Annotated in this window: 38 protein-coding genes and 1 pseudogene (1 of these 39 cut by a window edge); 13 read left to right on the forward strand and 26 right to left on the reverse strand. The window is 72.4% G+C overall.

The features are described 5' to 3' along the window. Window positions 1-2282, reverse strand: the 5' portion of a protein-coding gene (locus IO20_RS36465; protein WP_030549160.1) for a serine/threonine-protein kinase. The gene continues 121 nt to the left of window position 1, outside the view; 2282 of the gene's 2403 nt are visible here — the first part of the coding sequence; it begins with the start codon at window positions 2280-2282; the stop codon falls past the left edge of the window. Window positions 2283-2473: 191 nt separating this feature from the next. Next, window positions 2474-4180: a glycerol-3-phosphate dehydrogenase/oxidase gene (locus tag IO20_RS0113135; protein WP_030549169.1), complete on the reverse strand. Its 1707-nt coding sequence runs from the start codon at window positions 4178-4180 to the stop codon at window positions 2474-2476. A 351-nt stretch (window positions 4181-4531) separates the two neighbouring features. On the opposite strand from IO20_RS0113135, the gene IO20_RS0113140 reads away from it, so the two are divergent. Together IO20_RS0113140 and IO20_RS0113145 are read left to right on the forward strand one after the other, a co-directional pair. Next, a complete protein-coding gene (locus tag IO20_RS0113140; protein ID WP_030549170.1) occupies window positions 4532-5773 on the forward strand; it encodes a nucleotide sugar dehydrogenase in 1242 nt (413 codons plus the stop codon). Between the two features lie 217 nt (window positions 5774-5990). After that, window positions 5991-6485 (forward strand): hypothetical protein, encoded by a 495-nt coding sequence (locus IO20_RS0113145; RefSeq protein WP_030549171.1) that lies wholly within the window; start codon window positions 5991-5993, stop codon window positions 6483-6485. A gap of 66 nt (window positions 6486-6551) precedes the next feature. Here IO20_RS0113145 and IO20_RS0113150 read toward each other — a convergent pair whose 3' ends face one another. The 4 genes from IO20_RS0113150 to IO20_RS0113165 form a co-directional block, all read right to left on the reverse strand. Beyond that, window positions 6552-7676 (reverse strand): GuaB3 family IMP dehydrogenase-related protein, encoded by a 1125-nt coding sequence (locus IO20_RS0113150; protein ID WP_030549176.1) that lies wholly within the window; start codon window positions 7674-7676, stop codon window positions 6552-6554. A 106-nt stretch (window positions 7677-7782) separates the two neighbouring features. Beyond that, the gene (gene guaB, locus IO20_RS0113155; protein ID WP_030211427.1) at window positions 7783-9285 is read right to left on the reverse strand and encodes an IMP dehydrogenase; all 1503 of its coding nucleotides are present in this window, start codon (window positions 9283-9285) and stop codon (window positions 7783-7785) included. 140 nt (window positions 9286-9425) lie between these two features. Beyond that, complete coding sequence (locus IO20_RS0113160; protein ID WP_030211429.1) at window positions 9426-10028, reverse strand: sigma-70 family RNA polymerase sigma factor; 603 nt, start codon at window positions 10026-10028, stop codon at window positions 9426-9428. A 243-nt stretch (window positions 10029-10271) separates the two neighbouring features. Then, window positions 10272-10883, reverse strand: a complete 612-nt coding sequence (locus IO20_RS0113165) for a response regulator transcription factor (protein WP_003948568.1) — start codon at window positions 10881-10883, stop codon at window positions 10272-10274. A gap of 433 nt (window positions 10884-11316) precedes the next feature. On the opposite strand from IO20_RS0113165, the pseudogene IO20_RS41340 reads away from it, so the two are divergent. Beyond that, window positions 11317-11643 (forward strand): annotated as a pseudogene (locus IO20_RS41340) (WhiB family transcriptional regulator); the annotation flags it as partial. A gap of 279 nt (window positions 11644-11922) precedes the next feature. Here the strand turns inward: IO20_RS41340 and IO20_RS0113175 are convergent. Further along, window positions 11923-12816 carry a LysR family transcriptional regulator gene (locus IO20_RS0113175; protein ID WP_030549179.1) on the reverse strand — a complete coding sequence of 298 codons (894 nt, stop codon included), beginning with the start codon at window positions 12814-12816 and terminating at the stop codon, window positions 11923-11925. An 81-nt stretch (window positions 12817-12897) separates the two neighbouring features. Between IO20_RS0113175 and IO20_RS0113180 the strand changes: the two genes are divergently transcribed. Beyond that, window positions 12898-13605 (forward strand): MOSC domain-containing protein, encoded by a 708-nt coding sequence (locus IO20_RS0113180; protein ID WP_030549180.1) that lies wholly within the window; start codon window positions 12898-12900, stop codon window positions 13603-13605. Further along, entirely contained in the window at window positions 13602-14375 is a 774-nt protein-coding gene (locus IO20_RS0113185) for an SDR family NAD(P)-dependent oxidoreductase (protein ID WP_030211438.1), read from the forward strand. Before IO20_RS0113180 ends, IO20_RS0113185 begins: the two co-directional genes overlap by 4 nt. Before the next feature lie 11 nt (window positions 14376-14386). Here the strand turns inward: IO20_RS0113185 and IO20_RS0113190 are convergent, their stop codons facing one another. Beyond that, entirely contained in the window at window positions 14387-16201 is a 1815-nt protein-coding gene (locus tag IO20_RS0113190) for a DUF2264 domain-containing protein (protein WP_030549181.1), read from the reverse strand. A 164-nt stretch (window positions 16202-16365) separates the two neighbouring features. On the opposite strand from IO20_RS0113190, the gene IO20_RS0113195 reads away from it, so the two are divergent. The 5 genes from IO20_RS0113195 (at window position 16366) to IO20_RS0113215 (ending at window position 21721) form a co-directional block, all read left to right on the forward strand. Continuing rightward, complete coding sequence (locus IO20_RS0113195) at window positions 16366-17490, forward strand: LacI family DNA-binding transcriptional regulator (protein WP_030549183.1); 1125 nt, start codon at window positions 16366-16368, stop codon at window positions 17488-17490. Between the two features lie 101 nt (window positions 17491-17591). After that, the gene (locus IO20_RS0113200; protein WP_030549185.1) at window positions 17592-18908 is read left to right on the forward strand and encodes an ABC transporter substrate-binding protein; all 1317 of its coding nucleotides are present in this window, start codon (window positions 17592-17594) and stop codon (window positions 18906-18908) included. 4 nt (window positions 18909-18912) lie between these two features. Next, a complete protein-coding gene (locus IO20_RS0113205) occupies window positions 18913-19830 on the forward strand; it encodes a carbohydrate ABC transporter permease (RefSeq protein WP_037635317.1) in 918 nt (305 codons plus the stop codon). After that, entirely contained in the window at window positions 19827-20681 is an 855-nt protein-coding gene (locus tag IO20_RS0113210) for a carbohydrate ABC transporter permease (protein WP_030211448.1), read from the forward strand. Before IO20_RS0113205 ends, IO20_RS0113210 begins: the two co-directional genes overlap by 4 nt. Window positions 20682-20698: 17 nt before the next feature. Further along, on the forward strand, window positions 20699-21721 hold the full coding sequence (locus tag IO20_RS0113215) for a hydroxyacid dehydrogenase (RefSeq protein ID WP_030549189.1): 1023 nt from the start codon (window positions 20699-20701) through the stop codon (window positions 21719-21721). On the opposite strand, the gene IO20_RS37585 is transcribed toward IO20_RS0113215, so the two are convergent. Continuing rightward, the gene (locus tag IO20_RS37585) at window positions 21698-25180 is read right to left on the reverse strand and encodes a hypothetical protein (protein WP_051874390.1); all 3483 of its coding nucleotides are present in this window, start codon (window positions 25178-25180) and stop codon (window positions 21698-21700) included. The genes IO20_RS0113215 and IO20_RS37585 overlap by 24 nt on opposite strands. A 46-nt stretch (window positions 25181-25226) precedes the next feature. Between IO20_RS37585 and IO20_RS0113225 the strand changes: the two genes are divergently transcribed. After that, window positions 25227-25925, forward strand: coding sequence for an ester cyclase (locus IO20_RS0113225; RefSeq protein ID WP_030549192.1), 699 nt, complete (start codon window positions 25227-25229; stop codon window positions 25923-25925). Between the two features lie 117 nt (window positions 25926-26042). On the opposite strand, the gene groL is transcribed toward IO20_RS0113225, so the two are convergent. From groL to IO20_RS0113245, 4 genes are all read right to left on the reverse strand, one after another. Beyond that, the gene (gene groL, locus IO20_RS0113230) at window positions 26043-27668 is read right to left on the reverse strand and encodes a chaperonin GroEL (protein WP_030549194.1); all 1626 of its coding nucleotides are present in this window, start codon (window positions 27666-27668) and stop codon (window positions 26043-26045) included. 131 nt (window positions 27669-27799) lie between these two features. Then, window positions 27800-28108 (reverse strand): co-chaperone GroES, encoded by a 309-nt coding sequence (gene groES / locus IO20_RS0113235; RefSeq protein ID WP_015035628.1) that lies wholly within the window; start codon window positions 28106-28108, stop codon window positions 27800-27802. 144 nt (window positions 28109-28252) lie between these two features. Then, window positions 28253-28552, reverse strand: coding sequence for a hypothetical protein (locus IO20_RS0113240; protein ID WP_030549197.1), 300 nt, complete (start codon window positions 28550-28552; stop codon window positions 28253-28255). Then, window positions 28549-29469: a polysaccharide deacetylase family protein gene (locus IO20_RS0113245; protein ID WP_030549199.1), complete on the reverse strand. Its 921-nt coding sequence runs from the start codon at window positions 29467-29469 to the stop codon at window positions 28549-28551. The genes IO20_RS0113240 and IO20_RS0113245 overlap by 4 nt, the downstream gene beginning before the upstream one ends. Before the next feature lie 129 nt (window positions 29470-29598). Between IO20_RS0113245 and IO20_RS0113250 the strand changes: the two genes are divergently transcribed. Then, complete coding sequence (locus tag IO20_RS0113250; protein ID WP_106978557.1) at window positions 29599-30801, forward strand: THUMP-like domain-containing protein; 1203 nt, start codon at window positions 29599-29601, stop codon at window positions 30799-30801. A gap of 13 nt (window positions 30802-30814) precedes the next feature. Here the strand turns inward: IO20_RS0113250 and IO20_RS0113255 are convergent, their stop codons facing one another. The 8 genes from IO20_RS0113255 to tsaB all read right to left on the reverse strand — a co-directional run bounded on the left by IO20_RS0113255 (window position 30815) and on the right by tsaB (window position 36789). Further along, entirely contained in the window at window positions 30815-31438 is a 624-nt protein-coding gene (locus IO20_RS0113255; RefSeq protein WP_030549202.1) for a hypothetical protein, read from the reverse strand. 133 nt (window positions 31439-31571) lie between these two features. Next, window positions 31572-32777, reverse strand: a complete 1206-nt coding sequence (locus IO20_RS0113260) for an RNA polymerase sigma factor (protein WP_397787726.1) — start codon at window positions 32775-32777, stop codon at window positions 31572-31574. A gap of 76 nt (window positions 32778-32853) precedes the next feature. Further along, window positions 32854-33219 (reverse strand): YciI family protein, encoded by a 366-nt coding sequence (locus tag IO20_RS0113265; RefSeq protein WP_030211465.1) that lies wholly within the window; start codon window positions 33217-33219, stop codon window positions 32854-32856. Between the two features lie 99 nt (window positions 33220-33318). Then, complete coding sequence (locus tag IO20_RS0113270) at window positions 33319-34218, reverse strand: polysaccharide deacetylase family protein (RefSeq protein WP_030549213.1); 900 nt, start codon at window positions 34216-34218, stop codon at window positions 33319-33321. Window positions 34219-34264: 46 nt separating this feature from the next. Further along, window positions 34265-34504: a hypothetical protein gene (locus IO20_RS0113275; protein ID WP_030549215.1), complete on the reverse strand. Its 240-nt coding sequence runs from the start codon at window positions 34502-34504 to the stop codon at window positions 34265-34267. 11 nt (window positions 34505-34515) lie between these two features. Continuing rightward, a complete protein-coding gene (gene tsaD, locus IO20_RS0113280) occupies window positions 34516-35616 on the reverse strand; it encodes a tRNA (adenosine(37)-N6)-threonylcarbamoyltransferase complex transferase subunit TsaD (RefSeq protein WP_030549218.1) in 1101 nt (366 codons plus the stop codon). Between the two features lie 31 nt (window positions 35617-35647). Continuing rightward, a complete protein-coding gene (gene rimI, locus IO20_RS0113285; protein WP_030549220.1) occupies window positions 35648-36109 on the reverse strand; it encodes a ribosomal protein S18-alanine N-acetyltransferase in 462 nt (153 codons plus the stop codon). A 23-nt stretch (window positions 36110-36132) separates the two neighbouring features. After that, complete coding sequence (gene tsaB / locus IO20_RS0113290) at window positions 36133-36789, reverse strand: tRNA (adenosine(37)-N6)-threonylcarbamoyltransferase complex dimerization subunit type 1 TsaB (protein ID WP_030549221.1); 657 nt, start codon at window positions 36787-36789, stop codon at window positions 36133-36135. Between the two features lie 96 nt (window positions 36790-36885). Between tsaB and IO20_RS0113295 the strand changes: the two genes are divergently transcribed. After that, complete coding sequence (locus tag IO20_RS0113295; RefSeq protein WP_397786850.1) at window positions 36886-37452, forward strand: hypothetical protein; 567 nt, start codon at window positions 36886-36888, stop codon at window positions 37450-37452. Between the two features lie 83 nt (window positions 37453-37535). Here IO20_RS0113295 and IO20_RS0113300 read toward each other — a convergent pair whose 3' ends face one another. The 5 genes from IO20_RS0113300 to IO20_RS0113320 all read right to left on the reverse strand — a co-directional run bounded on the left by IO20_RS0113300 (window position 37536) and on the right by IO20_RS0113320 (window position 41544). Beyond that, window positions 37536-37721: a hypothetical protein gene (locus IO20_RS0113300; protein WP_030549225.1), complete on the reverse strand. Its 186-nt coding sequence runs from the start codon at window positions 37719-37721 to the stop codon at window positions 37536-37538. A 124-nt stretch (window positions 37722-37845) separates the two neighbouring features. Further along, window positions 37846-38346: a tRNA (adenosine(37)-N6)-threonylcarbamoyltransferase complex ATPase subunit type 1 TsaE gene (gene tsaE / locus IO20_RS0113305; protein WP_030549226.1), complete on the reverse strand. Its 501-nt coding sequence runs from the start codon at window positions 38344-38346 to the stop codon at window positions 37846-37848. A gap of 10 nt (window positions 38347-38356) precedes the next feature. Beyond that, window positions 38357-39541, reverse strand: coding sequence for an alpha/beta fold hydrolase (locus IO20_RS0113310; protein WP_030549228.1), 1185 nt, complete (start codon window positions 39539-39541; stop codon window positions 38357-38359). Between the two features lie 12 nt (window positions 39542-39553). Further along, window positions 39554-40702: an alanine racemase gene (gene alr / locus IO20_RS0113315; RefSeq protein WP_030549230.1), complete on the reverse strand. Its 1149-nt coding sequence runs from the start codon at window positions 40700-40702 to the stop codon at window positions 39554-39556. A 20-nt stretch (window positions 40703-40722) separates the two neighbouring features. Next, window positions 40723-41544, reverse strand: a complete 822-nt coding sequence (locus IO20_RS0113320; protein ID WP_397786846.1) for a L,D-transpeptidase family protein — start codon at window positions 41542-41544, stop codon at window positions 40723-40725. Between the last annotated feature and the right edge of the window lie 281 nt (window positions 41545-41825).

The raw sequence follows: 41825 nt of genomic DNA on the forward strand, positions 1-41825 counted from the left end.
AAGCCGCGGTTGAGGACGTGGACGCGCATGCCCTGCTGGATCCGCTCGAACTCCCAGTCCGCGACGGTCGGATAGCCCTTGTACGAGACCGTCCTGATGCCGAAGTGCTGGTAGCCCTTGCTGGTGGCAGCCACGCCGATCTTGCCCAGCTCCCAGGCGGCCGCGGCGTCGTCCTTCGGGCTGGCGTTGAAGTCGACCTGGATGCGCGGGAAGCCGCCGCTCTCGCTCCATATCCCGCCGCCGCTGTATCCCGGTATCGAGCGCACCCGGAACGTCGAGGGCATCGCCATGGAGAAGTGGAAGCGCTCGTTGGTGACGAGGGTGTAGCCCGCGGGCAGCTGCGCACCCGTGCCGCCGCTCGGCTTGCCGGACGGCGTGACGCCGGTGCCGTTCGACCCTCCGGTGGAGCCCGTCGTGCCGTTGGCGCCCGTCGACCCGGTGGAGCCGGTGTCGCCGGGCTGCGCGCCGCCCTGCTGGCCGGGGCCGCCCGTCTGCCCCTTGTCTCCGCCGGAACCCTCGGAGCCCGCGGAACCGTCGCCGCCGGCCGAGGCGCCGGCCGAGGCCGTGGTGCCGCCGGTCTCCTTGCCCTGGTTGCCCTCGTCGCCGCCACCGCTGAGGGAGACCGCGAGGATCGTCCCGAGCAGGGCGAGCACGGCGACTGCGGCGATGATCACCATCGTGCGGCGCGGTACGACATCGGTCAGCGGCGCGCGCTTCGGCGGGGAGCCGGCACCCGCCTGCGTACCGACCCCGGCAGCGCCTGTGCCGGACCTCGGATTCGTCCTCGGCTCGGCCTTCACGGAGGCCGCGGCGTTGCGTACGGACTTCAGGGCACCCCGCATCCGGTCGGCGGACGCGTCGGCCCCCTTGTCCCGGGCGGGCACCGGGACCACCGGTGCGGCCTGTTCGGGGCGCGGCGGCAGCGGTACGACCCTGGTGACCTCGGGCGAGGCCTCCGGCGCCGTCTCCGGCGCGTCGAGCACGGCCCGCAGCAGGACCCGGGCGCGGGCGTCGTCGAGCCGCTGGGCCGGGTCCTTGGCGAGGAGGCCGTAGATGACCTGCTCGAGCTCGGGTCCGGCGTTCTTCGGCGGGTCGACCGGCTCGGTCATCACCGCGGTGAGGGTGGCGATGGCGGAGCCCTTGTCGTACGGCGGGCTGCCCTCGACCGCCGCGTAGATGAGGCCGCCGAGCGACCACATGTCGGCGGCGGGACCGGGCTTGTGGCCGCGGGCGCGCTCCGGGGAGATGTACGAGGGGGCGCCGACGAGCATGCCGGTGGAGGTGATCGAGGGGTCGCCCTCCACCTGGGCGATGCCGAAGTCGGTGAGGACGACCCGGCCGTCCTCGGCGATCAGCACGTTGGACGGCTTCACGTCGCGGTGCAGGATGCCCTCGCGGTGCGCCGAACGCAGCACGTCGAGGATGGCGAGGCCGACCTCGGCGGCCCGCCGGGGCGTGAGCGTGCCGTCCTCGCGCACGGCGTCCGCGAGGGACTTGCCCTCGATGAGCTCCATGACGATCCAGGGACGGTCGTCCTCGTCGACGACGTCGTACACGGTCACGGCGCCGTTGTTGCGGATCCGGGCGATGGCCTTCGCCTCGCGCAGGGTCCGGGTGATGAGGCGTCGCTTCTCGTCCTCGTCGATGCTGGTGGGGAAGCGGAGTTCCTTGACGGCCACGGTGCGGCCGAGGGTCTCGTCGACCGCGCGCCACACGGTGCCCATGCCGCCGCGGCCGAGGACCGCGCCGAGCCGGTAGCGGCCCGCGAGCAGGCGCCCCTCGCCGGCCGGGGCCTTGCGCATCCGGTCGCCGCCGACGGTGCCGCGCGCGGCACCCACCGACGTGCGACGGCCGCTCTCGCCGTCGCCGTCGCCCGCGCCGAAACCGGCCCGTCCGGTCGAGGGCTCGGTCCCGCGCAGCCGACCGGCCACCGCGGCGTCCTGAGCGTCCCTCATGTCCGGTACGTCCGAAGCCCGTACGCCGGAGCCCGGCGCGCCCGAGCCCTGAGAGTCCGAGTCCCGGGGGGCCGAGTCCCCGGGGGCCGAATCCCCGGGGGCAGCCGCGTCACCGGCGTCCGCCGGGCCGCGCGCGTCCCGCGCGTCGTCGGCGGCGCCTGTGGCGCCGGCGCCCCCCGCACCCTGTCTGACCTGCGCGTCCTTCACGTCCGACGCCGACTCACGCGCGGCCGGGACCACTCCTCGGTCGCCGTCGGTCGCGGCCCCCGGGGCGGCGTCCCGCCTGGGGTCCTTCGCCGTGTCCCGCGACTGCTCCGCCTCCGACATGCGTCCCCTCTGCGATCCCTGATCTTCGCCGCGTCTGCCGCTTCCCGCGCGATGCGGTAACCCGCCCTGGAAGAGAGGCCATTGTCCCTCACCTCAGGACGGGCGGCGCCCCCGGGTCCGTACTCCGGGATGACGACGCCCCCACACGCCCCCCAGGTTCCCCACCGGACGCAGGAGACCCGGAGGTCCTGTCAGATCGGCACGATGTCCGGCGCGCCGAGCCGCGCGGCATCCGCGGTCAGGTCGTCGGGCTGCCGCTGCGACTCGCGTTCCGCCTGGACGCGCTTCTCGTAGTGCTCGACCTCCTTCGCGATCTGACGGTCGTCCCAGCCGAGGACCGGCGCCATGAGTTCCGCGCACTCCCGGGCGCTGAGCGTGCCCCGGTCGAAGGTCTCGATGGAGATCCTGGTCCGCCGGGTGAGCACGTCGTCGAGGTGGCGGGCCCCCTCGTGCGAGGCGGCGTAGACGATTTCGGCGCGGAGGTAGTCGTCGGCCGCCGCGAGCGGTTCGCCGAGCGAGGCATCCGCACGGACGAGGTCGAGGATCTCCTCCGTCAGGGAGCCGTACCGGTTGAGGAGATGCTCGACCCGGACGACATGGAGACCGGTGCGCGCGGCGATCCTGGCCCGCGCGTTCCACAGGGCCCGGTAGCCCTCGGCGCCGAGCAGCGGAGTGTCCTCGGTGACGCACGGGGCGACACGCTGGTCGAGGCCGTGCACCGCCTCGTCGACGGCGTCCTTCGCCATGACGCGGTACGTCGTGTACTTGCCGCCGGCCACCACGACGAGACCGGGGACCGGGTGGGCGACGGTGTGTTCGCGCGACAGCTTGCTCGTGGCGTCCGACTCGCCGGCGAGCAGGGGCCGCAGGCCCGCGTAGACGCCCTGGACGTCGTCGCGGGTGAGAGGGGTGGCGAGCACCGTGTTCACGTGCTCCAGGAGGTAGTCGATGTCGGCGCTGGACGCGGCCGGGTGGGCCTTGTCGAGGTCCCATTCGGTGTCGGTGGTTCCGACGATCCAGTGACGTCCCCAGGGGATCACGAAGAGCACGGACTTCTCCGTGCGCAGGATCAGACCGGTGGCGGAGTGGATGCGGTCCTTGGGGACGACGAGGTGGATGCCCTTGGAGGCGCGGACGTGGAACTGGCCGCGCTCCGCGATGAGTGCCTGGGTGTCGTCGGTCCACACCCCGGTGGCGTTGACGATCTGCTTCGCCCTGATCTCGTACGCGACACCGCCCTCGACGTCCTGGACGCGGGCGCCGACGACCCGCTCGCCCTCCCGCAGGAAGCCGATGACGCGGGCCCTGCTGGCGGCCCGGGCGCCGTAGGAGGCGGCGGTGCGTACGAGGGTGGTGACGAAGCGGGCGTCGTCCATCTGGGCGTCGTAGTACTGGAGGGCGCCGACCAGGGCGTCCTTCTTGAGGCAGGGGGCGACGCGCAGGGCGTGGCGCCGGGAGAGGTGCCGGTGGACGGGGAGGCCGCGGCCGTGGCCCGAGGAGAGTGACATCGCGTCGTACAGCGCGACTCCGGAGCCGGCGTAGAACCGCTCCCAGCCCTTGTGCTGGAGCGGATAGAGGAAGGGGACCGGCTTCACCAGGTGGGGCGCGAGCCGTTCGAGAAGCAGTCCGCGCTCCTTGAGGGCCTCCCTGACCAGGGCGAAGTCCAGCATCTCCAGGTAGCGCAGGCCGCCGTGGATGAGCTTGCTGGACCGGCTCGATGTGCCGGAGGCCCAGTCACGGGCCTCGACGATGCCGGTGGAGAGCCCTCTCGTGGCGGCGTCCAGCGCCGTTCCGGCGCCGACGACTCCCGCGCCGACGACCAGCACGTCCAGTTCGCGCTCCGCCATGGCCGCGAGCGCCTCCACGCGCTCGGTGGGTCCCAGTGTCGCTGTCCTCACGCTGCCGCCTCCCGTCGTCCCCCGTCTGTCCCGCACGAGCCGCACGAACCGCACGAGCACGCGCCGCACGAGCCGTCGTACACGCACGAACCCAGCGCACACGAACCCGCGCACATGCCGCGAACCGGGCCCTTCCATGTGGTCCGGCTCACAGCTTGATTCTGGCCCGCCCCCGCGACTTCAGCCACCGCCTCGCCACCGACCTGTGGATAACACTCGACGACCTGCGGCCCCACAATGCCGCATATCGGTCATATTTACGCCTAGTCTGACATTGCGCTCGACCCGTTCTGTCCACCAGGGCTTGCGCGTCGCGTCCCCTCCGGCTACTGGGAAGGACGGCCCACCCCCATGCCCGCTGATCTCGCCGTCATCGGCCTCGGCCACCACGGACTCCCCCTCGCCCAGGCCGCCACCGCCGCAGGCGTCGACACCATCGGCTACGACACCGATCCCCGCCCCGTCGCCGAACTCGCCGCCGGCCGGTCCCCGGTCGACGGCCCGCTGACCGTGCCCGAGATCCGCCGCATGCTCGCCGGCGGTTTCCGGCCGACCGCCGACCCCGCCGAACTCGGCCGGGTCCGTACCGCCGTCCTCTGCGCACCGACCCCCCTCGGCCCCGACCGCGCCCTGGACCTCACCGCCGTCACCGACGCGGCCCGCGCACTCGCCGCCCGGCTGCGCCCCCACACCACCGTCCTCCTGGAGTCCCCGGTCCCCCCGGGCACCACCGAGGGTCTGCTCCGCGAGCTCCTCGAGACGGGCTCCGGCCTCCGCGCCGGACGCGACTTCCACCTCGCGTACTCACCCGGCCGCCTCGACCCCGGCAGCCGTACACACGGCTTCGCCGGCACCCCCAAGGTCATCGGCGGCCTCACCCCGGCCTGCACCGAAGCGGCGGCCGCCTTCTACGGCCGGCTCACCGACAAGGTGGTACGCGCGCGTGGCCCCCGCGAGGCGGAGACGGTCAAGCTCCTGGAGACCAACTTCCGGCACGTCAACATCGCCCTGGTCAACGAGATGGCGGTCCTCTGCCACGAACTCGGCGTCGACCTGTGGGACGTCATCCGCTGCGCCGAGACCAAGCCCTTCGGCTTCCAGGCCTTCCGCCCCGGACCGGGGGTGGGCGGCCACGGCGTCCCCGTCGACACCGTCGGCGCCCACCGGCCGCTCCGCCTCGTCGAACTCGCGGGCCAGGTCAACGAACGCATGCCGCGGTACGTGGTCCAGCGCGCCGCCACCCTCCTGAACGAGCACGGCAAGTCGGCCCGCGGCGCCCGGATCCTCCTCCTGGGGATCACGTACAAGCCGGACCTCCCCGACCGCCAGGGCTCCCCCGCCGACGAGATCGCCCGCCGCCTCATGGACCTGGGCGCGGCCGTCAGCTACCACGACCCGCACGTCCCGGACTGGCGCGTCCGCGAACTCCCCGTCCCGCGCGCCGACTCCCTCTACGAGGCCGCCGCCCACGCCGACCTGACGGTCCTTCTCCAGCACCACCGCACGTACGACCTCCAGGGCCTCTCCGTGAAGGCCCAACTCCTCCTCGACACCCGAGGCGCCACCCCGGGCGGCGCCGCCCACCGGCTCTGAGGCGGGCCCGCAAAAGGCCTATGCCGTTGTCATGAGCAACTGCTAGCCTCCGGGACCACCGCGCGCACCGTCCCACGCGCGCACCGTCCCGGGGGCCGTACGGGCCCTGGTCGGGTTCGGGATCGTCCTCGCGCCGCTGGTCGCGGCGCTCACCGGCTGACGCGCCTTCAAGCCCAGCCGTTCCACGTGCTTCACCGTTCCCTGGGGGGATCCACAGATGAGCCAGCCCGTTCCGCCGCCGCCCGGCAACCCGTTCGCCGGCGGCGCCGCACCCGAGCCCTACCCGATGGCACCGCCGCCCGCGCCAGTCCGCGACAACGTGGGGCTCGGCCTGCTGGCCGCCCTGGTCGCGGGGCTCGTCGCGGGCGGGATCTACGGAGCCGTCATGGGCGGCATCGAGCGGGAGATCGGCTGGGCCGCCATCGGTGTCGGCTTCCTCGTCGGTCTCGCCGCCGGCAAGGTGGGCGGCCGCAACCCCGTCCTGCCGATCGCCAGCGCGGTGCTGTCCCTCGGCGCCGTCTACCTCGGCCAGCTCGTGGGCATCGCGGTCATGGTCGCCAAGGAGCTGAACATCTCCGCCACGGACGTGTTCCTGAACGAGTTCGGGCCGCTGACCGAGGCCTGGAACGAGGGCAAGGACGCCATGACGTTCCTGTTCATCGCCCTGGCCGCCTTCGCCGCGTTCTCGGCGGCCAAGAAGTCCGCCCGATAGCCCCGGAACACGCGAGGGGCCCCGCACCACCCGGTGCGGGGCCCCTCGTGCGCGTACAGGACGACGTCAGCGCTTGTGCTGCGCGTCCGCGACCGTGACCTCGACGCGCTGGAACTCCTTGAGCTCGCTGTAGCCGGTCGTGGCCATCGCGCGGCGCAGGGCGCCGAAGAAGTTCATCGAGCCGTCCGGGATGTGCGACGGGCCCGCGAGGATCTCCTCGGTGGTGCCGACGATGCCCAGGTCGACCAGCTTGCCGCGCGGCACGTCCTCGTGGACGGCCTCCATGCCCCAGTGGTGGCCCTTGCCGGGCGCGTCCGTGGCGCGGGCCAGCGGGGAGCCGATCATGACCGAGTCGGCGCCGCAGGCGATGGCCTTCGGGAGGTCGCCGGACCAGCCGACGCCGCCGTCGGCGATGACGTGCACGTACCGGCCGCCGGACTCGTCCATGTAGTCGCGGCGGGCCGCGGCCACGTCGGCGACCGCGGTCGCCATCGGGACCTGGATGCCGAGCACGTTACGGGTGGTGTGCGCGGCACCGCCGCCGAAGCCGACGAGGACACCCGCCGCGCCGGTGCGCATCAGGTGCAGGGCCGCGGTGTACGTGGCGCAGCCACCGACGATGACCGGGACGTCCAGCTCGTAGATGAACTGCTTCAGGTTCAGCGGCTCCGCGGCGCCGGAGACGTGCTCGGCGGAGACCGTCGTGCCGCGGATGACGAAGATGTCCACGCCGGCGTCGACGACGGCCTTGGAGAACTGCGCGGTGCGCTGCGGCGAGAGCGCGGCGGCGGTGACGACACCGGAGTCGCGCACCTCCTTGATGCGCTGCCCGATCAGCTCTTCCTTGATCGGGGCGGCGTAGATCTCCTGCAGACGGCGGGTCGCGGTCGCCTCGTCCATCTCGGCGATCTCGTCGAGCAGCGGCTGCGGGTCCTCGTACCGGGTCCAGAGACCCTCCAGGTTCAGGACGCCGAGGCCGCCCAGCTCGCCGATCCGGATGGCGGTCTGCGGCGACACGACCGAGTCCATGGGAGCGGCCAGGAACGGCAGCTCGAACCGGTAGGCGTCGATCTGCCAGGCGATCGAGACCTCCTTCGGGTCCCGGGTGCGCCGGCTCGGGACGACGGCGATGTCGTCGAACGCGTACGCCCTGCGGCCGCGCTTGCCGCGCCCGATCTCGATCTCAGTCACGATGTGTGGCCTTTCCCTCTACGTCTGCGCCTACCAGTATCCCCGACACAAGCGTGAGGGGCGGCTCCGGCCACATGCCGGAACCGCCCCCACGCGTCGCGCTGTGTTACTTCCTGCTGTAGTTCGGTGCCTCGACCGTCATCTGGATGTCGTGCGGGTGGCTCTCCTTGAGACCCGCGGACGTGATCCGGACGAAGCGGCCCTTGGACTCCATCTCCTCGATGGTGGCCGCGCCCACGTAGCCCATGGTCTGGCGCAGGCCGCCCACGAGCTGGTGCAGGACGTTGGCCAGCGGGCCGCGGTAGGGCACCTGGCCCTCGATGCCCTCGGGGACGAGCTTGTCGTCCGAGGCGACCTCGGCCTGGAAGTAGCGGTCCTTGGAGTAGGACCGGCCCTGGCCGCGGGACTGCATCGCGCCGAGCGAGCCCATGCCGCGGTACGACTTGAACTGCTTGCCGTTGATGAACTGCAGCTCGCCCGGGGACTCCTCGCAGCCGGCGAGGAGGCTGCCCAGCATCACGGTGTCGGCGCCGGCGGCGAGCGCCTTGCCGATGTCTCCGGAGTACTGCAGGCCGCCGTCGCCGATGACCGGGACGCCGGCCGCGCGGGCGGCGAGCGCCGCCTCGTAGATGGCGGTGACCTGCGGGACGCCGATGCCGGCGACCACGCGGGTGGTGCAGATGGAGCCGGGGCCGACGCCGACCTTGACGCCGTCGACACCGGCGTCGATCAGGGCCTGCGCGCCGTCACGCGTCGCGACGTTGCCGCCGATGACGTCGACGCCGACGCTGGACTTGATCTTCGCCATCCAGTTCAGGGCGTTGCTGTTGTGGCCGTGGGAGGTGTCGACGATCAGGAAGTCGACGCCAGCGGCGGCCAGGCCCTGGGCGCGCTCCAGCGCTTCGGGGCTGGCGCCGACGGCCGCGCCGACGAGCAGCCGGCCCTCGGCGTCCTTGGCGGCGTGCGGGTACTTCTCGGCCTTGACGAAGTCCTTGACCGTGATGAGGCCCTTGAGGATGCCGGAGTCGTCGACCAGCGGCAGCTTCTCGATCTTGTGGCGGCGGAGCAGCTCCATCGCGTCCACGCCGGAGATGCCGACCTTGCCGGTGACCAGCGGCATCGGGGTCATGACCTCGCGCACCTGGCGGCTGCGGTCCGACTCGAAGGCCATGTCGCGGTTGGTGACGATGCCGAGGAGCTTGCCGGCCTGGTCGGTGACCGGGACGCCGCTGATGCGGAACTTGGCGCAGAGCGCGTCGGCCTCGGCCAGCGTCGCGTCCGGGTGCACGGTGATCGGGTCGGTCACCATGCCGGACTCGGAGCGCTTCACGAGGTCGACCTGGTTGACCTGGTCCTCGATCGAGAGGTTGCGGTGCAGTACGCCCACGCCACCCTGTCGCGCCATGGCGATGGCCATGCGGGACTCGGTGACCTTGTCCATCGCCGCCGAGAGCAGCGGGATGTTCACGCGGACGTTGCGGGAGATGCGGGACGAGGTGTCGACCGCGTTCGGGAGGACCTCGGACGCGCCCGGCAGAAGCAGGACGTCGTCGTAGGTCAGCCCGAGTGTCGCGAATTTCTCGGGCACTCCGTCGACGTTGGCAGTCATGACACCTTCCCAAATGGCCTTGATCGGTGCGGGATGTCCATGCTAACGGGCTGAAGCGGTGTCTCATTCCACGATCAAGATCAGCGGAAACCTTTGGACGTTCGCACGTGTACGAAAGGGACGACAAGCCCCAGTGAGTCTTACTGCTCGGCCAGCGCCCTGAGCCGGCTGAGCGCGCGGTGCTGGGCGACCCGGACGGCGCCCGGGGACATGCCGAGCATCTGGCCGGTCTCCTCGGCGGTCAGTCCGACCGCGACGCGGAGCACGAGCAGTTCGCGCTGGTTCTCCGGGAGGTTGGCGAGCAGCTTCTTGGCCCACTCGGCGTCGTCGCTGAGGAGCGCGCGCTCCTCGGGGCCGAGGGAGTCGTCGGGCCGCTCGGGCATCTCGTCGGAGGGCACGGCCGTGGATCCGGGGTGCCGCATGGCGGCGCGCTGGAGGTCGGCGACCTTGTGACCGGCGATGGCGAAGACGAAGGCCTCGAAGGGCCTGCCCGTGTCCTTGTAGCGCGGCAGCGCCATCAGGACGGCGACGCAGACTTCCTGGGCCAGGTCCTCGACGAAGTGCCGGGCGTCGCCGGGCAGCCGGTTGAGGCGGGTGCGGCAGTACCGCAGGGCGAGCGGGTGCACGCGGGCGAGCAGGTCGTGCGTGGCCTGCGCGTCACCGTCGACCGCGCGATGGACGAGCGCGCCGATCTCCCCTTGCCCGGCAGGCATGGGGGAACCCACGGTCTCGTCGTCGCGCATCGCTCCATGGTGCCCCGACGCCTCTGCGTTCGCGGCACCGCGTCCGTAGTTGTGCACCGAAGCGTTATGAGCAGGTGCGCCGGAGCTCATATCCCGCGCCCTCCCCTCCCGCTCGATCGACTCGTCCCCGAGGAACTCCACACCTCAAGGATGCGGCATAGCGCGGGGAAGTGACACAAGCCCACCCCGTCCAGCCCACGACGGACGCGGACGAGGACGGGGATGTGGCAGGTGACCTGCGATTCAGCGGACCAGGCCCCAGCGGAATCCGAGGGCGACCGCGTGCGCCCGGTCGGAGGCGCCCAGCTTCTTGAAGAGGCGCCGGGCGTGGGTCTTGACGGTGTCCTCGGACAGGAACAGCTCGCGTCCGATCTCCGCGTTGGACCTGCCGTGGCTCATGCCTTCGAGGACCTGGATCTCACGCGCGGTGAGGGTGGGCGCGGCGCCCATCTCGGCCGAACGGAGCCGGCGCGGCGCGAGCCGCCAGGTCGGGTCGGCCAGCGCCTGGGTGACGGTGGCCCGCAGTTCGGCGCGCGAGGCGTCCTTGTGCAGGTAGCCGCGGGCGCCGGCGGCGACCGCGAGGGCGACGCCGTCGAGGTCCTCGGCGACGGTGAGCATGATGATGCGGGCGCCGGGGTCCGCGGAGAGCAGCCGGCGGACGGTCTCCACGCCGCCCAGACCGGGCATGCGTACGTCCATCAGAATCAGGTCCGAGCGGTCCGCGCCCCAGCGGCGGAGGACTTCCTCGCCGTTGGCCGCGGTGGTCACGCGCTCGACGCCGGGCACGGTCGCGACCGCGCGGCGAAGCGCCTCTCGGGCAAGCGGGGAGTCGTCGCAGACGAGGACGGATGTCATGCGTGACCTCCGCGGCTCTCGCAGCTGTTGCGCGTCACCTTGAGCCTCCAGGGCTGTACGTAATCGTCACCTGTGCGATTGACGCTCTCGGACACCTGCCCGATCGCTTGTTCCTTCAACCGCCTCCGCAGACTCAACGACGGTCACTCGAAAGAGTTACGGGTCGGATGGCAGCGTTCGGCACTCTACGTGAGGGGACGTGCGCGGAGGAGAGCGACGCGAGCCTTCTGCCCAGCATCGAAAGGTACTGCCCCATTTAGCGGGTTTTCTTCCCTTTTCGCGGTGTCTGTGGCTAGATTCGCAATGAGTCATATTTACATCTACTTAGACAGTAGGTGTACCGACCGGACCTGTCGGGACCCGAGGAACCCCGGCGCGCAGCCATCCACCCGCCCACCTATCCGTTCGACACGGTTTCAAGGGGACAAGCGCAATGGCAGATTTCTCCCGCCTTCCCGGACCCAACGCCGATCTGTGGGACTGGCAACTGCTCGCGGCCTGCCGCGGAGTCGACAGCTCCCTGTTCTTCCACCCCGAGGGAGAGCGCGGCGCGGCACGGAGTGCGCGTGAGAACTCGGCGAAAGAGGTCTGCATGCGGTGCCCGGTACGCGCGGAGTGCGCGGCTCACGCACTCGCCGTGCGGGAGCCCTACGACGTATGGGGCGGCCTCACCGAGGACGAACGCGAAGAGCTCATGGGACGCGCGCGCAATCGCCTGATCACCGCGGCTCCGACAACATCGTCGGCATCGTCGGCGTCGTCGGTCGCGTCCATGACCTCCGTGACATCCATGACGACATCGGCGTCGGCAGCGGGCCGGCCATCTGTGGAGCGCATGTGAAGGAACGTTTCTTCATGTAACTAAGGGGCAGAACCGCGTAACGGCAGCACCGCGCCCACGCGCGCGTCGCGTGATTTCCCTTCGCGCGCGTGGCGGCGGGACCCGTGTCCAGGCGCGCGTGGCGACCCGATCCGTCTTTACGCGCCGTCACCCGGCGCCGACTCGTATCGACGCGCGCGTCACGGCGCCGACTCGTATCTACGCGCGCCTGGCGGCGCGGGTCAGTTCGTCCAGCGTGGCGGCGACGGCCGGGACCTGGGCGAGGTCCGGCAGCGTGAGGGCCACGATCTCCCGCTCCACCGCGGGCTCCACGGTCACGGTCCGCGCGCCCTTGGGCCGTACGGACTCGATGGCCAGCTCCGGCAGGACGGCCACGCCCAGACCGGCGCCGACCAGGCCCACCACGGCCGGGTAGTCGTCGGTGGCGAAGTCGATACGAGGGGTGAAGCCCGCCTCCTCGCAGACGTCCACGAGCTGGCGGCGGCAGCGCGGGCAGCCCGCGATCCAGGACTCCTCCGCGAGTTCGGCGATGCCCACCGACGCGGCTTCGGCGAGCCGGTGCCCCTCGGGGACGAGGCCCACCAGCCGGTCGGCCAGGAGCGGGCGGACGACCAGGTCGTCCCACTCGGCCTGCCCCGCCCCGTACCGGAAGGCGAGGGCCACGTCGCAGTCGCCGTCGCGGAGCATCTCGATCGAGCGCGGCGGTTCGGCCTCGACGAGCGAGACGCGGGTGCCGGGGTGCGCGGCCCGCAGGGCGGCGAGCGCGGTGGGGACGAGGGTGGAGCTGCCGCTGGGGAAGGAGACCAGGCGGACCCGGCCCGCCCGGAGCCCGGCGATGGCGGCGACCTCCTCCTCGGCGGCGGTCAGCCCGGCGAGGATGCCGGAGGCGTGGCGGACGAGGACCTCGCCCGCCTGGGTGAGGCGCATCTCGCGTCCGGTGCGGATCAGCAGCGGCGTGCCGGCGGAGGCTTCGAGGGCCTTCATCTGCTGGCTGACGGCGGGCTGGGTGCAGCCGAGTTCGCGCGCGGCGGCCGAGAAGGAGCCGGTGGCGGAGACGGCGCGCAGGACGCGGAGATGGCGTGCCTCGATCATGCGCTCCAGCATAAGCGAGTCTTGGGTGGAGCGGCACATTTTCACTGGAGGCTTTGAGGCGGGTGCCCGTAAGGTGCCCGCATGACCTTGCTGAGTGTGAATGTGGGCCGCGCCAGGGCAGTGGACTACACCGACGCCGCTTCCGGCCTCACCGCCATCGACAAGCGCCCCGTCGAGGGGCCGGTGCGGATCGAGGCCCCCGGGGCGCCTGGTGTCGGCAGGAGCGGACTCGCCGGGGACACGGTCTGCGACCTGCGGTTCCACGGCGGCAACGACCGGGCCGCGTACGCCTTCGCCCGCGAGGACCTGGATCTGTGGGAAGGGGAGCTCGGCCGCGAGCTGGCCAACGGCTCCTTCGGCGAGAACCTCACCACCCGGGGCCTCGACGTGAACGGGGCGCTGATCGGCGAACGGTGGCGGATCGGCGAGGACGTGGTCCTGGAGGTCACCGGCGGCCGCATCCCCTGCCGTACGTTCGCGGGCTTCGTCGAGGAGAAGGGCTGGGTCCGGCGGTTCACGCGGTCCCAGGCCGGTCCCGGCGCGCTGCTGCGCGTGATCGTGCCGGGCGAGATCCGCGCCGGTGACCCGATCACGGTCGTCCACCGGCCCGCTCACGACATCACCGTCGCGTTGCTCCACCGCGCCGCGACCGCCGAACGGACGCTGCTGCCCCATACGTTGGCCGCCGCCGAGTGGATGGAGTCGGGACTCCTCGCCCTCGCACGTCAGTACGCGGACAAGTACGCGGCGGGCGGCGCCGACGAGCAGGGCACTACCGTGCCCGTATGACGACTGCACTGATTACGGGCGCCACCGCGGGCATCGGGGCCGCTTTCGCACGGAGGCTCGCGGCGGACGGCCACGATGTCGTGCTCGTGGCCCGGGACATGAAGCGGCTCCGGGAGCAGGCGACCGAGCTGCACGACCGGCACGGCGTCGAGGCCGGGGTGCTCGCGGCGGACCTCTCCGAGGAGAAGGGCATCGCCGCCGTCGAGGCGCGGCTCTCGGACCCGAAGCGGCCGGTGGACCTGCTCGTGAACAACGCGGGCTTCGGCAACAAGGGCCGCTTCCTCGAAGTGTCCATGGCCGACGAGCTGAAGATGCTCACGGTGCACTGCGAGGCCGTGCTGCGGTTGACCTCGGCCGCCGCCGCCTCGATGAAGGAACGCCGCAGGGGCGCCGTGGTGAACGTCGCCTCCGTGGCTGCCTTCGTGCCCCGCGGGACGTACGGGGCGTCGAAGGCCTGGGTCGTGCAGTTCACCCAGGGCGCCGCCCGGGACCTGGCGGGCAGCGGGGTACGGCTGATGGCGCTCTGCCCCGGCTTCGTACGGACCGAGTTCCACGAGCGGGCCGGGATGGGGACGGACAACATTCCCGGCTGGATGTGGCTCGACGCGGACAAGCTGGTGACGGCGGCGCTGTCGGACCTGGAGCGGGGGAAGACGCTGTCGATCCCCGACCCCCGGTACAAGGCCCTGATGGGTGTGGTGAAGCTGGCGCCGCGCGGCCTGCTCGGCGGGGTCTCCTCGAAGGCCGGCCGCAAGTACGGGCCGAAGTGACCCGGACCGGATCAGTTCCCGAGGGCGCCGAGATCCAGTCGGGTGGTGGTTCCGTTCTGCCAGGTCACGCTCAGCAGGTGGCCGGCGACCCGGACGTCCGCGAGGTCGGCCACCGGGGCGGGGCCTGGTTCGGCGGTGAGTGAGGCGAGGGCCACGAAGAGGGTCGCCGGGCCCGTCGTGGTGCCGTGGAGGGCGAGGGTCCGGCTGCCGGGCCCCTGAAGGGTCTCCCCGGTGGGGAGTTCGGCCACCCCGGGGTCGTAGCCGTGGACCGGGTGGAGCTGGGCGTGCGGCCCGTCGGGGGTGGCGGCCCAGCCGGTCTGCCGTACGGGAGTCCCTTCCGGGGCGCCGAGCACGAGGTGGGCGCGGACCTCGGCGCGGCCGTGGGCGAGCGTCGCGGAGACCACCCGGACGCCGGGCAGCGGACGGTGGACGGAGGCGGCCCGGTCGGGACCGGTGCCGAGCGGGGTGGCGGGGCCGCGGGCGGTGACCGGGCCGCCGTCCGGCAGCAGGGCGAAGTGGTTGTCGGCGGGCGCGGTTCCCGTACTGGGTCCCGTACGGGTCGAATAGGCGTGACGGGCGTATCCGGGGTCGTCCTCGCCGCCCGGCTCGGCGCTGTGCACATGGTTGCTGCCGTGGTTGTGGAGGCGTACGAGTCCGTCGGCGGCGGTCGTCTGGACGAGCAGCCCGGCCGGGGCGAAGGGGCGCACGGTGTCGGCGCGTTCGGCGGGCAGGGGTTCCTCGGGGTCGGTCCAGGCGGGGTGGCCCGCGGGCAGGAGGAGACCGAGGAAGCCCTTGGACGCCCAGTAGGGGGAGCCGGGTCCCGAGTAGTCCTGGACCAGCTGCGGGTACGGGCCGTGCCAGCCGAGGGTGAGGAGCCCGCTCGTGTCGGTGGCGCCCCGGTCGAGGAAGTACCGCAGGGTGCCGGAGGCGAGACGGCGGGTGGCGCCGGGCATGAGCGGGGTGTGCCCGGTGAGGGTGCCGAGCCAGGGCGCCGCGGCCGCGGCGAAGCGGTAGATCAGGGACCTCCCGTACGGGAGGGGGGCGCCGTCCGCGTCGAAGAGGTGGACGTAGTCGTCGAGATGGGCGCGCAGGCGGGGCCCGTACCGGTCGAGGAGCGCCCGGTCGCCGGCGAGGTGGGCGTGGAGCACGGGGTAGAAGTGCAGGGCCCAGGCGTTGTAGTGGTCGAAGGCGCGGTTGTCGCCGTCGCTGTACCAGCCGTCGCCGAGGTACCAGTGCTCGATGCGGGCGAGGGAGCGGTCGATGGTGGCGGCGGCGCGGTCGGTGTCGACGCCCGCGTCCTGGAGGAAGCCCGCGACGGTGAGGCCGAAGAGCCACCAGTTGTTGTCGACGGGGGACGGCCCGAGGGCGGGGCGGAGCCAGTCGGCGACCTGTTCGCGGGTGCGGTCGTCGAGCCGGTCCCAGAGCCAGGGGCGGGTGAGGCGGAGGCCGAGGGCGACGGAGGCGGCTTCGACGACCGCCTGGCGGGTGCCGGTGGTGAGGGGCCAGCTGTCGGGGCCTTCGGTCCCCGGCTCGCGGGTGCCGGCCGTGAGCCCCTCGGCGTACCGGTCCAGGTGGCCGAGCGGGTCCGCTCCCCCGGCGCCCGCGACCCTGAGTGCGGCGAGGAGGAAGGTGCGGGCCCAGCCCTCCAGGCCGTCGGACCGGGTTCCGGACCAGCTGGGGCGGGGCCCTGGAAGGCCGATCAGCGCACGTTCCGGCGAGGCGAAGGGGCGTACGGCCAGGAGGAGTCGGTCGGCCGTGGCCTCCCAGTGGGCACGCGTCCAGCCGGTGTACGGGCTGAGCTCACGGTTCTCGGGCGGCGTGGGCATGATGCTCCCTGAGGGCTGCCTGGGTGACGTCTGCGTCGCCCGGAATCCTGGACAGGCTTCGATCGGACGTCAAGAGATTCAGAGCGAATGATCGAAACAAGTGTCGTTCGATCATTCCTGGGCTAGGGTCGACAGACCACCACCACGCGAGGGGGAACCGCACCGTGCGCGAGAGTGCCGCCGAACGACACGACCGACTGCTGGCCCTGGTCCGCGAGCGCGGCACCGCCCGCGTCGCCGAGCTGGCCGAACGGCTCGGGGTCTCCCCCGTCACCGCCCGCCGCGACGTCGAGGTCCTGTCCGGCCGGGGCCTGATCGACCGGGTGCACGGCCAGGTCTCCTGGCCGCGCCGCCAGGGCGCAAGCGGCGGGCGGTCCGGCGAGGGCCTGGTCATCGGCCTGCTCGCCCCCTCCGCCACCTACTACTTCGCCGAGGTCATCCGGGGGGCGCACGAGGCCGCCGCCCGGGCGGGCGCCCGGCTGGTGCTCCGCGTCTCCGACTACCGGCCGGAGGAGGACAGGGCCCGCACCGAGGGGCTGCTCGCGGCGGGCGCCGAGGGCGTCCTCGTCGCGCCCGGCTGGCGGGGTCCCGAGGACCGGCTCGCGTACGGGGACTGGCTCGCCGAGCTTCCCGTACCGGCCGTGCTCCTGGAGCGCAGGGCCGAGCCCGGCAGCCCGCTGGACGGCCTGGACCGGGTGGCCTCGGACCACGGCCACGGCGTCCTGCTCGCCCTGCGCCACCTGCTCGACCTCGGTCACTCGACGCCGCTGCTCGTGGCGCGCCGGGACTCCCCGACCGCGCTCGCGGTGCGTGCCGGCTACGCCGAGGCGCTCGGGACGCTGGGCCTCACGGAGCCGCGGCCCGTCATCGACTCCGTACCGGCGGAGGCGGACCCGGAGGGCTTCGAGCGGGCCGTGCGGGCGCTGCACGAGGCGGTCGGCTCGGGGCTCGCGAGCGCGGCCCTGGTCCACAACGACGTGGACGCGATCGAGATCGTTCAGCGCCTGGCCGTGCTCGGCGTACGGGTGCCGCAGGACCTGGCCCTGATCGCGTACGACGACGAGGTCGCGGCGCTCGCCGACACCCCGCTGACGGCGGTCGCGCCACCGAAGCGGCAGGTGGGGCGGCACGCCACCGAGCTGCTGGTGGAGCGACTCTCCGAGAACGCAGCGGGTGCCGCGGCGGGTTCCGAGGACTCCGGCGAGGAGGCGGCGCGGCGCCATCTGGGCCTGCTGCCGAGGCTCCGGGTGCGGGACTCGTGCGGGGCACGCTCCACCTCCTCAATCTGATCATTTTTCGATCAATCAATCTTTCGCTCTTGACTTCGGTCATGAACGGTCACAGGATCACGGCCACAACCTCCCAGCCGCCCGTCCCCAGGAGCCGTGCCGTGACCCGTAGTTGGAGCAGAACGTCCCGCGTCATAGCCGGCACCGCCACCGCCCTCGCCGTGCTCACGGCCTGCGGCGGCGGCGGTGACGACACCGCGAACAAGTCGAACGAGCCCGTGACCATCACCTTCTGGGGCTGGGCCAAGGGCTCCAAGGACGTCGTCGACGCCTTCAACGCCTCCCACACCGACATCCAGGTGAAGTTCGAGGAGATCCCCTCCGGCACCGCCGGCGGCTACGCCAAGATCTCCAACGCCGTGAAGGCCGGCAACGCCCCCGACCTCGTCTCCATCGAGTACTCCTCGCTCCCCGAGTTCGTCAGCTCCGGCGCCCTCCAGGACATCGGCGGCGAGTTCACCGAGGCCGACCGCGCCAAGCTGCTGCCGCAGACCGTCGAACTCACCACCCTCGGCGGCAAGACCTGGGCCGTCCCCTTCGACGCGGCCCCGCAGGCCTTCTTCTACCGCAAGGACCTCTTCGCGAAGTACAAGGTCGAGGTCCCCACCACCTGGGACGCGTTCAGGAAGGCCGCCGAGCAGGTCAAGAAGGCCGACGCCAAGGCCCGTATCGCCACCTTCTTCCCGGACGACCCGACCACCTTCGAGGCCATGGCCTGGCAGGCCGGCGCCCAGTGGTTCAAGGCCGAGAACGACACCTGGAAGATCGACACCACCGACGCGGCCACCACCAAGGTCACCGCCTACTGGCAGGGCCTCCTCGACGCCGGACTCGTCCACAAGAACGCCTCCTTCAGCCCCGAGTGGACCGGCTCCCTCAAGAACGGCACCACCATCGGCTACCTCGGCGCCTCCTGGGGCGCGGGCGTCCTCAAGGGCACCCTGCCCGAGCAGAACGGCAAGTGGGCCGTCGCCCCCATGCCCAGCTGGGACGGCAAGCCCGCCAGCGGCATGCTCGGCGGCACCTCCTTCGCCGTGACCAAGGACAGCAAGCGGAAGGCCGCAGCCGTCACCTTCGCCGAGTGGATGTCCACCACCGAGGACGGCGTCAAGGCCCGGATCGCCTCCGGCACCTCCTCCGCCTTCCCCGCAGCCGCCGCCCTCCGGCCCGTCGCCAAGAAGGCCTTCGACGCGAGCTACTACGGCGGCCAGGACATCTACGCCCTCTTCGAGGCCTCCGGCGCCTCCATCAGCCCCAACTGGGCCTGGGGACCCACCACCGGCACCACCAACACCACCATCAAGGACCACTTCGGCAAGATCGCCCAGGGCGGCCCCGGCATCGCCGACGCCGTCAAGGCCGGTCACGACGCCACCGTCGCCGAACTCACCAAGCGCGGCCTGAAGGTCGAGGGCTGACCGCATGAAGGCCCGCACCCGCGCCGCCACGATCCTGCTGACCCCCTTCTTCCTGCTCTTCACCGCGGTGATGGTGGTGCCGATCGGATACGCGGTCTGGCTCAGCCTCTTCACCGAGAAGCAGTCCGGACTGGGCTTCGGCGGCACCGAGACCGTCTTCACCGGCCTCGACAACTACACCGCGGCGCTGGGTGACCGGGCCTTCCGCGAGGGCTTCGGCGTCCTGCTCGGATACTGCCTGTTCTACATCCCGCTGCTGCTCGCCGGAGCCCTCGGCCTCGCCCTCCTGCTCGACTCGGCACTCGCCCGCGCCCGCCGCTTCTTCCAGCTCGCGCTCTTCCTGCCGCACGCCGTCCCCGGCATCATCGCCGCCCTGATCTGGGTCTACCTCTACACGCCCCAACTCAGCCCGGTCGTCCAGGCCATGGAGGCCGGAGGCATCGGCTTCGACTTCTTCTCCCCCGAAGGCGCCCTGCCCTCCATCATCAACATCGCCCTGTGGGAATGGCTCGGCTACAACATGGTCATCTTCTACGCGGCCCTCCAGGCCATCGACCGCTCCGTCCTCGAAGCGGCCACCGTCGACGGGGCCGGCGCCTGGCGCATCGCCTTCTCCGTCAAGATCCCGCTCGTCAAGGCCTCCCTCGCGATGGTCGGCCTCTTCACGGTCATCGGCTCCCTCCAGCTCTTCACCGAGCCGCTGATCCTCAACAAGGGCACCGGATCCGCCGTCACCTCCACCTGGACGCCGAACATGTACGCCTACACCGCGGCCTTCGACCGCAACGACTACGGACTCGCCGCCGCCGCCTCCGTACTCCTCGCCCTGACGGCGGCGCTGCTCTCCTTCGCCGTCACCAGGCTGACCGGTCGCCGCAAGGCGGGCACGGCGGGCACGGCCCGAAGGGAGCGCACGGCATGAGCGGCCCCCGCACCCCGAACCGATGGCTCTCCAAGACGGCCGTCAACGGCTCCCTCCTCCTCGCCGTCGTCTACATGCTCTTCCCACTCGTGTGGCTGCTCACCGCCGCCACCAAGGACGCCGGCGGCCTCCTCGCCGGAAACGCCTTCTCCTTCGAGGGCTTCGACCTGGGCGGCAACCTCACCCGGCTCGCCGAGTACAACGACGGCATCTACTTCCACTGGTACCTGAACAGCCTCCTCTACGCCGGAGTCGGCGCCCTCGCCTGCTCGTTCGTCAGCGTCGCCGCCGGGTACGCCTTCCACGTCTACGACTTCAAGGGCAAGGAGAAGCTCTTCGGCCTCGTCCTGCTCGGCGTGCTCGTCCCCACCACGGCGCTCGCCCTGCCGATGTACCTCCTGGCCAGCGAGGTCGGCGTCGTCAACACCTACTGGGCCGTCCTCATCCCCGTCCTCGTCAACCCCTTCGGCGTCTACCTGTCCCGGGTCTTCTGCGCCGGCTACATCCCCGACGAGGCCCTGGAGGCAGCCCGTATCGACGGAGCGGGCGAGCTGCGCGTCTTCTGGTCCATCGGTCTGCGCATGGTCATGCCCGGCTTCGTGACCGTCTTCCTCTTCCAGTTCACCGCCGTGTGGAACAACTTCTTCCTCCCCCTGGTGATGCTGTCGGACCAGAAGCTGTACCCGCTGAGCCTCGGGCTGTACGCGTGGAACAGCAACGCCCACGCCGAACCCGACTACTACCCCCTCGTCGTCACCGGATCCCTGCTCGCCGTCGTCCCCCTCGTCGTCGCCTTCGTCTCCCTCCAGCGCCACTGGAAGGCCGGTCTGACGGCCGGCAGCGTCAAGTGAGGAGCTCAGGTACAACGATGCACCCGACCACTGACAACCGCCCGTCCCTCCTCCTCGCGATGGGCAGGGGCGTCCCCGAACGCCTCCTCACCGACACCCACCGCACCCGCCTCACCCGGCTCGCGGAAACCGACCCGCACCTGGTGGCACACGACCTGACCGCCCCCGACGCGCGCGTCGCGGCGGCCCTCGCCGAGGCCGAGGTCCTCCTCACCTGCTGGGGAGCGACCCCCCTCACCACCGAGGTCCTCGACCGCGCGCCGCGCCTGCGGGCCGTCGTCCACGCCGCCGGCTCCGTCAAGCACCACATCACCGACGCCTGCTGGGAACGCGGCCTCCGCGTCACCTCGGCCGCCGCCGCCAACGCGCTGCCCGTCGCCGAGTACACGCTCGCCGCGATCCTCTTCGCCGGGAAGCGGGTCCTCGGCTCGGCCCAGCGCTACGCCGAACTCCGCACCGGCCACGCCTGGCTCACCGAGTCCACGACGTGGGGCAACTACCGCCGCACCGTCGGCATCGTCGGCGCCTCCCGCATCGGCCGCCGGGTCATCGACCTCCTGCGCCCCTTCGACCTCGACATCCTCCTGTACGACCCGTACGTCGACGTCCCGCCCCCCGGCGTGGAACTGGTGACCGACCTCGACGAACTGTGCGCCCGCAGCACGGTCGTCTCGGTCCACGCGCCGCAACTCCCGTCCACGTACCGCATGATCGGCGCGGCCCAGCTCGCCGCGATGCCGGACGGCGCGACCCTGATCAACACCGCCCGAGGCTCCCTGATCGACGAGGAGGCCCTGCTCCCCCACCTCCTCGCCGGCCGCCTCCACGCCACCCTGGACGTCACGGACCCGGACCTGCCGCCCCCCGACTCCCCCCTCTACACCCTCCCGAACGTCCTGCTCACCCCGCACGTGGCCGGCTCCCTGGGCAACGAACTGCACCGGATGGCGGACCAGGCGCTCGAGGAGATCGCGCGGTACGCGCGCGGTGAGCCGTTCGCGGAGGAGGTCAGGGCGTCAGACCTCCAACGCTCGGCGTAGCCCCAGGCACAGGCGCTCGGCCTCGGCGAGGACGAGGGGGACGGTGCCGGGATCACTCCGCAGGACGGCGGGCAGGACCTGGTCCCAGGGCCCGAGGTGCAGCGCGAGCGCGACGAACTCCCGGGCCGTGGCCGGGTCCGGGTGGGCGAGGGCCAGGCCGGCGTAGCCGTCGGCGCACCGGAGACCCAGCGCGTGCAGTCCCGCGAGGACCGAGGCCGCCCGCTCGAACTCCGCCGCCTCCACGAAGTGCCGGGCGACGGGGAGCAGGTCGGCCGGTGTGCTCCCCGGCAGCCCCCGGGCGTACTCGGTCGCCTCGTCATGGTCGCCGAGCAGCACGAGCGCGTGGCTGACATGGGACGCCTGGGTCGTCCGGTACAGAGCACTCCCCTCCGTCCGCACCCGCGCCACGAGCTGCACGGCCTCCTCGCGCCGGTCGAGGGCGAGGAGCGCGCGCACGAGGTCCGGCACGACCTCCAGGCCGAAGCCCTGCCGCCGGTACTCCTGCGCGTCGGCCAGCCACCGTCCCGCCTCGTCCGTCCGGCCGTCCCTGGCCAGGCCCGCCGCCATGGCGGCGTACAGTCGCCCCACCTCGAAGCGAGGCCGGGCCCGTACGAGAGGCTCGACGTACTCCCACGCTCCGGCCCTCACGAGACCGCGCACGGCCTGGTCGAAGAACGTGCCGCCCCTGCTCCTGTCCCGCTCGGCCATCCGTGCCACGGCCGCGTGTTCGCGCCGGGCGAGCCGGGCGTCGAGCACCACTCTCAGCCACCGGTCGCGTTCCCATTCCTCACGGCCCCGGGCCAGCTCCTCCGCGCGGTCCACCTGCCCGCTCGCCACCAGGGCGAGCACCGGGAACAGGCCATGGGCCGCGGCGGGGTGGCGCTCCACCTCCGCCAGGAGGCGTCGCACCGGCTCCCCCCAGCCGTCCACCGCGGTCAGGTCCTTCGCCACCGAGAGGACGGTACCGATCACGGTCCGGGGCCCGGGGGCGCGCAGGGCCGGTTCGATCGAGGTGAGCAGGGCGACCGCGGCCGGCCGGTCACCGGCGTCGAGCAGGGCGTCCGCCACGCCGATCCCCGCCAGGGCACCCGTCCGGCCGCCGGTCACCAGGGTCATCGCCTCCGCCCGCAGGCCGGCACCGCACAGGGCCCTCGCGTACTCCCCGATCACCTTGTCCCGCTGCACCCCCTCCAGGCGGGAAAGGAGCTTCCCGGCCCGGTCGAGGTGCCCGACGCGGACGCGGGCGCTCACGAGCCTCCGGCACAGGTCGACCGAGTAGGGGCGGCTGAGCGCGTCCAGCGCCTGCTCCGCCTCGTCCAGGAGCCCCGCCGCCAGCTGTGCGTCGGCGAGCGTGCGCAGGATGGAATCACGCTCGTCCGGCGAGGCCTCGGCAGCGCTCCGCGCCCGGTCCCCCACACCGGCACTGGCCAGCTCGAACCCCCACGCCGCGTCGGCCGGCCTCCCGAACAACCAGGAGGCCCACCGGTCGAGCCGATCGAACTCGCCCAGCGCTGCCAGCGCCCGTACGGTCTCGGAAAAACCCGCGCCCCAGCGCCGGGCATCGAACGCCCGCAGCGCGTCGGCCCGAAGCCCGGCCCCCCGCTCCTCGTGCCCGGCCTCCCGCAGGGCACGAGAGGCGTCGAGGAAATAGGCGAGACCCAGCCCCGCGCCCTTCTCGGCAGCGTCCCGGACCATCCGCTCGGCCTCGTCCGCCCGGCCGGTCAGGAGCAGCGCCCTGATCACCCGGTCCACCACCCGCACCCGGAGCCCTTCCACCTCCTCGGCGTGTGCGAGAGCGAGGGCCCGCTCGTGGTGCCCGGCCGCGCAGAGCGCGTCGACGAGGGCCAGCAGGGGTCCGTGCCGGAACCGCGAGTCGTCGACGGAGTGGACGATCCGCTCCGCCCGGGACAGAGCGCCCGCCGCGAAGAGCACGGGCACGAGAGCCTCGCTCATGGGGCCGTGCTCGAGCGGGTCCCCGTCGGTCAGGACGAGCTCTTCGGCCTCCGCGATCAGTTTCCCCGCCTGGCTTCGTTCACCGACGGCGAGGAGCCTCCCGGCCACCGCGCACAAGCCCTCCACGGTGGTCAGCCGGTCCTCGCCGCGCACGATCGCGAGCGCCCGGTCCACCTGCCCCGCGGCTGCCCAGGCCGCCGCGAGGCCGACCGGCGCCCGGCCGCCCCGGCGGATCAGTTCCGCCCGCCGGAATCCGAGCCGCAGCATCGTCGCCACGAGCCCGGCCCCGTCCCCGCGTTCAAGGACGGCCTCCCCCGCCGCGCGGACCTCGCCCAACGGCCCTCCGACCCCGCCCGTCTCCTCGAGCAACCGATCGTGCCGGGCCTCGTCGAGGGCGCAGGCGAGCATCCGGTCCAGGTCGCCGGCCGCCCGGAGCACCGGGAAGTAGCCGTGCAGGAGGTACGCGGGGGTGGTGGCCGGCCAGCCCCGGTCCCGCCAGGTCCCGGCCCAGCCGTGCAGCACCTCGCGGCACCGGGTCAGCTCCCGCTCGCCCAGCATCTCCCGTGCGCCGGCCGCCAGTTCCTCGTGCGCGAGCAGGTACGCCTCGCCCCGTGCCGCGAACGTCCGCCCCGGGCCCGTACGGAGCAGGTCCCTCACCCGGTAGGGGACGGCTCCGGTCAGCTCGGCCAGGTCGTCGGCCGTCAGACCGCCACCAGCCGCCGTGAGGAGCGCAAGAAGGTCGTACGGGAGGCCCTCCGCCTCCAGGAGTCGCTTCAGCTCGCGTTCCGCCTCCGCCCTGATCACGCGGGCCCTCGGCGACGGGGACAGGATCCGTACGGCCGCCGGGTCCCGTAGCGGGTGGTCCTCCGGGACGTCGACCGGGAGCGGCGGGTTCAGGCGCCCGGAGACGATGACGGGCAGGTCGTACGGGAGGAGGGACGCGATCGAGTGGGCGTCCGGGCCCGTCGTCACGCCCCGGTCCTCGTCGAGACCGTCGATCAGGAGGACGAGGCGCTCGCCGCGCGCCGCGCAGGCCTCGGCGGCGGAGGCGTACAGACGCAGCAGGTGGGCCTCGCGGGTCGCCGCCGTGAGGAGCACGGGCAGGCCCTCGCCCGCCAGCTCCGCGAGCTGTTCCAGAACGACGTCCACGTACGCGACGACGTCGTTCTGGGCGCCGAGCCGGGCCGTGACGAAGAAGGGGACGATCCGCACCCCCGGTGGCGGGTTGAGGGCGAACCAGGACAGCAGGGCCGTCTTGCCGGCCCACGCCTCGGCACGCCACCAGATGTACGAGGGGCCGGAGTCAGCGAGACAGAAGGCGGCGAGTTCCGCCAACTCGCGCTCGCGGCCGACGAGTTCGTCGGGGCGGATCCGATGGACCTGCGCGTGGTATCCGGAGCGGACCGCCGCCGGTTCCGGTACGCCGATCCGGTTGTTGTCGCCGATCACGACGTTGCCCGCTGTGTCCGCGACCGTGACCGACCGCTCTCCCCCTGCCCACTCCATCCGCCCAACCTAGACTGGAAGGGTCCTACCTGGGTCGGGAGGCGCCATGAGCTTCGTACAAATCATCGACTGCAAGACCAGTCGGGTCGACGACCTGAACCGCCTCATGGATCAGTGGGTCGAGCAGACCAAGGGCAAGCGGACCGCAACCCACAGCATCGTAGGCAAGGACCGGTCGGACGCCTCCCACGTCGTGGAGATCGTCGAGTTCCCCTCGTACGACGTGGCGATGCGGAACTCGCAGCTCCCCGAGACCGACCGCATCTTCCGGGAGATGGTCGCGCTCTGTGACGAGATGCCGACCTTCACCGACCTGGACGTGGTGCGCGACGAGGCGCTGTACAAGAGCAACGCCCGGCGGCTCCTGGAGATGTTCGTCGGCGAGCCGGAGCTCGCGCTGCTCGACGAGGTGCTGGCCGAGGGCTACCACGACCACGACCCGACCAACGAGCAGGACGTCATCGGCATGGACGCCGTCCGCCGCGAGGTCCGGATGTGGCGGGGCGGCTTCGACTTCACCTTCACCGTCGACGACCAGATCGCCGAGGGCGACCGGGTCTGCACCCGCTGGACCTTCAACGGATCCCACAACGGCGACTTCATGGGGCTCCAGCCCACCGGCATGGAGGTGACCATGACGGGGACGGTGATCCACCGCTTCCGGGACGACGGGAAGATCGTGGAGGGGTGGTGGCAGTACGACCTGCTCGGTCTCATGGGGCAGCTCGGGGCCGTGGAGGCGTAGACCGCGTGCAGGCGTGGCAAAGCGGGCAGAGCGCGAGGCCCGGTGCCCCCGCGACGGGGGCACCGGGCCTCGGTGATCAGCGGGGCATCAGGCCCCGGTGATCGGTGACGACTGGCGTCAGTGGGAGTGGCCGTGGCCGCCGTGGCCGTGGTCCGCCGGCTCCTCTTCCTTCTTCTCCACCACGAGGGTCTCGGTGGTGAGGAGGAGGGAGGCGATCGAGGCGGCGTTCTCCAGGGCGGAGCGCGTCACCTTCACCGGGTCGATGACGCCGGCCTTGACCAGGTCGCCGTACTCGCCGGTGGCGGCGTTGAAGCCCTGGCCCTTGTCGAGCTCCGCGACCTTCGAGGTGATGACGTAGCCCTCGAGGCCGGCGTTCTCGGCGATCCAGCGCAGCGGCTCGACGGCGGCGCGGCGGACGACCGCGACACCCGTGGCCTCGTCGCCGGTCTTGTCGAGGTTGCCCTCGAGGACCTTGACGGCGTGGACCAGAGCGGAGCCACCACCGGAGACGATGCCCTCCTCGACCGCGGCGCGGGTCGCGGAGATGGCGTCCTCCAGACGGTGCTTCTTCTCCTTCAGCTCCACCTCGGTGGCGGCGCCGACCTTGATCACGCACACGCCGCCGGCCAGCTTCGCGAGGCGCTCCTGGAGCTTCTCGCGGTCCCAGTCGGAGTCCGTGGACTCGATCTCGGCCTTGATCTGGTTGACGCGGCCGGCGATGTCCTCGGCGTTGCCGCCACCGTCGACGATGGTGGTGGCGTCCTTGGCGATGGTCACGCGGCGGGCGGTGCCGAGCACGTCCAGGCCGGCCTGGTCGAGCTTGAGGCCGACCTCCTCGGCGATGACGGTGGCACCGGTGAGGGTGGCCATGTCGCCGAGCATCGCCTTGCGGCGGTCGCCGAAGCCGGGGGCCTTGACGGCCACGGCGTTGAAGGTGCCGCGGATCTTGTTCACGACCAGGGTCGACAGGGCTTCGCCCTCGACGTCCTCGGCGATGATCAGGAGCGGCTTGCTGGCGCCGGCCTGGATGACCTTCTCCAGGATGGGCAGCAGGTCCTGGATGGAGGAGATCTTGCCCTGGTTGATCAGGATGTACGGGTCGTCGAGGACGGCCTCCATACGCTCCTGGTCGGTCACCATGTACGGGGACAGGTAGCCCTTGTCGAAGGCCATGCCCTCGGTGAAGTCGAGCTCCAGGCCGAAGGTGTTGGACTCCTCGACGGTGATGACACCGTCCTTGCCGACCTTGTCCATCGCCTCGGCGATGAGCTCGCCGACCTGCTGGTCCTGCGCGGAGAGCGCGGCGACGGCGGCGATGTCGGACTTGTCCTCGATCGGGCGCGCGGTGGCGAGGAGCTCCTCGGAGACGGCCTTGACGGCGGCGTCGATGCCCTTCTTCAGGGCGGCCGGGGAGGCACCGGCGGCGACGTTGCGCAGACCCTCGCGGACCAGGGCCTGGGCGAGCACGGTGGCGGTGGTGGTGCCGTCACCCGCGATGTCGTTGGTCTTGGTCGCCACCTCCTTCACCAGCTGGGCGCCGAGGTTCTCGTACGGGTCCTCGAGCTCGACCTCGCGGGCGATCGTGACACCGTCGTTGGTGATGGTGGGGGCGCCGAACTTCTTGTCGATGACGACGTTGCGGCCCTTGGGGCCGATCGTCACCTTCACCGTGTCGGCAAGCTTGTTGACGCCGCGCTCAAGGGCGCGACGGGCGTCTTCGTCGAACTTCAGGATCTTCGCCATGGGAGCGGTTCAGCCCTCTCGGAATAGGGTGGAACGAACCGCGCCCCGGGGCGCCTGGAAGGGGCCTCGGGGCGCAGCTCTGAGCATCTGCTTCAGTGCTCGGTACTTCGGTACTTCAGTACTTCGGTGAATTACTTCTCGACGATCGCGAGCACGTCGCGAGCCGAGAGGACGAGGTACTCCTCGCCGTTGTACTTCACCTCGGTGCCGCCGTACTTGCTGTACAGCACGACATCGCCGGTCTTGACGTCGAGCGGCAGACGCTCGCCGTTCTCGAAGCGACCCGGGCCAACGGCCAGGACGACGCCCTCCTGGGGCTTCTCCTTGGCGGTGTCCGGGATGACCAGGCCAGAGGCGGTGGTCTGCTCGGCGTCGAGCGGCTGGACCACAATGCGGTCCTCGAGCGGCTTGATGGCAACCTTGGAGCTGGTGGTCGTCACGATCCGACCTCCCCCTTCGGAGATTACGGGGTTAACTGTCTGAGGTGGCGACCAGGTGGATCCGTCGTCGCGGGTGCCGGACCTGCCTGTCGCTGTGTTGGCACTCTCCGGTGGGGAGTGCCAGAGCCGAGACTATGACCGCGATTAGCACTCGGTCAAGCGGAGTGCCAATTCATCGCTCCGTGGCGTGACCGGGCGACCCTTTCCCGCCCCCTCGCAGCCCTTCGCGCCCACCGTGCCCGCCGCGCCTTTCGCGCCCACGGCGTCCACTGCGCCCACCGCGTCCTTCGCAGGCGTGGGGCGGGGGTTCACCCGTTCCGCCGCCTTCCGGCCGAGCCGTTCGATCGGATCGACCGAGGAGGCGCAGGCCGGGAGGGCGAGCAGCGTGCCGGTCACGGCGAGGACCGCGGCCCAGCGCCCGCGGCGTACGCGGAGCGTCCTCACACGTAGTCCTCGAGCTTCGCGACCGCGTACCCCTTGGCCGTGATCACGTTCATCACCCGGCGGATCATGTCGGGCATGGACCCCTTCCAGTCGCCCTTGCCCCGGAAGTGGGTGAGCACGATGTCGCCGGGGTGCAGGTCCCGGTCCCACTCGCGCCACTCCATGCGGTCGGGGAAGGCCTCGGAGGCCCACAGCGGAACCGCCTTCACTCCGCAGCTCTTGGCGGCGCGCAGGGTGTCCTCGTTGTAGTTGCCGTACGGCGGGCGGAAGAGCGGCGGCCGCTTGCCGTACCGCTTCTCGATGACGTCCTGCATGCCGCAGATCTCGCGCTTCTGCTGCCGGTACGACAGTCCGGGCAGGTAGCGGTGGTTGAGGGTGTGGTTGTGCAGGGAGACCCCACCCTCCTGCGACTTCTGCATCCGGGCGAAGTAGCCGTAGTCGTCCTTGACGACGTAGTCGCTGAGGAAGGCGCTGTACGGGATCTTCAGGTCCGTCATCATCCGCAGCAGCGCGGGGTCCTTCTCGGCGCCGTCGTCGATCGTCAGGAAGACGACCTTCTGCTTGGTCGGCACGGTGGTGAAGACGGGCGGCAGCCCTTCGCCGTCGGTCTCGAAGCCCTTGCGGGTGGTGATCTTCGGCTTCACGGCCGGCGGGGCCGGCGCGTCGAGCGGGGGCCGGGCGAGGCCCCACTTCTTCGCGGCGAGCACACGGGCGGCACGCTGCGCGCGGATCTTCTCGACGTACGCGTCGAGCGCACCCGACGCGGCCTGCGCCGGGGGCTGCTGGCCGGCGGCGGGGGCGGGCGCGCGGGCGTCCGGCTCGGTGCCGCCGGAGCAGGCCGTGGCGGCGGAGGCGAGGGCGGCGACGACCAGCGCCGCCCCGAGCGCACGAGACGAACGATGCGCACCTTTTGCCATCATTTGTTCCTTTTGTCGTACGAGTCGCATGGCGCCGCATCCTGTCAGCGCCCGCCCACCTCCCGGGGCACGACACCGCCGTACCGCCCGCACGTCCCCCGGCCGGCCCACAGCATCACAGGGCCCACAATGGGACGGGTGACCGACCTCGCCTCCTTCGCCTCCCTGCTCGGCCCCGAGGGGCAGACCCTCCTCGCCGCCCTGCGCGACCACGACCCCGCCCAGGAGCTCGCGGTCGTCTCCCGGCTCCGCCGCGACCACTCCGCCGAGCTGGTCACGGCGGCCGTCGGGCAGGCGCGGCTGCGGCAGCGGGCGGTGCCGAAGTTCGGCGCCGAGGACGCGTACCGGATGTACTTCACCCCGAACGGCGTCGAGCAGTCGACCCGCGCCTCGGTCGGCACCTACCGGGCGGCCCGCCTGAAGGCGCTCGGGGTGCGCAGCGTGGCGGACCTCTGCTCAGGGATCGGCGGCGACGCGATCGCCCTCGCCCGCGCCGGGATCTCCGTCCTGGCCGTCGACCGCGACCCGCTGACCGCGGAGGTGGCCCGCGCCAACGCCGAGGCGCTCGGCCTCTCCCAGCTGATCGAGGTGCGGTGCGCGGACGTCACCGACATCGACACCGCCCCCTACGACGCGGTCTTCGTCGACCCGGCGCGGCGCGGCGGCCGGGGCAGGATCTTCGACCCGGAGGCGTACTCCCCGCCGCTCTCCTGGGCGGTCGAGGCGGCCCGCAAGGCCCCGCACGCGGCCCTGAAGGTGGCCCCGGGCATCCCGCACGAGGCGGTGCCCGCCGAGGCCGAGGCCGAGTGGATCTCGGACGGCGGCGACGTCAAGGAGGCCGTCCTCTGGTTCGGTACGGAACCGGGCGCCCGCCGGGCCACCCTGCTGCCCTCGGGCGCGGGGCTCACCGGCCGCGGCCTGCCCGACCCGGCGGTGCGCCCGGTCGGCCGCTACCTCTACGAGCCGGACGGCGCTGTCATCCGCGCGCACCTCGTCGCCGAGGTCGCGGAGGACCTGGGCGGCGGACTGATCGACGAGACGATCGCCTACGTCACGGCGGACGCGCTCGTCGCCACCCCGTACGCCTCCGCCTACGAGATCACCGACGAACTCCCCTTCAACCTGAAGAAGCTGAAGGCCCTGCTGCGGGAACGCGAGGTCGGCACCCTGACGGTGAAGAAGCGCGGCTCGGCGGTGGAGCCGGAGGAGATCCGCCGCAGGGTGAAGCCGAAGGGCCCGAACGCCGCGACGGTCCTGCTCACGCGCGTGGCGGGGGCCCCGACGATGCTGATCGGCCGGCCGGCCCGCCCCGACGGCGACGGCAGCCGCTGAGTCCCAGAGCCTCTCAGTGGCCCCCGCGCGTCAGGCGGAGCGCGAGGCGGTAGTGGCCGACCGCCTTCACCAGGCCCGTCAGACCCGTGACCCAGAGGATCAGCGCGATCCCCATGCCGTAGGCGACCAGGCCGTAGCCGTCGTTCCGGCCGGCGCCCATCGGGACCGCGAAGCCCATCCACAGCCCCAACCCGCACATCGCGGCGGACAGCAGCAACCAGCAGACGCTGAGGACGGGGGCGCGCAGGCGGGCGTCCGTCGGGCCGTGCCGGTCCAGGGCCGCCCAGAGGACGAGGCGTTCACGCACGACCCGGTCGCGTCGCAGGGCGCGGACCGTCAGCCACACCGCCGTGCCGAGGACGCCGATGCCCGGCACCGCCGCGACGAGGCCCGTCAGCATCATGATCGGGTCGCGGACCGGGCTGCCGAGCGAGATGAGCAGGACGCTGGTCAGCCCCCACCCCAACTGGAGCATGAGGAACCCGAGCAGGAACACCACGAGCCGCCCGCCGCCGAGCAGCCGCCTACCGAGCTCGTCGAGGGCCAGCGCCCGGTCGGCGATCCGCGCGTCCCGGTCGGGCCAGGTCTGGAGCTCGGCGGGCGGGGGCGGCGGGGGCAGCAGCGTACGCGGGGACATGCCGAGCACCCTAAAGGGGCGCCGGACCAGCCCTGTTGGACACCCCCCGGAGACGGGCGGGCCCGACAGGACGGCCGGAGACGGCAGGCCCGGCGCGACAGCCCGGAGACCGCGGGCCCGCCACCGGACACCGTCACCCGCCGCCCGACTCCCGCGCCTTCTCCCGCAGCAGCGCCCGCTCGCTCTCGTTACGGGTCAGCTCGGCGGCCCGCTCGAACTCCGCACGGGCCTCCGCCACCCGCCCGAGCCGGGCCAGCAGGTCGCCCCGCACGCTCGGCAGCAGGTGATAGCGCGTCAGGGCCGGTTCGGCGGCGAGGGCGTCGACGATCGGGAGGGCCGCCGCCGGGCCCTCGGCCATCGACACGGCGACCGCGCGGTTCAGCTCGACCACCGGCGAGGGGGCCAGCGTCCCCAACTGCCGGTACAGCGCGGCGATGGTCGCCCAGTCGGTCTCCTCGTACGAGGCGGCCCGCGCGTGGCACGCGGCGATGGCGGCCTGGAGGGCGTACGGCCCGTACGAACGCCCGTCTCCGGCCCGCTCCAGGGCGGCGAACCCGCGCCGGACCATCAGCCGGTTCCAGCGCCGCCGGTCCTGCGCGGCGAGCAGCACCGGCCGCCCGTCGGGCCCGGTCCTCGCCGCCGCCCGGGAGGCCTGCAGCTCCAGGAGGGCGGCCAGGCCGTGCGCCTCGCCCTCCTCCGGTACGAGGGCGGCGAGGACCCGGGCGAGGCGCAGCGCGTCCTCGCACAGGCCGGGCCGCAGCAGGTCGTCGCCCGCGGTGGCCGCGTACCCCTCGTTGAAGATCAGGTAGACGACCTCCAGGACGGAGCCGAGCCGGGCCGCCCGCTCCTCCCCGTACGGCACCTCGAAGTCGACGCCCGCCTTCGCGAGCGTCCGCTTGGCGCGGGTGATCCGGGCCGCGACGGTCGCCTCCGGTACGAGGAAGGCGCGGGCGATCTCGTCCGTGCGGAGCCCGCCGACGAGCCGCAGGGTGAGGGCGGCCCGCGCCTCGGCGGAGAGCACCGGGTGGCAGGCGGTGAAGATCAGCCGCAGCACGTCGTCGTCGATGTCGCCGGGGCCCGCCGGCTCGGGGTCGTACGACTCCTCCGTGAGCGTCCTGCCCACCTCGGCGAGCTTCCGCGCGTACGTCTCGCGCCGCCGCACCAGGTCGACGGCGCGGTGCTTGGCGGTGGCCGTCAGCCAGGCTCCCGGCCGCTCCGGGACCCCTGACCGCGGCCACTGCTCAAGGGCGGAGAGGAGCGCGTCCTGGGCGATCTCCTCGGCGATGCCGACGTCCCGGACGATCCGCGCCGCGGTGGCGACGATCCGCGCCGACTCCATCCGGAAGACCGTCTCCAGCGTGCTCTCCACCGTCACGGTTCACATGACAGCACACGGGACCGACAAAACCGCCGGATCAGCCCTCCGGCATCTCCTCGACCTCACGGACCTCCAGGCCGACCTTCCACTGCGGCGGGTGGACGGCCAGGAAGCGCTTCCCCCACTCGACGGCCTCGGCCATGTCCTTGCACTGGAGCATGGCGTAGCCGCCGACGACCTCCTTGGTCTCGGTGAACGGGCCGTCGGTGTACGACAGCTTCCCGTCCGACCAGGTGATCCGGGTGGCCTCGGCGGTCGGCCTGAGCCCGGCCGTGTCGACCATGGCGCCGGCCTTGTTGATCTCCTCGAAGAGCGCGCCCATCCGCTCCTCGAAGCCGGGGTCGGCGCTCTCCATGTCGATGGTGTTCTCCTCGATGCGGACGAGGGACAGGAAGCGGGGCATGACGACTCCTCGGTGGTGCGGGTGGCGGGGCCGTTCCCCGCCTTCCACACATACGTCGAACGGGCCGGGCCCGCATCGACACCACGCCCGGAGAATTTCTCAGACGTAGTCCTCCAGGCGGGCCACGGTGAATCCCTGCTCCTGGATGCGGCGCAGCATCGTGGCGGTCATCTCGGTCATCGTCCGGCCCTTGAGCTCGGAGGGGCCGCGGAAGTGGGCGAGGATGATGTCGCCGGGGCGCAGCTTCCGGTCGCCGCGCTGGTACTGCATGTTCTTGATCTGCATGGACTCGCGCCACAGCACGATCGCGTCGACGCCGCACGTGCCCGCCGCCGCGCGGGTGTCCTCGTTCCAGTTGCCGTAGGGCGGGCGGAAGAGCCGCGGGGCCGTGCCGTACCGCTGTGTCAGCTTCGTCTGCTGGCCGCAGATCTCGCGGCGCTGGGCCTCGCGGGAGAGGGTGCGCAGGTTGGGGTGGGTGAGGGTGTGGTTGGCGAGCCCGTGGCCCTGGGCGACGAGCGGGGCGAAGTACGCGTAGTCGGCGCGGATGGCCGCGTCGGTGAGGAACATCGTGACGGGGACCTTGAGGTCCTTCATCATCGTCACGAACTCGGGGTCCTTCTCCGCACCGTCGTCGATCGTGATGAAGACGATCTTCTCGGTGGTGGGGATGTCGCTGATGACGGGGACGGGTCCGCCGGGCCGCCGGACGACCGGCTTGGTCGCGGGCGGGGCCGGCGGGGGCGCGAAGGGCTTGAGCCCCCACTTGCGGTACGCGGCGGGGGCGGCGGCCCCGGGAGCCTTGTCCCCCACGGAATCCCCGGCGGGATCCCCAGCGGAATCCCCGGCCGAGTCGCCCGCCGGATCGCCCGCCGAGGACGTCGCCTCGCCCGCGGCCGGGGTCCTCGGGGCCGGAGCGGCGGCGGGGTCCTCCGACGCGCAGCCGGTCACGAGCAGGGCGACGGCGGTGAGGGCCGCCCACAGCGCGATCTTCTTCTTCACGCGTTGTGGGATGCCCGTCCGAACCGAAAGGTTGCCCGATCCTCGCTCATTCCACCGATTCGAAGCGCCAGCGGTGGACCGGACGGGTGATCAGCTCCGCGTCCGGCTCCGGCAGCTCGGGCAGCTCGGCGTCGAAGGACTCCGCCTCCCACCAGGTGAGGACGAGGACGCGGTCCTGGGGTGCGCGGAGGAGTTCCCGGCGGACCGGCTCGCGGGCCGGCACCTGGGCGCGCGCCCACTCCAGGAGCTCGGCGCCCCGGCCCTGGGCGGCCCGCGCCTCCCACATGAGGGTGAGCCTCACGAGTACAGGTTCTCCTTGCTGACCTCGTGCACGTGATCGTGGTCGTGGGTGCGGCCGGGCACGTGCGGGTCCGTCACCGGAAGCGACGAGTCCGCCGACAGCTCCAGGTCGGACGCCGGCCGGTTGCGGGCGACCATCTCCGAGCCGAGGGCCGCGACCATCGCGCCGTTGTCGGTGCACAGGCCGGGGCGCGGCACCCGCAGCCGGATGCCGGCCCGCTCGCAGCGCTCCTCCGCGAGGGCCCGCAGGCGCGAGTTGGCGGCGACGCCGCCGCCGATCATCAGGTGGTCGACGCCCTCGTCCTTGCAGGCCCGGACGGCCTTGCGGGTGAGCACGTCGACGACCGCTTCCTGGAAGGACGCGGCCACGTCCCGTACCGGCACGTCCTCGCCGGCCGCCCGCTTGGCCTCGATCCAGCGGGCCACGGCCGTCTTGAGGCCGGAGAAGGAGAAGTCGTACGCGGGGTCCCGGGAGCCGCTCAGGCCGCGCGGGAACGCGATGGCGGCCGGGTCGCCCTCCCTGGCGAGCCGGTCGATGACCGGTCCGCCGGGGAAGCCGAGGTCGAGGACGCGGGCGATCTTGTCGAAGGCCTCGCCCGCCGCGTCGTCGATGGTGGCGCCGAGGGGCCGCACGTCGGAGGTGATGTCGGCGGAGAGCAGCAGCGAGGAGTGGCCGCCGGAGACGAGCAGGGCCATCGTCGGCTCGGGCAGCTTGCCGTGCTCCAGCTGGTCGACGCAGATGTGCGAGGCGAGGTGGTTGACGCCGTAGAGCGGCTTGCCGAGGGCGTACGCGTACGCCTTGGCGGCCGATACGCCGACGAGCAGCGCGCCCGCGAGACCGGGCCCCGCGGTGACGGCGATGCCGTCGAGGTCCTTCGGGGACACGCCGGCCGTCTTCAGGGCGCGCTCGATCGTCGGGACCATCGCCTCCAGGTGGGCGCGGGAGGCGATCTCGGGCACGACGCCGCCGAAGCGGGCGTGGGTGTCGACGCTGGACGCGACGGCGTCGGCGAGGAGGGTGGTGCCGTGGACGATGCCGACGCCGGTCTCGTCGCAGGAGGTCTCGATGCCGAGTACGAGGGGTTCGTCAGCAGCCATCAGTCATTCCAGCCATGGGTCGGTACGGACATCAGATCTCGGTCTCAGTTCCTTGGACGGTCAGTCGCATCACGAGCGCGTCCACGTTTCCGGGCTGGTAGTAGCCGCGCCGGAAACCGATGGGCTCGAAGCCGAAGCGCTCGTAGAGCTTCTGGGCCCTGGTGTTGTCCACGCGCACTTCGAGGAGGACCTCGTCGCACTCGAAGGCGGTGGCTTCCTTCAGCAGGTCGGTGAGGAGCCGGGCGCCGAGGCCGGTGCCCCACTGGTCGCGGGCGACGGCGATCGTCTGCACGTCGCCGAGTCCGCCGGCGGCGGCGAGCCCGGCGTATCCGACGATCCGCCCGGCGCCGTCCTCGGCGACGATGTAGTGGCGCGTGGCCCCGGGGCCGCGCGCGTGCGCCAGCTCCGACCAGAACATCCCCGCCGACCAGGCGTCCTCGGGGAACAGCTCGTCCTCGAGGGCCAGCACCGGGGTGATGTCCCACCAGCGCATCTCGCGCAGCTCCACGGGGCCGGTCACTTGGGAGTGACCACCTTGTAGTTCTTCGGCACCTGCGCGTCGGGGCGGCGCAGGTACATCGGCAGCGGGTCGAGGAACCCCTCCCCGCCGGCCGCCAGCCTCTCCGCGGCGAGCGCGGCGAGCGCCGCCGCCGACTGGTGCTCGGGGTCGCGGGCGTCGGGGAAGGCCTCCGGGTAGAGGCGGGCGCCCGCGCCGACGACCGGGAGGCCGGCGAGCCGCTCGGCGATGTCGGCGGGCCGGTCGACGGCCGCGTCGCCCGCGCGCGTGCGGGAGTCGTCGTACCGCGCCCAGTAGACCTCCTTGCGGCGCGCGTCCGTGGCGACGGCGAAGGGCTCGTCGATCCCGGAGGCGTACGCGAGGCCGTCAAGGGTGCAGAGTCCGTGGACCGGCACCCCGAGGGCGGAGGAGAAGGCGGCGGCCGTGACGAGGCCGACGCGCAGGCCCGTGTAGGGGCCGGGGCCGACACCGACGACGACGCCGGTGACCGCGTCGAGCTTCAGCCCGGCCTCCTTGAGGACCCGGTCGACGGCGGGCAGCAGCAGCTCCCCGTGACGGCGGGCGTCGACCTGGCTCGACGAGGCGACGACGGCCTCGCCGTCGTGCAGGGCGACGGTGACGGCGGGGGTGGCGGTATCCATGGCGAGCAACAGCACGCGAACAGCCTACGGCTCCCGGGCACGGTGCCCCGCCCCTCGCTCCCCCTGCTGCTACCGTCACCCTTCGATACGTTCGTACGAGAGGTGGGCACGGTGGCACGGAGCAGCTCGGGATTCGTGGCCGGGCTCACGGCGGCGGCCGTCGCGGCGGTCGGCTTCCTCGCCTACCAGGCCTCCGCGAACGTGCCGGCGAACCTGACGGAGAAGCCGCGGGTGACGAGCACCGCCGCCCCGTCGATCTCGCCGAGCGGCGGCCCGACGCAGCCTCCCAGGAACCCCCTCGCCGTCCCGGCGAACTCGGGCACCGGTGAGCGGGTCGTGTACGCGCTCGGCGACCGCCGGGTGTGGCTGGTCGACGAGAAGGGCACGGCCACGCGTACGTTCACGGTGATGCCGAGCACGGTGGACCCGGCGCCCGGGTCGTACAGCGTGACCTCCCGCTCGGGGTCGGTCCGCGGTTCGGACGGCGTGCAGATCGAGCACGTGGTGCGGTTCGCGACGGCCGAGGACGTGTCGATCGGCTTCAGCGCGGCGGTCGACGGCTCGACGCCGAGCCCGGACCCGTCGAGGAAGACGGGCGGGATCCGCATGAAGCGGGCCGACGGGGACGCGCTGTGGATGTTCGCGGTGATCGGCGCGAAGGTCGTCGTCGTCGCCTGAGTCGCCGTCGCCCGAGTCGCCGTCGCCCGAGTCCTCGTCGCCCGATCGTCGTCGCTTGACAGGCCCCGGCCCGGGATGCGGTGCTACGCCGCCTCGTCCCGCACCGGCACGTGCAGGATCTCGTCCCGCTCCGCCCGCTCCGCCCGCTCCGCCCGCTCGGAGTGGAGCGACGGTGGGGTCGAAAGGGTGCGGGCGGCCACGCAGGACGCCAGCAGCTCACTCATCGGGACGGGGTCCCGGCCGTGTCCCGCACGCTCCTGCGTCGCCATGCATGCCTCCCGTAGGTTAGGTACACCTAACCAGCTCGTGCATCCATGTCACCACGCCACGTACGAACGACGCAACACCTTCCCGACACGTTGTCGGAATCTACGTCTCCGCCCGCACGGGCGCTCAGAGCACTTCCAGGTCCTCGCCGGCCCAGCGACGGCCGATCCCGCGCAGCACGACCGTCCGCCGGTCGTCGTCGGTGTCGCCGGTCACGCGGTGGATCAGGACGTGCAGCCGGTCGTCGGTCAGCTCCTCGACCTTGCCGTCGCCCCACTCGACGACGACGACCGACTCGGGCAGCGAGACGTCCAGGTCGAGGTCCTCCATCTCGTCCAGACCGCCGCCCAGGCGGTACGCGTCCACGTGCACCAGGGCCGGGCCGCCGACCAGCGACGGGTGGACGCGGGCGATGACGAAGGTCGGGGAGGTGACGGCACCGCGCACCCCGAGCCCTTCACCGAGGCCCCGGGTCAGGGTGGTCTTCCCCGCGCCGAGTTCGCCGGTGAGCATGACGAGGTCGCCGGGGCGGAGGATCTTCGCGAGGCGGCGGCCGAGTTCCTGCATCCGCTCGGGGGAGTCGACGGAGAGGGTGGCGCCGGAGAGGGGCGGGTGCGCTGCTTCCATGCCCGCCAATTTATCCGTTGCGGCTGTCCGGATCGGCCGCGACCGGCGCCGGCACCGCCCCCGCCCGTACGAGCAGGTCGGCAAGGCGGTCGGTGACCGCCTCCGGGTGTTCCAGCATCACCAGATGGCCGCCGTCCGGGACGATGACCAGCTCCGCGTCCGGGAGCAGATCGGCGATGGCCTCGGTGTGGGAGCTGGGGGTCACCAGGTCGTGGTCCCCGGCGAGCGCGAGCACCGGAAGACCGGCGAGGACGGGCAGGGCGGCGGCCTTGTCGTGCTCGGCGAAGGCCGGGTAGAAGGCGGCGACCACGTCGATCGGGGTCGACTCGATCATCCGCTCCGCGAAGCGGGCCACCGCCGGGTCGACGTCCCTCGACGCGAACGAGTACTTCTTGATCAGCCCGGCGAACAGGTCCGCGGTCGCCCTGCGGCCCCGCTCGACCAGCTCCGCCTGGGAGCCGAGCGCCCGCAGCACCCCCGGCAGGACCCGGCGGACGGCGTTGACGCCGGCGATGGGGAGCCCGTACGAGACCTCCGCGAGCTTTCCGGCCGAGGTACCGACGAAGGCGACGCCGACGACCCGGTCCCGGACGAACTCCGGGTACCGCTCGGCGAGCGCCATGATCGTCATGCCGCCCATCGAGTGCCCGACGAGGACGAGCGGGCCCTCGGGCGCGGCGACGTCGAGGACCGCCTTGAGGTCGCGGCCGAGCTGGTCGATGGTGACGGGCACACCGTCGGGACCGGCCTGCGAGAAACCGGCGCCCGAACGGCCGTGACTGCGCTGATCCCAGTAAACGGTCCTGACGAGACCGCGCAGCGCCGCCCGCTGGAAGTGCCAGGAGTCCTGGTTGAGGCAGTAGCCGTGGCTGAAGACGACGGTGACGGGGGCCGGCTCCTTGCGCCCGAAGAGCCGCCGCCTGCGGGCGGGCGGAGCTTCTTCCTCGACCTCGTCCACCTCGTAGTACAGGACGGTCGAGTCGTCGGCGAGGGCCCGGCCGGACGTCCCGCGCAGCCCGCCGTACGGGCCGGTGGCGTCGAGCGCGAGCCGCGCCTTCTGCCGTACGGAACGGCCGACGGTCAGCCGCTCGGCGGCGACCCCGACCGCGGCGCCCGCGGCGAGGACGCCTATCGCGGCGCCGGCGAACCCGGCGCGCCGCCAGCTGGTGGTACCGGTGCCGCCTGCCTCGCCCACGCCGTGGCCCCCCTACTCGCCCAGGTACACGCGCGGGACGCGCGCGCCGATCCGGGTGACGATCTCGTACGCGATGGTGTCGGCGGCCACCGCCCAGTCCTCGGCGGTCGGCTCGCCCCGCTCCCCCGAGCCGAAGAGCACGGCCTCGGTGCCGGGCTCGGGCGTGTCGCCGCCGAGGTCGACCACGAACTGGTCCATGGCGACCCGCCCCGCGACCGTGCGGACCTTGCCGTCGACGAGGACGGGCCCGCGGCCGGAGGCGTGCCGGGGGACGCCGTCGGCGTACCCCAGCGGGACGAGCCCGAGGGTGGTCTCGCCCTCGGTGACGTAGTGGTGCCCGTAACTCACCCCGTGGCCGGCCGGCACCTGCTTGACGAGCGCGACGCTGCCCTTCAGCGACATGACCGGCTTCAGTCCGAGCTCGGCGGAGGTGCCGAGCTCGGGGCTCGGCGAGACGCCGTACATCGCGATGCCGGGCCGGACCAGGTCGAAGTGGGCCTCGGGAAGGGTGAGGGTGGCGGGCGAGTTGGCGATGTGCCGGACCTCGGGCTCGACGCCGGCCTTCTCGGCGTGGTCGAGCATCGAGCGGAAGACGTCGAGCTGGGCGGCGATGGAGGGGTGGTGGGGCTCGTCGGCGCAGGCGAAGTGCGACCAGAGGCCGGTGACCTTGACGAGGCCGTTCTTCTCGGCCGTGAGTGCCTCGCCGACGAGCCGGGGCCAGTCGGCGGGCTGGCAGCCGTTGCGCCCGAGCCCGGTGTCGGCCTTGAGCTGGATACGAGCGGTCCGCCCGGTCCTGCCGGCCGCCTCGACGACCTCCTCCAGGGCCCACATCCCGCTCACGGACATGTCGAGACCGGCCTCGATGCCCTGGTCCCACGGGTCCCCGGGCGTCCAGAGCCAGCACATGACCGGCACGTCGGTGATCCCGGCGGCCCGCAGCGCGAGCGCCTCGTGCGGTGTGGCCGTCCCCAGCCAGTCGGCCCCCGCCTCCAGGGCGGCGCGGGCACAGCGGACGGCGCCGTGTCCGTACGCGTCGGCCTTGACCACGGCCATGACGCGGACGTGGGGGGCGACGCGGGCGCGCAGCGTGCGGACGTTCGCACGCAGCGCGCGGAGGTCGATCTCGGCGCGGGCTCTGCGGGGCGGCGGTGTCTCAGTCATCGCGCCCAGTCTCTCAGGTGTCAGCTGCCGGGCCGCTTTCCCCAGATGTAGACCCGGTCACCCTTGCGCAGCACGTCCCAGAGTTTCTCGGCGTCGCGGTAGCTCAGATTGACGCAGCCCCGGCTGCCGGTGGGCGTGGCGAGCTGCCCGTAGACGGCGTGGAAGGCCTGGCCGCCGCTGAAGAACTGGGAGAACGGCATGGGGGTGTCGTAGATGGACGACCAGTGGTCCTTGTGGCGCCAGTAGACGGAGTGCCAGCCGGTACGGGTGGCGTACCCGGGCCGCCCGCTGCGGATGTTGACGACGGCGAAGGTGACCTTCTTGTCCTTCCGCACCCACATGAGCTGCCGGTCGAGATCGACGCAGGCGACGGCGTACTTCTTGACGGGGCAGCGCCGTCCGGGGTCGAGGTTCTTCCGGGCGGCGAGCAGCTCGGCCCGGGCCCAGGTGACGGGCCCCGCGTACCCGTTGGCGGGCTTGATCTTCTCCCTGACCTGGAAGGCCTGGATGGCCCGGCAGTCGGCGGCGGACTGCTTCCCGTCGACGCGCAGTCTCAGCAGCCGCTCGACCTGCCGCTGGTGGGTGCCGGTGGAGGCGGTACAGGCGGCGCCGACGGCACTGCGCGGCATGAACTCGACGGACTCGTCGACCTCCCGCTCCGGCTCGGGCACGGGCACACCCCCCTCCGCGCGCAGGGGCGGCAACACCTGATCGGGCGTATCCATCGGATACTCGGCCCGCCCACCCCCGACCACCCCGGGCACGAGCGCCTCGGCGGGCGGTGGCTCATCGGCGACGGCGACGGGCCCGACGGCGAGCACGGCGGCAAGAACGAACAGCAACGGAGCGACACGACTTCTCGAACTGATCACCCCACCCACCCAAACCCCACCCCCGCCACCCAGCACACCGAGAGACGCGGGCGGGGCAACGCGTTCGCCCAAGTGGAGGTCCGGGGGCGAAGCCCTCCAGGGGGTCCGGGGGCGAAGCCCCCCAGGGCACAGCCCCCACCCCACCCCACCAGCCCCCGGCAGGGTTTCGGGAAGAGGTGGGGTGGGGTGGGGGGGCTCGACGCCCGCGGCTACGACCCGCCGCACACGTCCCGCCACGCCGCCCCCAACCC

Origin of the sequence: Streptomyces exfoliatus (genome assembly GCF_000725545.1) — a bacterium.
Taxonomy (GTDB): Bacteria; Actinomycetota; Actinomycetes; order Streptomycetales; family Streptomycetaceae; genus Streptomyces; species Streptomyces exfoliatus.

Bases quoted from the DNA above. Each gene is read 5' to 3' on its own strand.
- IO20_RS0113140 (WP_030549170.1), top strand. From the start codon at position 4,532: ATGCCCGCTGATCTCGCCGTCATCGGCCTCGGCCACCACGGACTCCCC.
- IO20_RS0113145 (WP_030549171.1), top strand. From the start codon at position 5,991: ATGAGCCAGCCCGTTCCGCCGCCGCCCGGCAACCCGTTCGCCGGCGGC.
- guaB (WP_030211427.1), bottom strand. From the start codon at position 9,285: ATGACTGCCAACGTCGACGGAGTGCCCGAGAAATTCGCGACACTCGGG.
- IO20_RS0113160 (WP_030211429.1), bottom strand. From the start codon at position 10,028: ATGCGCGACGACGAGACCGTGGGTTCCCCCATGCCTGCCGGGCAAGGG.
- IO20_RS0113165 (WP_003948568.1), bottom strand. From the start codon at position 10,883: ATGACATCCGTCCTCGTCTGCGACGACTCCCCGCTTGCCCGAGAGGCG.
- IO20_RS0113175 (WP_030549179.1), bottom strand. From the start codon at position 12,816: ATGATCGAGGCACGCCATCTCCGCGTCCTGCGCGCCGTCTCCGCCACC.
- IO20_RS0113180 (WP_030549180.1), top strand. From the start codon at position 12,898: ATGACCTTGCTGAGTGTGAATGTGGGCCGCGCCAGGGCAGTGGACTAC.
- IO20_RS0113185 (WP_030211438.1), top strand. From the start codon at position 13,602: ATGACGACTGCACTGATTACGGGCGCCACCGCGGGCATCGGGGCCGCT.
- IO20_RS0113190 (WP_030549181.1), bottom strand. From the start codon at position 16,201: ATGCCCACGCCGCCCGAGAACCGTGAGCTCAGCCCGTACACCGGCTGG.
- IO20_RS0113205 (WP_037635317.1), top strand. From the start codon at position 18,913: ATGAAGGCCCGCACCCGCGCCGCCACGATCCTGCTGACCCCCTTCTTC.
- IO20_RS0113210 (WP_030211448.1), top strand. From the start codon at position 19,827: ATGAGCGGCCCCCGCACCCCGAACCGATGGCTCTCCAAGACGGCCGTC.
- IO20_RS0113215 (WP_030549189.1), top strand. From the start codon at position 20,699: ATGCACCCGACCACTGACAACCGCCCGTCCCTCCTCCTCGCGATGGGC.
- IO20_RS37585 (WP_051874390.1), bottom strand. From the start codon at position 25,180: ATGGAGTGGGCAGGGGGAGAGCGGTCGGTCACGGTCGCGGACACAGCG.
- IO20_RS0113225 (WP_030549192.1), top strand. From the start codon at position 25,227: ATGAGCTTCGTACAAATCATCGACTGCAAGACCAGTCGGGTCGACGAC.
- groL (WP_030549194.1), bottom strand. From the start codon at position 27,668: ATGGCGAAGATCCTGAAGTTCGACGAAGACGCCCGTCGCGCCCTTGAG.
- IO20_RS0113245 (WP_030549199.1), bottom strand. From the start codon at position 29,469: ATGGCAAAAGGTGCGCATCGTTCGTCTCGTGCGCTCGGGGCGGCGCTG.
- IO20_RS0113250 (WP_106978557.1), top strand. From the start codon at position 29,599: ATGGGACGGGTGACCGACCTCGCCTCCTTCGCCTCCCTGCTCGGCCCC.
- IO20_RS0113255 (WP_030549202.1), bottom strand. From the start codon at position 31,438: ATGTCCCCGCGTACGCTGCTGCCCCCGCCGCCCCCGCCCGCCGAGCTC.
- IO20_RS0113260 (WP_397787726.1), bottom strand. From the start codon at position 32,777: ATGGAGTCGGCGCGGATCGTCGCCACCGCGGCGCGGATCGTCCGGGAC.
- IO20_RS0113265 (WP_030211465.1), bottom strand. From the start codon at position 33,219: ATGCCCCGCTTCCTGTCCCTCGTCCGCATCGAGGAGAACACCATCGAC.
- IO20_RS0113275 (WP_030549215.1), bottom strand. From the start codon at position 34,504: ATGTGGGAGGCGCGGGCCGCCCAGGGCCGGGGCGCCGAGCTCCTGGAG.
- tsaD (WP_030549218.1), bottom strand. From the start codon at position 35,616: ATGGCTGCTGACGAACCCCTCGTACTCGGCATCGAGACCTCCTGCGAC.
- rimI (WP_030549220.1), bottom strand. From the start codon at position 36,109: ATGCGCTGGTGGGACATCACCCCGGTGCTGGCCCTCGAGGACGAGCTG.
- IO20_RS0113300 (WP_030549225.1), bottom strand. From the start codon at position 37,721: ATGGCGACGCAGGAGCGTGCGGGACACGGCCGGGACCCCGTCCCGATG.
- tsaE (WP_030549226.1), bottom strand. From the start codon at position 38,346: ATGGAAGCAGCGCACCCGCCCCTCTCCGGCGCCACCCTCTCCGTCGAC.
- alr (WP_030549230.1), bottom strand. From the start codon at position 40,702: ATGACTGAGACACCGCCGCCCCGCAGAGCCCGCGCCGAGATCGACCTC.